Origin of the sequence: Wolbachia endosymbiont of Onchocerca ochengi (assembly GCF_000306885.1) — a bacterium.
Classification (GTDB): Bacteria; Pseudomonadota; Alphaproteobacteria; order Rickettsiales; family Anaplasmataceae; genus Wolbachia.
This window is the reverse complement of sequence record NC_018267.1, coordinates 115,343-173,013: the sequence shown is the minus strand read 5'-3', so window position 1 is coordinate 173,013 and position 57,671 is coordinate 115,343. Positions and strand designations below refer to the sequence as shown.

Here is a 57,671-nt window from a genome sequence, read left to right as displayed (position 1 = left end):
ACAGAAACAGGAGAATAGTGTATTTAATAGTTGGACTCGGTAATCCAGGTAGTCAATACAAGCTGACTTATCACAATGTTGGTTTTCTCATTGTTGATGCAGTTTGTAAGTGTTGGAGCCTTCAGCCATTTTCTAAAAAAGATGATTATTTAATAACCTCTGGTATAATTAATGGAAACAAGGTTATGTTGCTAAAGCCCTACTCATTTATGAATAACTCAGGTATTCCTGTTGCAAGAGTACAGGATTTTTATAAATTTTCATCAGATAATATCATTGTTATACATGATGATGCCGACTTAGAACTTGGAAGAATAAAAATAAAGAAAGGTGGTAGTTCTTCTGGACATAATGGTCTTAAATCTATAGATAATCTTATTAGTGATGATTATTGGCGCCTAAGGTTTGGAATAGGTAGACCCGATAACCAAAGGAGTCTAACAGATTATGTATTGTCTAAATTTCTAAATTTTAATAAAGTTACCTTTTTAGTAGAGAAGATAGCGAAAAACATACACTTAGTACTGCGAGGAAATAACATGGCTTTCATTAGATTAATTAATTAATAGCATTACAAAGTTGTTTTATGTGCTTTAAAAATTAACTAGTAAATTAGATCAAGTTTTCAAATGGTCTTTAAAGATATATAAAAGTACATCGAATGCTTTTATTTTTATAAAGTAGAAAATTTAACTGGGCGAGTGACCAGAATCGAACTGGCGACATTCAGTACCACAAACTGACACTCTACCAACTGAGCTACACCCGCCAAATTTTTAGCACATAAGTGCAAAAATTGTAAAGCTTCTAGCATATTAGCAAAAAAAAGTCAATTGACTATTTAAGTAGACTCTTTTATTTTGAGCTGTATTGTAGTTTCATTATATAAAATTCTAGAGTTTCTAATAAATTCAGCGTTTATGTTTATTGATGAATGTGGTACTTAACTTTATGCTTTGTATTTTTCTTGTTTTTTTAAGGACAATACCAATAATTAATGGACCAGTAGCTCATTTAAGCTGAAATCGAATGGTATAGCTTACACTTTTGTGTGTCCTTAATGATTGTTAATGCTGTTAACATTAACTTAATATAAAGTAAATTAGCGTTTTGTATGTAATATAATCTTCTGTTTTTGTATTAATGTTATTATATACTATTATATAGTGTGTAGGCTTGTGTTTTTTTGTGGCTTGTATGGCAATTTTCTCACGTTTTCTTGCTCACATAAAGCCAAGGTGGCATTTTTTTTAGTGAAATACTTCTAATACTGGTTATGTAGCTCTCTGTGTTACACCTTTTGTGGTATTTATTATAGGTTTTGCTCTTACTCAGTTACCGATACTTATTTTTATTGGTATTTTTATTTCTCGGTTTTGATATTTCGCTTTCATGTTTAATTATATCATTTATTTTTAACATACTTGAATTTTTACTAAAGCCTGGTTAGGTAGACGGCAGCATTGAAGCATTTCTTATGCTTCTCTGTGTCTTTATCCATTGTTTGATTGTTTTAAAGGCTAATCAAAAAGTCAGAATCAGGTCTGTGCTAACTGAACTTTTAAAGTTTACATTTAATAATAGATATAGATTTTAACGATGGTGTAAAGTATGCTTATCATGGCTATTATTTTTGCACTATTCTTTTCATTTAATTCATTATCGCTAGTCTTACTAAGATAGACATTACAGTCAATTATATTGACATTGAGTACAGTCTGAAGTAGTGCTAAATAGGAATGTTTGAAAATATTCTCACATTTAGGTTTTTTACAGCTATTTCAAGAGTCTCTTTAATAAGGAATGTATCGGTTGCTCAAATTGTTAGTACAACTTCTTTTACAGATATATTTTTTCTTCGTTTCATTTTACTAATCTATTTCGAGCATTTTTTGCAGAAGGAGCGTTTGCTACCTTTTTTGTACTACATTATATTCAACAGAATCATGTGATAATAAAAAGGCATTTAATTTTGTAAGTAGTATAATACCTCTTACGTTTATTATTTTGGTAATTTTTTGCCTTACCATGCAAACTTTCTTATATGGTTCAAATATTTACTTTCTGAATTTAATTAAAGTAAGCTTACCTTTACTGTGACTCTGTCAAGAATTATGATTCTTTAATAATTTTCATTTTAGTTGCGTTATTTATTGGGAGAATGTTGTAAATAAAACAATACTTTGCTTCGATAGCTATTGCATCTGTGATTTTAAATCATTGCCTAATTATCAGTTTATTTGTGCCTTACATAAAAACATTGGTTCACAATCTTTCTATAGCAGTTTTGTTTTAATTAGAGGAATTCTGTGACTATTGTTAATGGTGTTTGGCGCATATAAGTCAAAGGCTACCTTTTTTTAGTGTAAAGTTGAGTAATGCAGTAAAGTAGTTTTTCAAGCATATAATACTAGCAACTATCAACAACTGTGTAATTTAGATAAGTCTATGGGTTGATACAATTATTGTAAGTCTTATACTAAATGCAATGTCCTATAATAGAGGGATTGCTATTGTTACTTTTATTTTCACTTGGGTAAATTCTATTTTATTAATTCTCATTATTTAACGATAAGTAAAATGTATAAGATTAACCAGGTACTATTATTAAATGTTGTAAGAGTTATTGTTGCAACTTTAGTTATGTCGATAGCTCTTTACATTCTTAGCTTCTTATTGGCAGGATTATCTCTTTTGATAGAGTATTTGCTTGCATTATTCATTTGACAGTTTTAGTACCTTTAGGTGTTGTTATTTATTTTGGTACTCTAATGTTCATGGGTAATATATAAGCATATGAAATTATGAGAAGACTTCTTATATACATAATATTATCAATTTCTTTAATATTGATCCTTCTGAAGGTTGCTATATCTTTTAAAGATTGGAATAGCTATGAAGAACTTATTGTACAAAAATTAGAAGACACATTTAATGCTAGAATCCATATTGGAGGAAAAATTGAAGTTTCACTAATTACTCCGAAGCTCACTATTTATAACGTGTATGTGCAGTATAACAACGATAAAAAACAAAAATTGTCAGATTCGGTTAGCATAAATAGGATTGAAATAAGGCCATCTTTTCTATCATTATTTTTATTTTCGTTACAACCGAAATTGGTCACATTGTTTGGTGTAAAAGGTAGTAAAGAAGATTTTATTAGTATCGTAAATAAAAGACCTGGTAAGGTTGATGTAATAATGAAAGATAGCCAAATAGATTTAAACAATGACTTTGCTGATTATAGAAGTATTGTTAATATAAAAGAGATTGCTATTAAAAAGAACGGACATTTCTATGGTAAAGCAAAGGTAGATGATAATAATTATGATTTTTCGGGGAAGGCTGATATTACAAAAAAGAATGTACATATTAATATCAAATCAAGTTTTATAAATTTGCTGTTTGCAGGTGATAAAAACCGAGAAGGCCTCCGAGGCAAATTGATGCTGTCAATTGATAATGGTTCTAATTTTATGAGTGATTTAGCAAAAATTATCGGTCTTGGCTTTCTTGCTTATGTTGTTCCTAGTGAAAATGTTGAGATGTCATCTAATATTAACCTTAATGAAAGTGAGTTCACGTTAAATGATTTAAAAATTAATTCTAAAAACATACAGGCTAGTGGTACAGTACGAAACGATAAAAAAAATAATTATACTAATATTGATATTACTTTTAGTAAAGTTGATTTAGACTCTATACAAAACAGCTCACGAAAAGTAATAAGTATGAAGGGTCTTCTAGAATGTTTAAGAGAGGTTGTACCAAAGAACTTGAATTTAGATTTCAATGTAGAAGCTTCAAGTATTCAATACCAAAACAGAATATTGGATAAATTTCATACTATGCTAAAATTTGCTGATGGCAAAATAAAAGTTGATACGCTTCTTCGGCTTCCTGGAGCTAATAATGTAGCTCGTTTATCAGGGAAAGTTTCAAACAATCTTATCTTGTCTGAGTTTGATGGTGATTTATTGCTAAAAGGAGATGATTTTGAGTCGTTCATTTCATGTTTTTTTCCTTTTATAAAGATTAGAGAAAACAAGAGAAATCAATTTACAATGAGTTCGAGGTTACACTTTGCGCCCAGGATATTGTCTATTTCAGATATTAAGTTGCTGAATGATAAAGAATTTTGGCGAGGGTCAGTTAAGGTAAACTACACAAAAAAGCATAATGTAATTAGTGGTAGATTCAGTGTACACGATCTCAACTTAGATAAATATAATTATTCATTACTGGATGGTTTATCAAAAGTGCAATGGTTAAAAGATCTGAAGTATGATGCAAATATAAAAATCAATGTTAATGGTTTCACGTTGAACGGTACAAAAATTGAAGGTTTAGGTTTCTTACTGAAGATAGAAAAGGGCAGGCTTGTTACAGGTAAAATAAAGTTATCTGGAGAAGATTTCAATGTTACTGGTAATATAAAAATATTAGCGGATCAAAAATATATTAAACCTTTGTTAGATGTAAGCATAACTGGCGATAAATTTAATGCTGGTATTTTAAAATTACCGAATTTAATAGAAGTGAGAAAAGATTCGAGAAATAAGATAGATCAGGTTCAATGGTCAAGGAAACAGTTTAATTTCTTAAATGGCAAAGAAGATTTTGATGCAAATGTGCAGATTAGTGTTACAAAGCTTAATACTGGACAGGATGTTTTGAAGGACTTTAATTTGGATGCGGTAGTGATAAATAATACTATAACTGTTAAAAAAGTAAGTTATGCATTGAAATATGGACAAGTGTCTTTTCAGGGTTATTTAAGATTAAACTTAATGTATATAAAATTTTTTGTTGTAGGTTTAGATATTAAAAGGGTTGCTCAGGTTATTGGAATTGATAATTTAAGTGGTAAACTAAACTTAGATGGTGAGATTAAAGCTCAAGGAAAAAGCTTTCACAATTGGGCTAATACTTTGTCAGGAGAGGTTAATTTGCAAGCACAGGAAATAGAATTTGCTAATGTGGACTTTAATTCTTTCATCACTGATTTATTTAGCAGTAAAAATAAATCTGGGATTTCCACACTTACTCATGTTGGTATATATAATGGTAGTACGGTTTTTAAAAATGTTAGCGGAAAAGCAAGCATTAGAAATGGTGTATGTTCAACTAGTCTACAATTTGAAATTGATCAAGCATCAGGATCTGTCTCTTCTAACTTAACCTTACCTAACTTTGCTTTAATTTCTTTATCGAGGTTCTTCTTCATATTACCAGGTCGTAGTAGTCCAATTTATGTTGATGTGCATTTGGATGGTCCTATTTGGCGTCCTAAAATGAGTTTTGATGAAGATCTAATATTTAATACTGTAATTGGTGAAGGAGGTAGTTGACTTAGCTAGCCATTAAAATTAAATATCCTTGATATTCAGTTACTATTAAATTAGTATGTGAGAATTGATATTAAGGAAACAGGAGGAAAATTTTTTCAATGTAAAGAGACACAAGAGAAATTAGAAGCATTAAGTTTATCTTTTGGTTTTATATTATAAAATAGAACTATTTCTTATACCTTTTAAGGTGTTGTTTTTGTATTGTAGAATATGGTATAAAGTACTGAATACAACAGTAATTACCTTAAATTGTATCTTATACGTATAAACTGGAGTGCATTACATTCCCCCATAGCACAATTAAAAGTAATTGGGGAAATTACTGAGGAAAAGATAAAAATGCAGTAAAATACAAAATGATTATCACCTCTCAGTATTTTGCTTAGTCTTATATTAAGTATCTCATTATACACTATTTTATATATGATGATGCTTATACTGTATGCTAACGAAGAAGTCTGTATAAACTGTCTTATATAATAAAGATTGGGTGGATTTCTCTTTGTCTTTCAAGAAACGGTGGAGTAGATTTGTGCTAAACCTGATTTATTTATAGAGAGTTTATCTAGTAAACTAAGAAGTTTTTTATAAGCTATTTTAGCAGTAAGCTTAAGTTAAAAAAAGTATACTGTCTACTTGAGCAGTAGGTGTTTTAAAGCTATATTTGTCAATTCAGTAAAATTTAAGAGTATTACTAGCTTAGTAGTATGAAACATTTAATAAACTACTGTTTTTAAATTTGATTAGATTTAATCAAGAAAGTTAGGATTTTCAATAGCTTATCTAAAATCTAATCCATAGTTGATATTACTGCAGTGAAATTGTATATATTATCGGTTTAATGCTTGTATGTTTTCTCTAGTCAGATGTGAAAGGTTGCCTAAAAAACTCTAGTGAATTAGAAAAATCCTTTATCTTGCCTATTTTTTATTTGGAAGTTTCTTTTCCTTTCTTTTTATTGTACCTTAGTGACATTTTGTAAGCATCTGGCAAATGTTTACTTTTTAACTCTTATTAAGCTCGTACTTACAGGTAACGGATAGCATTCTTTTTTATGTGGAAAATTTGGTTTTCAATTTTGTTTCCTTCATATCATCTTAAATAAGCATAAACATTATCACCAAGTTCTAGGAATTAGTAGATGATATAAATAATCTTATTAAAGAATTAAATAGTATACACCTACAGAAAGATTAGCGTCCAATATACGGTATTATACCTTCTTTTTTTCCAAGTGACAGCAATACTAACCTTGTTTTTGCTTTCTTTCTTTGTATTGACTAGTTCTTACATGTACTTATAGTATTAAATTTGTCAAGTGTTGCTATTGCTTGATAAGGAAGCAGCATATCCTATATTTGATTGTAATTATAGTAGTTAAATATTCCTTTAAAAGAATCCTCTAAGTTTTCTAGCGCGACTTGGATGTTTTAATTTGCGCAGAGCTTTTGCTTCTATTTGCCTAATTCTCTCACGTGTTACGTTGAAGATTCTTCCTACTTCCTCTAATGTGTGTTCCTTTCCGTCTTTACCAAGGCCAAAACGCATTCTTAGAATTCTCTCTTCTTTTGGCGTTAAAGTTGCAAGAACATTAGTTGTAATGCCTCGTAAATCAGCAAGTATTGCAGCATCTTCTGGTTTTGAAACTCGCTTATCTTCTATACAATCACCGAAAGTGCTACTGTCATCCTTTCCTGTTGGAGCCTCAAGACTTACCGGATCTCTTGCTATTTTCATAACTTTACGTATTCTTTCCAAGGGCATTCCAAGTTCTATACTCAATTCCTCTAATGTAGGCTCTCTTTCCATCTCATGAGTTAACTTTCTTAGTGTTCTATTGATTTTGCTAATAATTTCTACCATGTGAACCGGTATTTTAACCACTTTGGACTGTTCTGGTATTGCTCTAGTGATTGATTGCCTTACCCACCAAGTTCCATAAGTTGAAAATTTGTATCCACGTTTGTAATCAAATTTATCCACAGCCTTCATGAGACCGATATTGCCTTCTTGTATTAAATCAAGTAAAGCAAGACCTCTGTTTGAATATTTTTTAGCGATAGAAACTACTAGCCTTAAATTAGCTTTGATCATCTCCTGTTTTGCTTCAGAGATTTCTCGTTCATGTTTTTGTATTTTTTTGATTAATTCCTTAAATTCTTGTACATTATCTTCTTGTACATACTGCTTTATATTATTTAAAGTATTAGTTATGTATTCAAAATTGTCATTTATAAACTTTGCGAATTTGTTTTTTACTTCATCTTTGAGAAAAGATAGATTTTTATTAATTTTTAAAAGATCTATATTTTTTGACTCATACTTTAATAGTACGTTGTCATAAACCTTGTAGAAACTTTCTCTATCGATCTCGTATTTTTTAGCTTCAGAAATAAGATTGGCTTCTTCAAGCATAATAGATCTATTTATATTATAAAGTTTTTGTGTGATTTTAGCAGTAGCGGTGTCGCTTAATTTAATTTGTAGCGCGGTGGACCATATTTGATTATATAAATCTTTATATGTTAATTCACTAGAAGAATTTTTTTTTAATGTTAGTGCTTTATTTGCTAAAGTAATTATCTCATCTAGTGCAACCATTATCTTAGGTAATAAATCATTTTCCATTTCGAGGATAGAAACATTTAAGTTTGTTGAACTTATATCTTCGTTACCGCTTTCTTGCTCGTCGTTGTTTTTTTTGTTATCCGTTTTATAATCTTCGCAGTGTTTATCATTTTCAGCATCTTCAGAACCATCAATATCTTCAATATTTTCTTTAACATCTTCTTTAGGCATTGCATTAAAATCGGAATTATAAATTGCATCTAGGTCTATGATTTCTCTCAGTGAGAGAGATCCGCTGCTCAAATCATCACGCCATGCTTTTATCATTTTTAATGTTGCTGATGTTTCAATTATTGCACGTAGCATATTGTGCTTTTCAGATTCAATTTTTTTTGCTATTGTGATTTCATCTGTTCTTGATAAGAGTTTCACAGAGCTCATATCTTGTAGATAAACTCTTACTGGATCGTCATTTTGTATTAAAGTTGTAGCAGCGTTTGATAATGTATCGTCGTCATCTAGTTTGCTGTCATTATTATTGGAGGGAGCATCCTCTTCATCTTCGCTACTTTCAAGTATGTTAATTCCGGAGTCTTGCAATAGGGATACGGTATCATCTATAAAATCAGATGAAAAATTTTCGTCTGATAATTTTTCATTTATATCATCAAAAGTGATAAAACCACCCTTTCTTATACTTTTGGTTACGAGATCTCTGATGATTTTTTTCTTATCTTCTTCGTTATTAATAGCTGACATTATTACCTTTGTAATCTAAACTTTATTTACTATGCTAGTAAATAGACCTACAATGAATGAAAGCCTATGGTTTAGCTTCTGGCTACTTATTACTTCGTATAGTTTAAGATACTATTAATTCACATATATTTATCTTGGTCAATTTTTCCATATTTTTCTTCTATTTTTACTGCTATAGATAACCCAACTGAAAATGTTGCAATTCCAACTACTATGGCAGTAAGCATTAGAACTTGCGGTATAGGATTACTATATAAATGAAGACTTGGTACCAGTATAGGGGGTAAGGAGTTTTTTATATATCCTAAAGATATATAAAATAACAAAACGGATGCTTGAAAAACATTTATTCCTATCATTTTCTTGATTAAATTTTTGTCATTTATGATAATGTATAAACCCAGCATCATTAATATAATAATAATTGTATAGTTATATAAAGTCATTATTTTTTTTTACGGGTAAAGCTTATGTATATAATAAGCATGGAGGAACAGACAGTAAGTGCTATACCTAGTTCCGCCAAGAAAATACCTAATTTTTGACCAGTAACATTGTTAGCTAACAGTATATCGTAAGATAAAAAACTTTGGCCAAGTAAAACTGTTGCAATGCCTGTTCCTCCATAAATTAAAATACCTAATATATTAGTAAATTTAATCACAGAATAGGGTATCGCTTTTAAAGTTGTGGATATACTAAATATCATTGAATACAGTATTATTCCAGAAGCGATAATTATTCCTGCTTGAAAACCTCCACCTGGAGTGTAGTCACCGTGAAATTGTATATATAGAGCGAATAGAATAATAAAGGGTATCATCAAAAATGATATTGTATTTAACACAGGATCTTTAACCATTCTTATTCTTTTTCTTCTTTTAGTGTCAGTATTATACAGAGTGCTGCGGTAAAAACTACTATAGTTTCGCCAAATGTATCATAGCCACGGAGGCTTGCTAAAATGGCCGTTACTATGTTAGGAACACCAGTAATTTTTTCAGTATTTTCTATATAATAAGGAGCAACATGCAGGTGGATTGGAGCATCATGGCTGCCGAAATCTGGTAGTTGAGTCATAAAGTATGATAAACATATAGCTAAAAATGACATAAAAAAAAGCATTATAGGGCTGTGAGATAGATTTGTTTTATGGTTCTTTATTAAAGAAAGTGCGGCAAACGTAAAAACTGTACTAAGTCCTGCACCAACTGAAGCTTCAGTAATTGCAACATCGGGTGCATTCATAATTAGGTACATAAGTGCAATAAGTGAGCTGAATGCGCACATTAGAATACCACTCATAATTAAGTGTTTTGAAAGGACTATAAAAACTGTAACCATAAGTAACAGTAAAAGTAATGTTATATTTAGTATTTCTAACATTTTAATCTTTTTTAATAGTTTTTTCCTTACTTCTATAGTAAGTATGCGCTAGAATATAACTATTAGTTGAATTGGCTACCCATAGTATAAGAATCAATAATGTGATTTTGACAGTGTTAATTGAAAGTTTATTTTGCAGAGCAAAACCAATTAACAATAACATTGCGCCACTAGAATCTGTAATGCCTGCTGCATGTAATCTAGTGTAAAAACTTGGGAATCTAATTATCCCTATAGTTGAGATAATTACTAAACATATACCTAAAAATATAAAAGTAGACCCTATCATAAATTATCGAAGCAACACTAATTTCATTAATGCTAAGGTTGACATAAAGCTAATGCCAGCATATAATAGCGCTATATCAAGCAAAAAGACGCTGTTTAAAATAATCGATATTGCTGGTATAAGTAGAACTACTTGTGTTGAAAAATTATTAAACGCTAGCACTTTATCATAAATAGTCGAACTGAATACTGTATGGCATAACATTGTAACAATGCAAAATAATAGTACATAAACAGCAGCGTGAATCATTTATAAATTACAAACTCTTTAGTAGCCTTCTACTTGATTTGCTCTTTGTCGTCTATTTTTCATTATCTTGATCATCTGTTTTACTTTTTACTTCGTTGCCTTGGATATTAGTACTTTCTTGATTTACACCAGAACTTACGTTGAACTTGTTATGAGGAGAACTCAGTAGCTTTTCTAACTTGCTTATGTTACTTATATTTTCTTTCATATATCCTTTGCATCTACTTACCAAGAGATTAAATAGCTCGTGAATATTTACCTGTCTTTCTGCTATTTCATATAAAGAAATAATAGTATTTTTATGACCCTTGAACTCATCTGCTTGAATTGAACTGCTTGCTCCTGTATTTAAATCATGTGTTCTCTGACTTGCTAACAGAGCTAACTTAAAGCGGTTGCTTACTTGCCTTATACATTTTTCTATAATAGATTCAGCCATAAAATACTACTTGAATAAGTTTCATACTATACTATAAAAAACAAAATGTCAACTGTGTATTTCTTTAAAATCTAGCTTCGTGTTCAGATCTTACTGCTTGGTTTTCTGTTATCGTAATTGTTATTTCATGTTCGAATTTTTTGAGAAAGCTTAATAGTCTTTCTAAGGAGAAACCATCTGTTTTGCCATTTTTAATTTGTGATATCTTTGGTTGGTCAACACCTAGCTTTTCGGCTGCATGAGCTTGAGTCCAAGCGTTTCTTTCTATAACTTTACTGATTATGTTAAGCAACTTCTTTTTTACTTCTACATTGCATGAATTATTGTTTAACGATATTATTTCCATATATACTTACCTATCAATAGCTCTGTAAAACATTACAACATAAATTTGATATCTCAAAGTGTTAATATCATATAATTTATGCTAAATAATTATATGATATTAATACGGCAAGACTTTGAATTTATTGTTGTTGATATTTTTATCAGATTTACGTTAATTTTAAACTATTATTTAGCCTTAAAAGGTCGTTTATAGCAAGAACTGGTAATAACTACAAAATTTAGGATAAATTTTTCTATTTTATATGAAAAAAGAGAGATTTATGTTCCTATGTCTTAAGTGTGGATGCTTATTTATAACTTTTATTTTAATAAGAATGCTATACACTATTACTTGTAATTCAAATATTTGTTGTTTTTTAACTGGAACACTGTTTAGTTAATAGATTAAATTGTGTTTAATATGACAGAAGTAGAAAAAGATGTTGCTATAATTATGGGAAGTCAGTCAGATTATAGTACTATGGTTTATGCTGTTGATATGTTAAAAGCATTAGGAATTTCGCATAATGTATTTATAATATCTGCGCATAGGACACCAGAAAGGCTCTTTAATTTTGCTAAATCTGCACAAGAAAAAGGTTATAAAATTATTATAGCTGGTGCAGGGGGAGCAGCTCATTTACCTGGTATGGTAGCGTCGCTTACTTGTTTACCTGTTATTGGTGTTCCTGTGTATAGTAAAGAGTTAAATGGGTTGGATAGTCTATTATCGATAATGCAAATGCCAAAGGGTGTTCCGGTTGCAACTATGTCTATAGGAGAAAGTGGAGCATGCAATGCTGCTATTGCAGCAGCATCTATGTTATCAATTTCTAACGGTGAAATTGCAGGTAGATTAAGGAAATGGAGAAGCAAACAGACAGATTTAGTAAAAGAAAAACCAGCACCGTAATAGGCTTATGGCAATAGTTCTTTTAGACGCAAAAACTATAAATCGTATAGCAGCAGGAGAAGTAATTGAGAGGCCAACAAGTGTAGTCAAGGAGCTAATAGAAAATGCAATAGATGCTGGAAGTTCAAAAATAGAGATTAAAATAGAAAGCGGTGGGCGTAATCTTATTACTGTTATAGATGATGGAAATGGAATGGAGAAGGGTGATTTAAAACTTGCATTTATGCGCTACACTACTTCAAAATTGAATGATAGTGAATTAATAGAAATTAAACATCTTGGTTTTAGAGGGGAAGCGCTACCATCGATAGCGGCAGTAAGTAGAGTAAAGTTATCGTCTAGAGCAAGAGGAACAAATGAAGCGTGGTCTGTAGGTTATGAGGGTGGAGAAGAAGTAGTAGAAATTACGCCTTGTTCTTTATCGCAGGGTACACATGTTGAAGTTCGTGATTTATTTTTTGCTACTCCGAATAGACTGAAATTCCTAAGAACTGAAAGAGCAGAGACTCAAAATATTGTTGATATTGTAAACAACTTAGCGATGGCCAGCTATAATATCGGATTTAATCTCAGTTCAGGCAATAAAAAGCTCTTAAAATATGTCAAGCAAACCTCATTATTTAGTAGACTATGTGAAATAGAAGAAGAATTTTATGGCAATGCTTTGGAAATTGATGAAGAAAAAGATGGTATTAGACTTATAGGACACATCTGCAAGCCAACTGTTAATTATAGCAAGTCAACTATGATTTATACATTTGTGAATGGAAGACCGATTAAAGATAATCTACTTATCGGTGCAATTCGATATGCGTATCATGATTTTATTCCGAGCGACAGGTATCCTTTTGTAGCATTGCATTTAAACGTACCATATGACCAAGTAGATGTGAATGTGCATCCGAACAAGTTAGAAGTAAGGTTTCAGGATAAGAGGGTAATATATGAGATAGTGACAAGGGGAATAATAAAAGCATTATCAACTAGAATAGGTATTTCTGATGTCATTCCAGTATGTAATTCTGAAATCTGCAGTGAATTCCGGCATTCAATTACTTCAATAACGGGTGGTTTCGTTAAAAACATGTTACCTAGTGCATTTAGTACTCGTAAAGGATTCTATAAGGAAAAGTCAAGCAATTTAGATAATCAGCTAATGAAAGGGTTCAATTTGCTAAATAAGGGAGAGAAAAGCTTATCAGAACGGTCAGAGTTATTTGATTGTACTGGTATACAAAAATCTCCATTACAAGCAGAGACTATGGTTTTAGAAAGGGAACAAATTAACTTGATAGAAAGCTATCCTCTTGGATTTGCACGTTGCCAGGTTTACAATATTTATATTATTGCTGAAGCTAGAGACAAATTAATTATAATTGATCAGCATGCAGCTCATGAGAGGTTAATTTATGAATGCTTAAAAAAAAAGTCAAGCATAAAAAGACAAAAGCTTTTTTTTCCTGAAGTAGTTGAAATTAAGAATCAAACTGGAATGGAGATGGTTGAGATTTATAAAAATAAGCTTTTTGAAATAGGTTTTGATATTGAAATTAAATCAGAAAATGAAGTTATAGCAAGAGAAATTCCTGCAATTTTGGGAACAATAGATGTGAAGGAGATGCTGATGAATATAGTTGATAGATTAACCGAAATAGAAGACACTTTACCAATAGAAGATAAAGTAAACAAAATATTAGCTACGATTGCTTGCTATGGATCGATTAGGGCAGGTAGAAAAATGAGGTTAGAAGAAATGAATATGCTGCTTAGGCAGATGGAAGAAACACCATATTCCGGGCAATGTAACCACGGAAGGCCGACTTACATAGAAATGAAACTAAGTGATATTGAAAAATTGTTTGGGAGGAAATGAGAAGTGCCGTGAGCATATAAACTTTTTATCACCCCTTTCTCGTTATTTACACTTTACAAATAGTGTGACTTCAAGAATTCAAATCCAACGTAAAACTGCTTAACAAACCTTGCCAATTTTCCCATTTATGGTAATGAAAGTATTTAGTTGTCTTTAAGCTGCGCAGATTAAACGACGAAAGTGTATACTTAGTTAGTGTCTTATATTTAATTTTTGCACTATCTGTTTCTCTCATGTTTTTGTTAATTTTTTATCTCGAAAGATTCTAAGATTTCAAGCTGAAAACGTATTTATAAGTCATTTAAGATAGTGTAGAATAGCTAGTTTGTAGAATGTTAAACAACTAGCTACTACAAGGTTTCTTTTATTTTCTTTTCTGCTTAGTAAATTTTCTAAATATTTATAGTTAGCCATATAATTATGAACGAAGTTATGCTCTTACAACGGATAGCGTCATTCAACATGTAAGCTGGAAGTCTATATTTCTTTTTTTTAGATTTCCAGTGTTAGCTACTTAGGTAACATTATGAACGCTAATTCTGGTGCCGTGTATCATCTTATATTTTCTTTATATCAAAAAAACTTGTTTTTTAAAATGAATGATTGTATATTTTAATAAGCTAGAGTTATATATAAAATGGAGAGCTTAAAGGAACTATCTTTAAGAATCAAGAATATTAGATCTGTACAGAAAATCACGAAAATAATGCAAATGGTTTCTGCAGTAAAGTTATTGCAGAGCCAAAAAAAGTTATCAAATTCAAGATTGTATATATCTAAGCTGCATAACATTGTTTCTTCATTGCTGGTATCAGTTGATCAAGAATTTTTGGCAAAAATTTTAAATGTTGATAATGACAGTACTTATCTAGTATTTATTATTGCATCTGATCGTGGTTTGTGTGGTAACTTCAATTCTTCTATTGTAAGGTTTAGTCAAGAATATATTAGTAAGTTAATTATAAGTGGTAAAAAAGTAAATATTATATTTTTTGGTAGAAAAGCTTTTGACATGGGTAAAAATAGGTTTGACTCTGAAGTTATCTTGAAGGTTGAAAACAGTAAGGGAATTACGTTAAAGCATATAGAATCTTTAATTGATGATATTGATCTCAGTAAATACAATAAAGTCAAGGTTTTCTATAACAAATTTTATAATACCTTCACACAAAAACCGACATTGGAAACAATAAAGCCATGGAGTAAAGACTCATCTTTAATTATTAATTTTTTAACTACTTCAATGGTAGGTTATGGCTATGGGTACGAACCGCAAAATACTGAATTTATTTTGCAATCTTTAATTCGAGATTATATTACAGCTGCTCTTTACTCTGCTTTACTTGAAAGTGTAGTAAGTGAGAATAGCGCTAGAATGGTTGCTATGGAATCAGCAAATAGAAATACCGAAGAAATGCTGAATAAATTAGCTCTACTTTACAATCGTTCTCGTCAAGCAGCGATTACAACCGACTTGATTGAAGTGATAGGTGGTGCAGAATCTTTATGAAAACCTAAGGAGGTAATAAATGGATATACTAAATATTGCAGCAGATATTATAAAATTAGTAAAAAAGCAAAATCAAAGCGCAGAAGTTTCAATATATGAAATTAACAAAATCTCAGTTTCTCAACGCCTATCAAAAGTTGAACAAATATCCCAATCTAAAAATTGCACTGTAGGAATCAGAGCTATAGTAGACAAAACTAAAGCTGCATATATTTCTACAAATGATTTAAACAATCTTAGTAATACGGTGAGTCAAGTAGTAGAAATGGCAAAGAATGTGCCAAAGGATCCTTATATTAATTTTGCTGTAGATGGAGGTAATTATACTTCTTCTACAGATTTAGGTATCTTAGATAACAGTGTTGTAACTATTGATAATTTAAAAAAAATTGCTGAAGCTGCAGAAAATTCAGCTTTTTTATGTAAAGAAGTTGTTAATTCTGAAGGAGCCTCTGCTTCATATTCTTTAGTAAATACAGTGTTGTTTACTGTTTCTGGTTTTATCGGCTCATTTAGTAAATCAATCTTTGCTAATCAAGTTTCTGTTATTGCTGGAGGAAAAGGTAAAATGAAGGTTGGTTATAGTTACGATGTAGCGTGTAATTTTTACGACCTAAAATCGCCAAGGTTAATAGGAAAAGAAGCAGCAAAAAGAGCGATTGACCAATTGAATTCACGTTCAATTAAAACTGGCAAACTTCCAGTTATTTTTGAAAAAAGAGCAGCAAAAGAACTGGTAAAAAGTTTTGCTTCTGCTATAAATGGTAGTAGCATCGTAAGTAGCAGCTCTTTCTTGAGAAATAGTTTAAATACTCAGATCTTTAATAATAGAATTAACATCATTGATAACCCATTGCTACCGAAAGGTATAGAATCAAGACCTTTTGATGGAGAGGGGATAATTAGCAAAAAAAACATACTTGTAAAGAATGGAGTGCTGCAAAATTGGATTTTAGATCTGTACTCAGCTAAAAAACTAAATTTAGAAACAACTGGAAACGCAATACGTGCAAACAACGCTGCAATTGTTCCTGCAGCTAGTAACTTTTATATTGAAAATGGAAATATATCGTTTGAAGAGTTGATTGAGGAAGTGAAAGAGGGAGTATATATAACTGATTTATTTGGCTTTGGTGTTAATTTAATTAATGGTGATTACAGTCAAGGTGCGTCAGGGTTTTTTATAGAAAATGGAAAAATAACGTATCCAATACACGAAATTACTGTTGCTAGCAATTTAGAAAATATGTTTAATAACTTGGTTGTTGCAAACGATTTAACTTTTTGTGGGCAGTTTAATTCGCCAACGATTAAAATTAATGAAATGATGATTGCAGGCTCGCTCGGTAATTAGAAATTCTAGTTGCATTAAATACAATAATTGTGTACTATAACCATGTAATGTTAGAGTAGACTATGGAGTATAGAGGTTTAGTTTTAATAACTAGACTTCAAGCATTTTCAGTTGTAATTTCAAAGTTTTTCATCACATTAGCAATATTAGTCAATAATTTTAAGGGGGTGTTTACATGGAATTTGGTAATATAAAGTGGTTTAGCGCTGAAAAAGGTTATGGTTTTATTGTGCCAGAAGCTAAAGGCAGCGATGTTTTTGTGCATATTAGTACATTAGAGCGTTCAGGGATAAGACCTGATTCACTTAAAGGAGAAAATAAGGAAAAGGGAATAAAAGGAGAAAGAGTAAGCTATGAGCTCAGAGAAGAGCGCGGTAAGAATGGAGAAGGAAAAAAATCTGCAATAAATTTAAAGTTGTTAGAAAGTTAACTAGATTTCGATGGTAAGAGTTTTTAATAGAGCTATAGGCAGCTTTCATGAAATGGATCTTCCAGTTTCACTCAAGCAAGTTCTAGATAAACATAATTTTTTCATTCCAACTCCGATTCAAGCACAGGCAATTCCTCTAGCTCTACAAGGTAGAGATATTCTCGGTTCTGCTCAAACGGGAACTGGAAAAACCTTGGCATTCGTTATTCCGTTGATTGCTAAGTTGTTAGATGATTTTAGTGTTAGTTCAGCTTTAGTTATTGTGCCAACTAGAGAGCTTGCACAGCAGATAACAAATGAAATAAGAAAGCTTTTATCTCAAAATTCCGTGTTAAAAATTGCCTTGCTAATTGGTGGTGAGTCTATTTTTAAGCAGTTAAGTCAGCTTCAGAAAGAGCCACAAATTATGGTAGGTACTCCTGGTCGTATTATAGATCATATTGAACGTGAAGCTTTGATGGCCTATAATGTCAATACTCTTGTGCTTGATGAAATGGATCGTATGTTCGATATGGGCTTTGGAGTTCAAATTGAAGAGATTATGAAATATCTCCCAAAAATACGACAAACTCTCATGTTTTCTGCAACTCTTCCTAATAGTATAATGAAGCTTGCTGTGAAATATCTTGATCAGCCAGAACATATTTCTATTGAAAATGAAGTTACAATTTCTACAAAAGTTAAGCAAGAGATTATTTATGTATCAGAGCTAAAAAAATATGGTAAACTTATTACGCAACTATGTCAACGTGAAGGATCAATCATTGTATTTGTTAAAACGAAACAAGGAGCAGATCAGTTAGCTAATAAATTGCGCAAAGATAACTATAGTGCTTTGGCAATTCATGGTAATTTAATGCAGCGCGAACGTGAAAGGGTTATTAGTTCTTTTCGTAATGGTCGTAATCAAATTATGGTTGCAACAGATGTTGCTTCTCGTGGTCTTGATATTCCACATGTTCAACATGTTATCAATTATGATGTACCACAATCGCAAGCTGACTATATCCATCGTGTAGGTAGGACTGCATGAGCTGGAGCTGAAGGACATGCGTTATCTTTTATCACACCTCAAGATAGGAGAAAACTACTTGTACTTTCGAGCATAGCAGGAGAACCAAATTTTGATTATAGTGCACAGTTTAAAAAATATAATAATAAGAAGTTCTTTAAAAGATCAGATGCATTGAAAGATACGGTAAGAGAAGGATGAATTCTTTTGAAGAAAAGAGCAGAGTGCTACGGAAGATATACTTCTCTGTTCTTTAGAATTTGAGTATGAAAAGTAAGAAGAAGTAGTCTAAAAAGTTATTGTATTCGGTAGAACTTGATCTGACAGTAAAAAAAGAATAAATAGGTGTATTAATTTATCTAGTTTTAACTATTTTAAATAGCAAACATCTAAATCTTTAAATTTTAAAAAAATATTTATTAATATTTCACTATTTTTATGCCTAAGAGGAATCTCCTGTACAACTTTGAGTGTAAAATAATGTTACGTAAAGTAGGAAAAACTACCTAAATCTCCTTAAGCATTGTAGCAGTTAAAATTGATAGGAAAGTTATAGTTATTGCAATAATTCTCTTTAAGTTTCATCACCAACCTCTTAAAGGTGGTATAATGCGTCTTGCACTATCTTTTAAATAAGCAGGGCAGCAAACTTTTTGTTTTTTTTAGAACTTCATCAGGGGATTTTTACTACCTGTTTAATCAGGTAAAATAAAATTTCTATCTAAAGAGTCAAGTAAATTACAAAAATTAATAAGAGGCAAAATTTCTGGTACATTTGTTCTATCACATTGCCCTGCCGTTTCGATTGCCTATATAATTTTATTATGCTTAGATTAATATTTTTTATTAATGTATATTCTGTTACAATGAATTGAAAAGTTATCATCATTTCAGTCGCCTGTTTTATTATGTTGCTCAAAGTAGTGCTTTTTACTGTATTATAATATAAGTATGAATTTTCTTGATATTGCTATTGTTGATTAATTCATACTTTGAGCACGTAGCTTTCAGTAATTTACGTGATATAAGCGGTTACCTTTCCTGACTCTGATTACTTTCTCCCCGTCTTCTCTAATTAAAAAAAAGATTTATCATTCTTCTTAAGCTCCATTATATTGGAGATGTAGTTGACTTGTTGCAGGTGGGGAACAGCACCAAGTTATAATAACTTACGCACTTTCTTGGTATAAAGTCTAATTTTTTCTGTTAAATATATACTTTTATTAACAATAATCTTGTTAAAAGAATCATCCATCTGTAAACTGAAGAACTACATTACACTCAGAAAATCATCTATTTTTGAATAAGCCAGTAATACTTAAACAGACTCTTTGCTTTGTTTTGTACCTTTTAAAGATAACCTGATATTTAATCTGAAGATACTAGACGCTTTCTCAAAATGTAGAGTGATTTTTGCCTTTCCAATAAACATGGGCAATGAAAGTTCTTTACTACTTTTCCTCTTGTTTCCATCTTTGTGCAATCTTCTATAATAGTAACAGTTATTTCAGTCCAGCTTTTAAGAGTAGTTGTTTTACTGCTATCTCCTGTATGGATACAGAATGATAGAGCTGCAAGGCCTTAGTTATAAGGAGGGAAATGCCAGTTTTTGGGTGATAATGTGAATATTTCAACACCATCTTTTGTTACTCCAAGCGTGTGCTCGAATTGTGCAGAGAGTGAAAGGTCGCATGTTGTTACTGTCCAGCCGTCAAACTTGCTGAGCAAGGTTTCATGTCCTCCGGCATTGATCATAGGTTCTATTGTAAAAAACATACCCTCCTTTAAGATAAGATTTTCATCTTTATCATAAAAATGTAATACATTTGGCAGAGTATGAAAGGCTTTTCCTATACCATGCCCACAGTAGTTACGTACTATAGAATATCCAAAATCTTCAATATATTTTTCTATAGCAAGTCCTATTCTGTTCAATTTATTACCAGGTTTGACTTGTTTTATTGCTTCCATCAATGCGCCATAGGTAGCATTGCACAAACGTCTTGCTTTTATTGATGGTTTACCAACCCAAAACATGCGACTTGTATCACCATGCCAGCCATCTAAAATTACTGTAACATCTATATTTAAAATATCTCCGCTCTTAAGCGGTCTATCATCAGGAATACCATGACAGACAACAGCATTTTTTGAAGTACAGATTGACTTGGGATATCCTTTGTAATTGAGTGGAGCTGGAATTGCACCTGCTTTGGTTATAAAGTCATGACATAAGTCATTTAACTCATTAGTTGTTATTCCTACCTTTACATACGGTACAGTAAAATCAAGAGTTTCAGCTGCTAATCTACCAGCTTTACGCATAAAGTCAAAGTCTTTTTGCGAATGTATAGTTATGTTCATGTTTCCCATGTATTATCCTAGCTATCATAACACTTTTATGCAAAGTTTACAGTTCTACTTATAAGTTTGTGTTATCAGAGTAAGTTCTATAGAGTTTGTTAAGATGTAAACCTTAAGCATTTTGATGCATTTCTACCTAAAAGGTAGTGTATGTTACACAGTCATATGCTTTAAGTTAAAAGCAGCTACTTAAAACGATAATTTTAAATTATGGATAAAAAAGAAGAGCAAGAATATCAGTGGTTTATAAATTTAGTATTCACAATAGAAAAATTGATGTATACTTGAATTTAAGCAGTAAGCATTTTAAAACTGTGTTTATCAATTCAGTAAAGTTTGAGAGAGTATTAATGATTTAGCCGTGTGAGGCATGCAATAAACTATTATTATAAAGTTTGATTAGACTTGATTAAAATTAAGGTTTTTAGTAATTTACCTAAAAACTTAATCAAGAGCTGTAAATTTTGTCACTTCAATGCTTGGTAACGGAAACTACATAAAAAAACTGCCACATGTAGCATCTGCACAATTGTAGGTACTAATTGAGCACTATTCTTGGTAGTTTATTTAACTTGATTGGTCATAGTGTGATGCTACTACATTTTCTTTTTCACTAGGATGCAAGTAATAATTATTGCTCCTTAACAATTTTTCATCGTAAGTTTCGATATCAAAATATTTTTCGTATTTATTTATATCATTGCGAAGTGAGAGTGCCTTGATCTTGCTCATAATTAAGCCTGTACCAGCAGGAATTAATCTCCCTACTATAACATTTTCTTTTAACCCACTTAAAGAATCTTCCTTCCCGCAGAATGCTGCTTCTGTTAGAACTTTTGTTGTCTCTTGGAAGGAAGCAGCAGAAATAAATGAATTGGTTTCAAGGCTAGCTCTTGTGATTCCCTGTAGAATAGGAAGGTATTTAGCAAGCCGCTTGCCAGAATTATTCATAGCATCATTTTCTCTATCAACTTCCAACCTGTCAATGCTTTCTCCTACCAAGTAGGTAGTATCACCAGGATCAGTAATTTCTACTTTTTGCAACATTTGTTTTAGTATCACTTCTAAGTGTTTGTTGTCTATGCGAACACCCTGTAATCTATAAACTTGCTGTATTTCAGAAATCATATAGTGTGCTAAGGCCTCTAGTCCAAGTACACGTAAAATATCATGGAGATCAGGATCACCATCCATCAACAGGTCACCTTTACGCACAAAGTCACCCTCATTGACTATTACGTGCTTGCTTCTCGGTACTAAGTATTCAACTGGAGAGGTTTGTTCATCAACAGGTTTAACTAATATGCTACGTTTTCCTCTCCTATCTTTTTCAGAAAATGCCACATAACCGTCTACTTCACTAACAATAGCATGCTCTCTAGGGCGTCGTGCTTCAAATAACTCTATAACTCTTGGTAATCCACCAGTAATATCACGAGTTTTGACCGATTCCCTTGGCATTCTTGTAATGATGTCACCTGCTTGAACTTTTTGGCCATCTTGTACATTGAGTACTGCCCCTATTGGTATGAAGTAACATGCCTCAACACCACTTGCGAGTATCATTATTTCACCATTGTCGTCAAGCAGCACTATGCGAGGACGTAAATTAGCTCCACCAGAGTGCAATTTCCAATCTTTTACTACTTTGCTTGATATTCCTGTAGATTCATCCATAACCTCGGTGATTGATACTCCATCTTTCAGATCTTGGTAGGATACTGTACCTGTTTTCTCTGTGATGATAGGCAATGTATAAGGATCCCATTCTGCAACTTTGTCGCCAATTTTTACTAATTGACCTTCATCTGCATAAAGCTTGGAACCATAGGGCACACTATACCTTAATTTTTCACTACCAAGGCTATCAATCAATATAGCTTCACAAGAACGACTTATTACGATTTTATCCCCGTTTTTATCTATAATTATATTGCTATTGTTTAATTTTATTTTGGCATTAATAGAAGCTATAATATTTGAAGATTCAACGCCCCTAGTCATTACTCCGCCTATATGAAAAGTGCGCATTGTTAACTGAGTGCCAGGCTCTCCTACAGATTGAGCAGCTATTACACCTACTGCTTCACCTATTGAGACAACCCTGCCAGTTGCAAGATCTCTTCCATAACATAGTGTGCATATACCTGAGCTTACTTCACAGGTTAATGGTGATCTGATCTTTACAGCATCAAGACCTGCAATGTTAATTTGCTTTACCTTGATTTCATCAATTAATTCTCCTGCTTTTACTAATAATTCTTTTGTTACTGGGTTATATATATCGTTTGCAGCTGTTCTGCCCAGCACTACACTCTCTAAAGACGCAACTATAGTGCCTCCTTCAACTGTAGCTCTCACAACAAGACCATTTTTGGTTTCACAATCATGTTTTGTGACTATACAATTTTGAGATACGTCAACTAAACGACGAGTTAAGTATCCAGAGTTTGCAGTTTTGAGGGCAGTATCAGCAAGGCCTTTACGCGCGCCATGAGTAGAATTGAAGTACTCAAACACATTTAACCCTTCACGGAAGTTGGAAACTATAGGTGTTTCTATAATTTCACCGGAAGGTTTAGTCATAAGTCCTCTCATTCCAGCTAATTGTTTCATCTGTGAAGTAGAGCCCCTTGCACCAGAGTTAACCATCATATACACTGAGTTATATTTGCTATTTTTGTTATATATAGATATTGCTTTTAACATATCATTGGCTATCATATCCGTGCACTTAGACCACTCATCTATAACTTTGTTATACCTCTCGCTTCTAGTGATTAACCCATCTTGATATTGCATAGAGAACTTCTTAATTTCACTTCTTGCATGATTAACGTGTATGGCTTTAGTTTCGGGTATAACCAGGTCACAACGACTAAAGGAAGTACCAGAAAGTGTAGCGTATTCAAAGCCAAGTACCATTAACTTATCACAAAATTCTACTGTAGCGCTTTGGCCACAGTTACGATATACTATGTCAACTATATTAGTTACTTCCTTAACTGTTAATAACTGGTTTACAAGGTCAAAGCTTATATTCTTATGTTTTGGAAAGATCTGCCATAGCATTAAACGGCCAGGAGTTGTGTAAACAGTTTTATAGTGAATTTCATCATTACTGCTATGTTCTATCCTATACTTGATGTTAGAATGGATATGCAAAGTTCCATTATTCAAAGAGTGTTCAATTTCACCAAAGGTGCCTAAAAATAGCAAATCATCTTTTTTATTAGGTTGTTCTTGCAGAGTTAAGTAATATATACCAAGAATTATATCTTTACTAGGAACTATAATTGGCCTACCATTGGAAGGACTTAAGATGTTATTGGTTGACATCATCAATACCTTAGCTTCAAGCTGAGCTTCTAGTGAAATTGGTACATGCACTGCCATTTGATCGCCGTCAAAATCAGCATTAAATGCTGTACAGACAAGTGGATGAAGTTGTATTGCTTTGCCTTCAATAAGGATCGGTTCAAAAGCCTGGATACCGAGTCTATGTAAAGTTGGTGCTCTGTTTAACAAAACAGGATGCTCTTTTATTACTTCTTCCAATGTATCCCAAACTTCTGGTTTTTCTGCTCTTATCAATTTACTGGCAAATTTAATAGTTGGAGCCATACCATACATCTTGAGCTTTGAGTAAACAAAAGGCTTGAATAATTCAAGGGCCATCCTTTTTGGTAACCCACACTGATTTAACTTTAAAGTTGGACCAACAACTATTACAGAGCGTCCAGAGTAATCTACCCTTTTTCCTAATAGGTTCTGACGGAAACGACCTTGTTTCCCTTTTAGCATATCGCTGATAGACTTTTTATATCCAATGGTACCAACTTTATTTGCTAAAGCGTTACGACGGCTATTATCAAAAAGAGAGTCAACTGCTTCCTGTAGCATCCTTTTTTCATTACGAATCATGATTTCAGGAGGGTTCAAACTTAATAGTTTTTTTAACCTATTATTTCTATTAATAATAGTCCTATAATGGTGATTTAGATCAGAAACTGCAGGACGGCCACTTTCAAGAGATACTAAAGGACGTAAATCAGGTGGTAGAATAGGTATAGTTGTAAGTATCATCCATTCTGGCCTGTTTCCTGATTTGATGAAATTTTCAATGATACGTAACCTTTTTATAATCTTCTTTCTTCTTATTTCAGAAGCAACAGATTCTAACTCCTGTCTTAGATTTTTTCTAGTTTCATGTAAATCAAGACGAGCTAGCAATCCTCTTATAGCTTCAACACCCTGCATAACTACAAAGCTATCTGTTCCATAATTGTCTTTAGCTTCGTTGTAGGCTTTTTCACTAATAATCTCACCTTTTTCAAAGGAGGAAACAAGAGGATCTATTACAACATAGTTATCGCTATATAAAATGTTTTCAATGTCTTTTAGAGACATATCTAATAATGCTCCAATCCTTGAAGGAAGTGATTTCAAAAACCATATATGAGCGACAGGAGATGCAAGCTCTATATGACCCATCCTTTCTCTTCTCACCTTAGAGGATGTAACTTCTACTCCGCACTTTTCGCATATGCGACCTCTATGCCTTCTTTTTTTGTATTTTCCACATAAACATTCATCGTCATTGACAGGACCGAAAACCTTAGGACAAAATAATCCACCTTTCTCAACTTTAAATGTTCGATAATTTGCAGTTGAAACATCTTTTATCTCGCCGTAAGACATAGATTTAATACTTTCAGGGCTGGCGATTGATATGCTAATCTTATCGAAAGATTGTGCAATATTAGTATAAGATATGTCTTCAATAGCCACATCATTTTGTTTCAAAGCTACATTTAAACATAGAGAACGTAGTTCTTTTACCATTACATTGAAAGATTCGGGAGTTCCGCACTCGAAGTTGCTATCACCTTTTATTATCGATTCATAAATTTTAATTCTGCCATTAATGTCATCAGATTTTACAGTCAACATTTCTTGTAAAGTGTAAGCAGCACCATAAGCTTGCAATGCCCAACATTCCATTTCACCGAGACGTTGGCCACCGAAATGGGATTTTCCTCCAAGAGGCTGCTGAGTAACTAAGCTATAAGGACCTACTGAACGTGCGTGAATTTTGTCGTCAACTAGGTGATGTAATTTGAGCATGTACATATAACCAACTGTAACCTTACGGTCAAATTTTTCACCGGTACAACCATCGTACAGTATAGTTTGCCCAGAGTTATCTAAATCGGCAAGTTCAAATAATTTTGTTATTTTTTCGTCTTTTGGACCTTCAAATACAGGTGCAGCCACAGGAACGCCATCACGTAACTTATATGCAAACTCAATTAAATTATTATTGCTAATTTCATAAATATTGTTGCGAATAGATACGTTGCTACCACAGCTATAGACTTCAATAAGGAAATTACGTAAATTGTCATGAGCGCTTTTATAGGAGTTTAAATAATTTTCTACTAATGTATTTAGCTCATCATTTAGTGCTTTTTTGTTAGATCTATTGAAAATAGAAGCTGCTACTTCAGCATCACTAATTTCTTCAATTTTTCTATTATCAAGATATACTGCTGTGAATTTTGCAAAGCTATCACTGTTAAGAGATCTAATTTCCTTACAAAAAATACTTTTAATTTTATTAATTTCATCAAGAATGCTACTTACTTTTTCTCCTAACTTTTTACAAGCCCAACCTACATGAGCTTCCAGTATTTGTCCTACATTCATTCGTGATGGAACACCAAGAGGATTAAGAATAATATCAATAGGAGTACCATCTTCTAAATAAGGCATATCCTCCACTGGTACAACTCGGGAAATTACCCCTTTGTTTCCATGTCTACCAGCCATCTTATCTCCTGGCTGCAGACTGTGCTTCACAGCAATAAAAACTTTTACTGACATTGACACACCTTGAGGTAGGTCATAACCTTCATTTAGTTTTTCTATTTTTTGTTTAAATTGTATTGTTGCGTTTAATATTTTTTTGTCAAAATCTTTTTTTAAGCTCTTAACTTGCTCAGAGATAGATTGGTCTTTTAATCCTATACTCCACCATTGTTCGCGTTCAATAGTATTAAGTTTTTTCTGATCTTGAGAACAAGAATTGGCAAGAAGTTTTTTTAGCTCGTCATAAAAATATTTACTAATAACATTGATTATGTAATCTCGCTCCTTTTCTAAATCTTCCATTTCTTTTTGCTTAATAAGCAATGCTCTCTCACTTTCTTCGACTCCCCTACGAGTAAAGACTCGTACATTAATAACTGTTCCTTCAACATCTGGAGGTGTATACAAGGAGGAATCTGCGCAATCGAATGACTTTTCGCCAAAAATTGTCATCAACAATTTTGTTTCGGGAGGTAGTGAAAAAGATGGTTTAGGTGTAACTTTACCTACCAGAATATATCCTGGTCCTACTCTTGTACCAACTTTTACTATACCACTATCATCTAAGTGGTATAGATTTTCTTCATTGACACCAGGTATAGCACGAGTTATTTTCTCTGACCCTAAAGGAGTATCATGCACAACACATTCGAATTCTTCTATATGGATAGAAGTAAATAGATCTTTTTTAACAACTTCACTGGAGATAACAATGGAATCTTCAAAATTATAGCCTTGCCAAGACATAAAAGCGACTAGCAAATTTTTACCAAGTGCTAGCTCACCATTGTTAATTGCAGGGCCATCAGCTATTACATCACCTTCTTTAACATAGTCACCTACACGTACTAATGGCTTTTGGTTAATGCAAGTATTGTGGTTGGAGCGTTGAAATTTTTTTAAATGATAAATATCTACGTCCAAGTAGTTAACCCTTTTTTCATCAAAAGCACGTATGACTATAGAATTGCTATCAGAGCTATCGACTATGCCATCGCGTTTTGCTAAAACTACGGCACCAGAACCAGAAGCTACAAAAGACTCCATACCAGTGGCAACCAAAGGAGCAGTAGGTTTTAATAAAGGTACAGCTTGGCGTTGCATGTTTGAACCCATTAATGCTCTATTAGCATCGTCATTTTCTAAAAATGGAATTAAAGAGGCTGCAACTGATATTACTTGTTTAGGAGATACATCAATGTAACTTACTTGATCACTACTTACCATGGTAAAATTTCCAGCGTACCTACAATATAACATGTCGTCGATAAAACAATTATTTTTATCAAGCTTTGCACTGGTATCAGCTATATAATATGAACCTTCATCTATTGCAGATAGATACTCAATTTGATCAGTAACGACCTTATTAATTACTTTTCTATAAGGGCTTTCGATAAAACCATATTTATTAACACGTGCATATATAGCTAAACTGTTGATTAACCCTATGTTTTGTCCTTCAGGGGTTTCAATTGGACAAATTCTTCCATAGTGAGTTGGATGAACATCACGTACTTCGAATCCTGCACGATCTCTTGTTAAGCCTCCAGGACCTAGTGCTGATAGCCTTCTTTTATGAGTTATTTCAGATAATGGATTAGTCTGATCCATGAATTGGGATAGTTGAGAAGAATTGAAGAAATCTCTTAAGGAGTTGGTTAACACTTTCGGATTAATAAAATCTGATGGAGAAACTTTATCTAAACTAGAAGTGGACATGGAATCAATTATTACACGTTCCAATTTTAGTAACCCAGCTCTAAACTGATTTTCTATAAATTCCCCAACTGACCTCACTCTTCTATTTCCTAAGTGATCAATGTCATCTACAGATCCTTGGCCGTCACGTAACAGTACTATTTTTTTTACAATTTCAATGATATCTTCATGTGTTAAAACAGTTAAATTTTCATCGTAATTTAACCCGAGGCAAGAGTTAAGTTTCAATCTGCCAATGTTAGATAAGTCGTAATACTCAGGATTGAAGAAAAGATTATGAAAAAACTCTTCTACTATCTCTAAAACAGGGACTTCACCAGGACGTAAGACTCTATATATTTCATATAGAGCGTCTTGATAAGACATGCTTTCATCTAAAAGAAGAGTATTTAATATATAAGGTCCAACGGATAGATTATCGATATTTAATACTGATATTTCATTTATAGATAATAACTCAAGCTTTTTTACGTCTTCTGTCTTTATAGGCTCACCAGCAGATAAAATTTTTGTAGAGCTAACACTATCTATTAAATCTTCTGCAAGAAATAAACCACATACAGAATTAAAAGGCACTAGATACTCTTTTAGACCATCGTCATATAGCTTTTTGGCTAGCCTTGAAGTAATACGAACATTGTCCTTAAGCAACACATTGCCTTTAATATCTATTAAGTCAAAGGGTAATCTAACCCCTTTAAACCTGTCGAGCATAAAGGGTACTTTCCAACTGTTTCTATATTTTACATACTTTATCTTTTCATAGAATTTATCGAGTATACTGTTGTTCGATAAGCCCAATGCCTTTAATAAAACTGAGATTGGTAGTTTTCTTTTTCTATCAATGCGAAAATACAAAAAATCTTTGACATCAAACTCAATATCGAGCCAAGAACCTCTATAGGGAATAACTCTAGCAGAATAAATTAATTTACCAGAGTTGTAAGTTTTTCCCTTGTCACTATCAAAAAATAAACCAGGTGACCTGTGCATTTGTGAAACGATGACTTTTTCCACACCATTAATGATAAAAGTGCCTTTATCAGTCATCATCGGTAATTCACAAAAGTGGACTTCCTGCTCTTCTATAAATTTTATAATGGTTGTAAGTTTAGAATGATCACCGCTCTTTTTAATTAGCTTATATTCATCGAGGGAAATACCATCTTGTATAACAACGAGACGTATAAAAGCAATGACTCGAGCAGAAAAAGTTATGCTGCGCTTTATGCATTCAGATTCATCGTACTTAGGATTATCTATTCTACAGCTTATAAACTCAATAGTAGCCCTATGCAAAGGATCATCTACTGGAAAAACTGAATGAAAGATAGATTCAAGTTTTTCATTACCATGATCTCCAGGAGTAAATGATTTGTATGACTCTTTTTGGACCTTAACTGGGTTTAGTAAAGAATCCTTTAAATCAATTGACCTAGAATAAGAGATTCTAGGGATAAAAGCACCGGAAATATACATACAAGAAGAATCAACCATTAAAATACCTCAAACTAACTAAAAATGCTGCATCAATATGGAATTAGTATGTTTAAATAAGCATCTTATTCAAGTTCCACTTTGATTGCTCCTGCTTCGATAAGCTGTTGCTTTATTTTTTCTGCTTCGTTTCTAGGAATATTAGCAGTTAGATCTTGAGGTAAAGATTCAACTAGCTCTTTTGCTTCTTTTAAGCCTAATGTAGAATTAACCTTTCTGACTGTTCTAATGACTTCCATCTTTTTGCCTGCATCAATTTCTTTAATCACAACTTTACATTCAGTTTTTTCTTGAGCTGCAGGATTAGGAGTATTGTCACTAGTGGGTATATTAGCACTAACAACTCCACCAATAAAAGAACCAGCAGGTAACCCTATTTTTTCTTCTAAAACTTTTACAAGTTCAGCGGCCTCTAAGAGATTTAAAGATAATATTTTATCGGCCAAACTATTTGTTACGTTATTCATATTACTACCTAAATTATCAACAAATTTATTTTTTAGAACTATAATAATCCAACACTCTCACAAGCCTCATGAAAGGCGAGTTGATAGATAACGCTAATCGAGTAGGGATATTATAAGATATTAAACGCATAATTTTAATATGCAACTCATCTAGAGAAGGCAACTTAGCCAAGTTGCTAATATCCTTTACTGTAAGCAATTGATTTAAGTGAGCTGCACAAATCACAGACATCTTCTCTTTATTAGCGTCAGTGAAATTAACTATCAGCTTTGCAGCTTCCACTATACTACTAGAATATATAACAGCAACTGGGCCAGAAAACCTATCTGATAGATAAGGAAATTTACCAGCTCTTTCCAAGGCTAAACGGGCCAGAGTATTTTTAACTACTAACATCCCACCTGCCATAGACTTTAGCTTATTTCTCAAAGTTAATAAATCGTTAGCATTTATAGATTTAAAATTTACTAGTATTAAAAAATTATTGTTTGTAAACACGTTTACTATATTCTGTATAAACTCATCCTTACTTTCACGCTTCACTGTATTACTCCCTAACTATATCTTCCACTTTGCTTATTTCATAAGCTTTACCCATAGTCGAACTTAAAAAGACGTTCTTAAAATATATCCCTTTCGCAGACACAGGTTTATTATTTTTAACTGCTTTAAGAAAAGCTTTCAAATTTTCTAGTAAATCATCAACGCTAAACTTAGTGTTTCCTAATTTACCATGAATGATACCATTTTTATCTGTCCTAAACTTTATTTGACCAGACTTAATAGTTTTAATAGTCTCTGCAATGTTAGAAGTTACGGTACCAAATTTAGGATTAGGCATTAGTCCTTTAGCACTTAATATTTTTGCAATAGGAGTAATCTTTGCTATAAAATCAGGAGTGGTAATACACCAGTCAACGTTCAACTTTCTACCCTTTTTTATTTCTTCAACTAAATCCTCTCCTCCTATAATATCAGCATTGACTTTTTCAGCTTCTAATAAATGATTACCTTGAACAAAAACAGCTACTTTAATATTTTTTCCAGTACCTCTAGGCAAAACTACTGTACCACGCACCTGTTCTTCAGATTTGTGTGAATCTACACCTAAATTGACTGTAATATCAATTGATTCATTAAACTTTGCCGAAGCAGATTCAATAACCTTTTCTAAGCATTGTTTAGGATTATTGTAATGCGTATCCATACTTTTACCCTTCTATAACTTCTATGCCCATAGATTTAGCAGTGCCTATAACCATTTTCACTGCTGAGTTTTCATTGTCCACTTTCATGTCAACCATTTTATATCTTGCTATTTTGATTATAGTAGATATAGTCAACTTGACCACCAATTCTTTACCTGGTTGACGAGAACCTTTATTTAATTTAGCTTCTTGTTTTAGCAGATAAGTCACAGGTGGGCCACTGATGGTAAAATCATGGGAGCGATCATCCTTTACGGAAATTCGCACTGTTACTAAATCACCCACCTTATAATTGGCACCAGCTGTACTGGTGGCTTTATTAAAAGCCTCGCAAAACTTAGGAAGTGGTATGCCACGTGGACCAAGTACTGAAGCAATTCTTGGACCTGGAACTGCTTTTCCTGCTTCCATTAATAAGTTAATCTTAGCAATTATAATACTCATAGCTAATTCTCTACTTTCTCTACTTGCGCTAAATCCAACTCTATTATTGTTGGTTTACCTAAAATTGACACTTCTACATTGATAATTTTTTTCTCATTGTTAATCATATCTACTTTACCAATAAAATTTTGAAAAAGGCCATCATTAATCTTTACCTTTTCTCCTTTTTCATAACCATGACTTGATTTTTTCTTCTCTTGAGCGTTATAGAGTGCATTACACATTAAGTAAATCTCATCATCAGAAATTACTTTGGGAACGTTACCATTTTTTAAGAATCCATAAACTTTAAGAGATTTTGGTATATTATTGATAAAATTTAATACTTCGTCACACAAATTTACATATAAAAAAACATAACCAGGAAAACACCTCTTTCGTGTAGCAGTTTTTTTAGATCTTAACTCTGCTTCATTTGGTTCTTCATATGGAATAAAAACTTCCTTAAAATAATTACTAACCCCTAATCTCATAGAGTTTTCTAATATGTGTTGGCATACTTTCTCTTCATAATTAGAAACAACCCTTAAGATGTACCATTTGTATTTATTGAATTCTCTATGCTTCAGACTTACTTCATCGTCTGAAACTGCTTCAAGATTATCAGTTATGCTGCTGCAGCATTTTAATGTTTGATTTAATATATTCTTACTCTCATCACACAGATGCATATATATATATATTTTACATAATTCTTGTATGTCAGATTTTAAACTGCGCGTTGTTTGATAAGGAATAAACACCTCTTTGAAATAAGGAGTATTACTTACCAACTCACGTATATGTTTTTCATGCCCATAATTAATTTTAATGATGTGCCATTTATATTCCATAAACAATTCCAAATAAGGCTTTAATTATGTAGAGGGATATAAAATCTACTAAACAAAAGAAAACTGAAAAGCATAATATAACACCTGCTACAACAAATAAAGATGATAGTACCTCTTGTTTTTTTGCCCAGGCAACTTTTCTTATTTCTTGTTTTATATCATAAAAAAAACTACTTAAACTCTTTAACATCTCTAATGCAACATTATAATGCAGGAGCGGTAGGGATTGAACCTACAACCTCTGGTTTTGGAGACCAGCGCTCTACCAATTAAGCTACACTCCTATAGCTAAAACTTTCTACTCCAAAATTTCGGAAACAACACCAGAACCAACAGTTCTACCACCTTCTCTTATCGCAAAACGTAATCCCTTATCCATTGCTATCGGTACCTGCAATTCTACTTCTATGCTCACATTATCTCCTGGCATTACCATCTCTTTCCCTTTCAGCAATTTTATACTTCCTGTCACATCTGTAGTTCTTATGTAAAATTGCGGCTGATAATTTTCAAAAAATGGTGTATGTCTCCCTCCCTCTTCTTGCTTTAATATATATACTTCTGCCTTAAACTTTTTATGCGGTGTTATTGAATTTGGCTTTGCCAACACTTGACCTCTTTCTACTTCTTCTCTTTTCGTTCCTCTTAGTAATACCCCTACATTTAATCCAGCACATCCCTTATCTAGAGACTTCTTAAACATTTCTACTCCTGTACATATTGCCTTTCGTGTCGCTTTTAAACCTACTATTTCCATCTCTTCGCCTGTTCTTATTTCTCCCCTTTCTATTCTTCCTGTTACTACTGTTCCACGTCCTAGTATTGAAAATACATCCTCAATTGGCATTAAAAATGGTAGATCCACAGGTCTTGGTGGAACTGCTACATATTCATCTAACTTTTCCATCAATTTTTCTATTGATCTCTTTCCGTATTCACTATCTTCACTTTCTAGCGCTTTTAATGCAGACCCAATCACTACAGGAACATCGTCACCAGGAAATTCATACTTACTCAACAATTCTCTGACTTCCATTTCCACTAAGCCAATTATATCGTGATCAGCTACATCAGCTTTATTTATATATACAACGATATATTTAACACCAACTTGTTTTGCAAGTAATATGTGCTCTCTTGTTTGCGGCATTGGTCCATCAACTCCAGACACTACTAATATAGCTGCATCCATCTGTGCTGCACCTACTATCATATTTTTCACATAATCAGCATGCCCAGGACAGTCAACATGTGCATAGTGTTTCTTATCTGTTTCATACTCAACATGTGCTGTTGCTATCGTTATTCCCCTTTTTCTCTCTTCAGGTGCTTTATCTATTTGATCGTATGCTACGAAATTTCCATAATACTTTGTTATCGCAGCTGTTAACGTTGTTTTCCCATGATCGACATGTCCTATTGTTCCCACATTTACATGTGGCTTACCAAATGCTTCTACTATTTGTGCCATAATTATTGTCCTTAATTGTACTTTAACTTATCAACCACACATTGTGGCACTTGTTCATAACAAGAAAAATGCATACTATATTGAGCTCTTCCTTGAGATATAGAACGTAAAACATTTATATAGCCAAACATACTTGCAAGAGGTACTAAAGCAAGGATTATAGCACTATTATTATGTGTTTCCATGCTTGAAACTTGCCCTCTTCTACTGTTTACGTTACCCATAATATCACCCATATACTCTTCAGGTGTAATAATTTCAACTTTCATTATAGGCTCTAATATCTTTGGACTAGCCTTATTTGCCATTTCCTTAAAGGCGCCTTTAGCAGCTAACTCAAAGGCTAAAGGACTTGAATCAACTTCATGAAAAGCACCATCAATAAGAGTAGCCTTAAAATCAATAACTGGAAAACCAGAGATTATGCCGCTTTCTTTTATCAATTCTAAACCATTTTGCACGCTAGGGATATATTCTTTTGGAATTACACCACCTACAATTTTGCTTTCAAATTGAAATCCAGAACCGGCTTGGAGAGGTTCAAATAAGAGCTTTACCCTAGCAAATTGACCAGCACCACCAGATTGTTTTTTGTGAGTGTAATCAATCTCAACAGATTTAGTAATAGTTTCACGGTATGCAACTTGAGGTGCACCAATATTAACATCAATATTAAATTCACGCTTTACCCTATCTGTAATAATTTCAAGATGCAACTCGCCCATGCCTTTTAATATAGTCTGACCACTTTCTGTATTTATTGACATTCTTAATGAAGGATCTTCTGCAACTAATCTGCTTAAAGCAATACCTAATTTTTCCTGGTCTGAAGTGGTTTTAGGCTCTATAGCAATTTCAATAACAGGTTCAGGAAATTCCATACGCTCTAATAATATAGGAAAATTTTGTGAACATAAAGTGTCACCAGTAATTGTTTTTTTCAGTCCGACTAAAGCAACTATATCTCCGACCTTAGCTTCACTTATATCTTCCCTGTTGTTTGCATGCATGAGCAGCATTCTGCCAATCCATTCATTTTCATTTTTTCCCGCATTCAATACAGTAGACTTAGATTTTAATTTACCGGAATAAATACGAATGAACGTTAAGCTGCCCACGAACTTATCTGTCATCACTTTAAATGCAAGAGCAACAAATTTTTCCTGCTCTGAAGGCTTAATTACAATTTTTTTCTCTTTGTTTTTAGGATCAGTCCCAACAATTTCGTTAACGTCAATAGGAGAGGGTAGAAAATCAACTATACTGTTTAAGAGTGGCTGTACTCCTTTATTTTTAAAAGCTGACCCGCATAACACCGGAACAAATGTTCCTTTAATAGTCCCGCTTCTCACACATTTCTTCAACAACTCTACCGGTAAATCATTGAATTCAAAGTAAACGTTCATTGCTTCATCATCCATTCCAGCTGCAGTATCTAATAAAAGACTTCGGTACTCTTGTGCCTTGTCAAGCAAACTAAAAGGAATATCTTCATAGAAAAATTTAGCACCTAATGCTTCTTTTTCCCATATAATAGCTTTCATAGAGACAAGATCTATTACGCCTTTAAAATCCTTTTCATTCCCTATTGGCAGCTGAATGATTAAAGGCACTGCTCCTAGCTTATTTTTAACCATATCAACACATCGATGAAAATTTGCTCCTATTCTATCCATTTTATTGATAAAACAGATGCGGGGAACATTATACTTATCAGCTTGACGCCAGACAGTTTCAGATTGAGGTTCGACTCCTGCAACTCCGTCAAATACGGCAACTGCACCATCCAAAACTCTTAAGGATCTTTCAACTTCGACAGTAAAGTCAACGTGCCCAGGAGTATCTATTATATTGATTTTGTGACCATTCCAGAAACAAGTTGTAGCAGCGGATGTGATTGTAATACCACGCTCTTTTTCCTGCTCCATCCAATCCATAGAAGCTGCACCATCATGCACTTCGCCAATTCTATTTTGTTTACCAGTATAAAATAAAATACGCTCTGTTGTGGTAGTCTTGCCAGCATCTATATGAGCCATTATACCTATATTTCTATATTCAGATATGTTAATTTCCATATTACTATTAATTAATTAACATTAAAAGCTAAGATGGGAAAAGGCTTTATTAGCCTCGGCCATTTTATATTTTTCTTCATACATCTTAAATGCACCACCGCGTTTATTGTAAGCATCTATGATTTCAGTTTGTAGACAATCAGTAGAATTTTTTCTACTTTTTTTTCGAGCTGCAGAAGCAGCTTCTGCAATCCACCTTAGTGCTAAAGAAACTGCTCTATCCTTTCTGACCTCAACAGGTACTTGATAAGTTGCACCGCCAATACGACGAGGACGTACTTCTATAGAGGGGGTAACATTTTCCACTGCCGTTTCAAAAATTAGTATTCCGCTTTCCTTCATTTTTTTTTCAGCTGAAGATAGAGCATCATAGACAATTTTTTCTGCAATGGACTTTTTACCACATTTCATAATTATATTGATAAAACGCGTTAATAAAACACTACCGTAATGTGAATCAGGACTTATTTTTCTCTTTTTTGCTTTATTCCGACGAGCCATAAATTTTAACTAGATTTTTTTACACCATATTTTGAACGAGCCTTTTTCCGATTTTGTACACCACGCAGATCAAGAGTACCTCTTATTATGTGATAGCGTACACCAGGTAGATCTTTAACTCGTCCACCTCGTATCAAAACGACTGAGTGCTCCTGTAAGTTATGGCCTTCACCAGGTATATAAGCTGTTACTTCACCATATCCACTAATCCTTACTCTAGCGACTTTACGTAGTGCTGAATTAGGTTTTCTAGGAGTTGTAGTATACACTTTAGTACAAACGCCTTTTCTCTGAGGATTATTTCTTCCTAAGGCAGGAACCTTTTTCTTACAGAGTAACTTTAATCTACCTTTGCGTACTAACTGATTTATCGTAGGCATACATTAAAAACTTAGGCTCATTAAAACAATTTAAGTTCTAATTATAAAATAATAAACCCCAATAGTCAATATAAAAATAAACATTATTATTCTAATAATTTTATCTTAACTTATACGGTTGCTGTCCAATAAAAGACTTAAATTTTGTGAAATCTTTTAAAACCTAAATGGGATTTGCTTGATAGGATCACAAGAAGATGATAATCTTTTAGTTTCACAATCTAAGAGCACTTCTTGATAATATTTTCCTGAGCTTGGAAATATAGTTTTTTGCTGCACCAGCTTTACTACCGTATAATGTTATACGGTCAATAGATTAGTTGTTCAAAATGAGATGTAAAGATGGAGGTATTATTATTACTTTTAAAAAGTATGGTGATAAAGACTTGATTCTTTCTCTGTTTACAAAAAGTCACGGAGAGTGCAGGGAATTAAACAGGGCAAAACACATAACAGCAATCATAAGTTTTAAACAGGTAATCTATTAAATCTATTACATGCGGAATGGAGTACTAAATTACTGAAAACCTAATTTTTTTAATGTGGATTAATTGAATCTTCACTCTATTCTATTACTATCCTTCAGGATGGGTTGAAAAGTAGAGAAATAATCTTGTTTTATGCTATATGATAACCTTTGATATTTTATTATGTAATCAAGCACAACAGTAAACCTTGGTAAGGTTGTTATCTTAATTTGAAGCTTTTGCTATACATAATTTGGGTTTAAGCTAGATCTATCGAAGTGCGTTGTGACAAGTACTAAGGAAGACTTACAGTTTATTTCTCAAAAAACTGTTAAGGTAGTGTTAAAAAAAAGTAGGAGCTTACTAGAAGATAAACCTCTACTTTTCCCGCAAATATTGTATGAAGTATATAATAATAATCTATAAGATAGTTACTCATATATCAAGAATTTCAATCAGGGCTAAAAATCACAGGGTATTATTTTTAATAAATATCTGTTTTTACAGCTAAACATGAGATTTCCAGAGTCGAGAGACCTTATGCTTTTGCTCTAATAGAGCTCTTGCGTAATTTTTGGCAGTATGTTTGATTCAAATGGAAACTGCTTGGTAAAGCTTGTCTTCCTATTGCGATAATAAAGGTGTTCAGTTATTCTTTAATCTTCTGTGCGGATTGAACAGCGTAAGTATTATGTAGTTGGTGTCTTGTGCTTAGTTTTGTGAACTATATTTCCTTTATATCTTTATTAATTTTACCTAACTTTCTTAGGTTTCAGAGCTGAAATGCGCTTATAAGTTGTTCAAGGTAGTATAAGATGATAATTTTACAGATTAGAGAGGGTGAGCAACTATTTACTATAGGAGATTTTCTGTTTTTTTGTTTAGTAATTTTTTTACAAGATATTTATAATTACTTTTAATTGTAAGTGAACATCTGTTTTTCAAAACGGCGTTATCCAGCGTATAGAGTTGGAATCTATGTTTCTTTTTTTTTTTGGATCTTAGTATCACCTACTTAAGTAACAGGGAAGAGATGTTAGAACGACAAAAAAAGAAGGTATTGGTGGTACAACATTAAGACTATTTGGAGTTATCATTATAAAGTAGCATAAAAAACTAAATCTTAGCATTGTACGCTTGGCAACAATGATCATAAAGAAACTAGTGTTATGTTTGAATGACAGCAGATCACCTACTCATAAAGATTTTATCTGTAATACGCATATCAATTATGCTCCAGTTGCTAAAGGTGAAATCAGTCGTACTTTGCAAATGGTTTAAATAATTCCATGCTCTGTAAGGGTTATCTTTGGGTAGTTTTACTGTAGAGACGTTATCAAGTATGACGTTCCATCTTTTATTTTCTATATAAACACAAGAAGAAATATGGCTGCTCAATTGAGTTTTTCTTTCTAGTATATTTTTAATGAATTCTAGATTTGATAACGAATTTTGTCCTGTGATTACAACGAGGTTATCTATTGGATAGTTATCTGCAATCACTTTACCTTCAGAATTAATTACTGAAGTTTTATTATCGTTACTCCATAGGGCAAAGGGTTTATGTTCGCCTACATTAATATATAGGGTATTGGGTAAAATTCTATAAATTCTTACGTATTTTATCCATTTGCTTATGGACTGTATGCTATCAGCAAGCTTTGAAAGTGATACATATATGATTGGTTGTGTTTTATTTATCAAATTTAAAATGTCCTTTTCATTTGTGAATTTGTTACCAGTGATGACTACTTCATCAATTGAAAATCCGTTACTTAGCAATAAATTGGATAAGCGATCGTTATACCAAGTAAAATAATAATTAAGTTGACTTGTGGTTTTGTTAAGTACTCTATGGAGTACTGATATAAAAAAGAGCATTATTATGATAAATAAAGCACATTTACGTAAAAAATTCTTTTGGCTTCTGGTAATATTGTTCAGCATTTACTTAACCTTTAATATTTTTGTGTTGTTTCAACGATAATTTGAACTAATTCATTAAAACCAATTCCTTTTGTTAATTTTGCAATTTTTGGTACTAATGATAGCTCAGTAAGGCCAGGATGTGTATTAATCTCAAGCATTTTTAAAGCTTCATTTTTAGGATTATAGCGAAAATCCGAACGAGATATAGTTCTGCATTCTAGAAATCGATGGATTTTCAATGCATGTTCCAAGGTCATTTTATATATATTATCAGGAATTTCAGCAGGAAATATGTATTCTGCAAGTCCGCTTGTATATTTTGCTTCGTAATTATAGAATTTATTTTTTGGTCGTACTTCCATAGTGCCGATTGCTTCATCTAGTAACACAGCAGTTTGTAATTCTATACCTGGAACATATTCTTCTATGATCATCCTTTCCATGATAGTAGAACTATTATCTTTTAGATTTAGGTAATCTTCATGCGAGGAAATTATGTGCACGCCTATGCTTGAGCCTTCGTTGATTGGTTTTAGGACATACGGATAATCAATTCTGATGTTGTTTTTCTGTATATCTTCTCGATTAATTATGTACCCTTTTGGGGTATCGATACCGAGGTAGTGAAATATGTGTTTAGACATTTCTTTATTCATGGCAATAGACGAAGCCATAACTCCAGAGTGGGTGTATTTTATACCTAAGATTTCTAATAGGCCTTGAATGCAGCCGTCTTCACCGTAAGGTCCATGTAGGGCGATAAAAGCAAGGCACGGGTTAATTTTTTTTAGCTTTTCAGTAATATTGTTGTCAACGTTTATTTCTATTGCCTTATACGAAAGGCTATCAAGCGCTCTTTTCACTGCTTTTCCACTCATTAATGATACTTCTCTCTCGCAAGAAGGCCCACCAATCAAAATTGCTATAGTCAGAGGCATAAGCACTCTTAGAAGGATTTTATTAATTATAATTGCATATATGAACTTGTAAATAGAAAAAAGATTGTCTCGAGGTTTGTAGTTTATTGCTACTACTTCTTCAAGCTCACCATAAAAAACTGCTTGTGTTTATTCAATGTTGCAGACAGAAAAATTAGTATCATAATCATAAACGTTAAGGTTAACAAAGCTTCAGATTTGAAGATATGCTTATTATAAAAGCTCTAAAATAAGTATATAATTTAATGCAAATGTGCTGAGAATTTTGCTATTGCTTATGTTAGGGTAATATTTTCAAGTGTACTCATCTCTTTTGTGTGAATCCTGTATAATAATTGCCCTCAAATATCACTAAGTTTTTTTGTCGTGAAGACTTCAGCTATTATTAACAGCAGAAAGAATAAGCAAACACGTGCAATGAATAATTTAGATTTAACGATGTGGGAATCGTTCCTATAAGAATCAAGCAGACTAAAAAAAATATAATAGTAAGACTGCTAATAACATATGCTGTAATATATCTAGTTATTCCTTGCATAGTTTGAACTCAAATAATGTCTCTACTGTAGGGTTATAATCAGTTACTCTATTTTTGCAATTTTGTAGTGAAAGAACTGCTTGCATTGATCAAATGCTGCAGGTATTAGAATCAATATTGGCAGGATAAAGAAACAAGTCAGAAATATAAGTTATTAACCATAAAAGCGCCTTAAGAGTACTTCTCATCACTGTCTATATATAGAGAACAACGTTTTTAAGTATGCTTGCTTTTTATGTATACATGAACAGCAATTTTTCTGAAACTCAACCAAATCTTGTTATCGTTAAGACTTCTAATGCTATATATGCTAAATTTTCTAATAGAATATCTAAGTTTTCTAGTATTTCATATCATTCTTATATAAGAAGTTGTTCACAAAATGGTAAAGTTGAAGAAAATTCCTTTTTACCATGACCTTAGTTACAGCAAGATATAAAATTTTTAGTAGATGTTGTAAACAAATTTTATTTCTTTGATAACCTTTTGTTTCTGTTGATCTAAGTAGAAGACCTTTCTGCAACCTCATCTTAGATGTATTTTAAAATCTTTATTATTCTTATTAATAGCACCTTTTAGGTGGTTATATCTCTGTGTGTATCTAAAGTCTACTATGCCTTTTTTCCTGCCTTTTTATTTTTCTATTCTCATCGTAGCCTTTAGCTCTACTTTTTCTGCTGTTTTGACAGATTTACTTTCACTTATAGAGGCTTGGCTATTTATTTCTTTCTATTTTTCTCTTAACTATATTCGAGAATTCATAATTTAATTTTTTAAGGATTCTCTACTTCTTCTATTTCCTAAATTGTCAATTCACTGCTTTTCATAATGGAAAATTGCATAATTAGTACCTCCTACATTGGTATTTTGTACGTAGTGTGTGCAAAATTGCATTTAATATTCTTCTTTTGCTATGTTTTAATGATCTCCTTCATTTTTTGTATAAATACTCTGAAATATTCTTTCATTCTGACTCATTCCCTTTTACCTCAATCTATTTATCTATTGGATATTTTTCCTCATTTCTCACTCACTGTTCTATTGCTATATACTACCTATATTACTTGATTTGTAGTTAATTTCTAACAAGCAAAAAATTAAACATGTCTCCATAAAATCATAGGAATTAAGGTTTATTACCGGATGTGTTTTCGTATCAAAAAACACCCTATTAGTAAAATAGTGAGTGGAATAAACCACAAAATATAGGTGCTGGGTTTTATAGGTGGAATAGTTATAATTGAATTTCCATAGGAATTTTTTAGCTCTAAAATTATTTGTTTGTCAGTATACCCATTGCTGATTTTTCTACGAATTGCTTTGCGCATATCATATGCAATTTGAGATTCGGATTCAGATAGCGACTCACCAGAACATATTGGACACTTTATTATTTTAAACAAATTAGTTGCTCGTTTCTCCATGACTTTGTCTCTGAGCTCATCATCCAAAGCAAAAGCATTAATATTCAAGCAAAATGTTAATGTAAAAAGTAAGTTAACTGCCGTTCTCATTTTTAGCTAGCTAAGTAATTTTATCTAATTGGTTCATGAAATCAGTGATGGATAATTTTCCAATGAAACTTAATCCTACATCATTGTCATATTTTATTGAAAAATTAATATTGCCATCAGTTGTTTTTTCTGATAAAGAAAATATTAATTTTTCAAACTTATCTAAAATTTTTGAGTCGTTAGTCATAAACGAAATCAATTCTTTATAGTTTGATATGGATACATTGATTTTGTCTTTAAATGAGGATGTAACTAAATCATAATTGTTTATTCTACCATCTGCAGCAATAGCAAAATTATTGCTCTGAATTAAAAATTTTTCTATGTTGAAATTAATTCTTGCAGCTGAGATGTTGTTTATAAACTCGTAATTAAATTTAGTATCAATACTAAGATACCTTTCAGGATTTGCAGTATTCTTATATCGATAAGTATAAAAATCAAATTCTAGCTTATTATTTCCACTCAATTTTTTGTCGAGATGAAATTGAATATAATTACTTTTACCATTCACCTCAGTTATAACACTTTGCTGATTTTTTGAGTTAGGTAAAACATCACATTTTAATCCATAGTCTTCATAACGAAGTGTATCTATATAGTCTATTATATTACTACTTCTATTAAACCGCAACAAAGATGGTAAATCGTTTAGCTTGGCAGTGAAATGATTGTTATTATTTGTGTGACATTTTATGTTTTCTTTCTTATCACTAGAAGTAGCAATGCTGACCTCATTGCTTGGTATATAAATATATACTGATTTATCAAACAGTCTGTTTTTTATTAACAAAGTATCAGACGATATGGTTAATTGTTCGTTGGAGAATTTTGGATTTGTTATGTGGAAAATTAAGCTAGAAGGGAATCCGCTAAAGTCATATGAAATATCAAATTTTTCATCATTAATGTATAGTATTGTTCCAGCTAGAAGATTTTTTGTTTTACATGCAGAAAAATACCAAAAACTACTATATGCTGTAGGAATAAACAGGAATAAAGAGATGATAATGTAGATAAAGACCTTACGCATAGCTAATTGTTTATTTGTCTAGTGATATATTTCTTGTATTCCTTGGTATGGCTACACACAAACCGTCGATGTCTTTTGTAATTTTTATTTGGCATCCAAGCCTTGACGTCTCTGTTAAGCCGAAAACTAGGTCTAACATGTCATTTTCTTCATCAGATATGGGATTATGTGTTTCTACAGCATCATAAAATTTTGGATCAACAATTACGTGGCACGTAGAGCAAGCGAGAGAGCCTTCACACGCGCCTTCAAGCAAATCTGGGTCGCTTCTGTGAGCTAAATTAAGCAAAGTTTCTCCCTCTGTAGCCTCATATCTTTTCTCACTTCCACCAGGTAAAATAAAAGTAACAGATGGCATATTACTTTCCTATTGAAATCCTTGCTAATTTTTCTGTATTCTACAGGTAATAATTAATATTTGCAAACTCTTTGCGTTCAGCTTATTAACAACTTATATAATGTCTTTTTAACTAAAACAAGTAATGCAACTGGGCAAGTATAAAAATCAAAGTGTTGCGGTTTTTGGTCTTGGTAAGACTGGTTTATCTGTTATTAATGCTCTAGTAAACTGCGGTACAAGAACATATGCATGGGATGATAATGAGGAACAAATAGTGAATGCAAAAGCAATATATAAAGAATGTAGTTTTATTCATCCTAAGGAGTATAATTGGCATGAAATAAGAACGCTAATATTAAGTCCTGGAATAACGATTTCGTATCCAACGCCGCATTGGATAATAAAACTTGCAAGAAACTTTGACTGCAAAATAAAATCAGATATCGAACTATTTCTTGAAGGTAAAGCTAAAAACCAGAAGGTAATAGGTGTCACAGGAACAAATGGCAAATCAACCACTACATCCTTAATAGGGCATATATTAAAATCTGCAGGAAAAAAAGTAGCTGTTGGTGGAAATTTGGGTGTTCCTGTTTTCGATCTGAACAGGAATACAGAAATTTGTGTCATTGAATTCTCCTCTTTTCAGTTGGAGCTAATTAATGAAGTTAATTTGGATATCGCAGTGTTGCTCAACATTACACCAGACCATATAGATAGACATGGAAGTATGGAAAATTACATAGCGATTAAATCAAAGCTGATAAATGGTAGTAGGGTTGCTGCTATAGGGTGTGATAGTGAAATTACTGCTGGTATATTTAACAAATTCACTGGAAACAAAGTTCCCATCTCAGCTTCAATGTCGTTTCAGTATCCAGATACTGGAATACACTTAGAATTAGAGAATCATGTAAGTGATGTAAAGATAAACTTAATATCCAACTCAGAAAACGTAGCAGCTGCGTGTACTGTATGTAAGCTGCTTAGAGTAGATAGCAATATTATTATCGATGGAATCAAATCCTTTTCAGGATTAAAACATAGAAATGAGTTACTTGGTAAAATAGCAAATGTTCTTTTTGTGAATGATAGCAAAGCAACTAATGCTGAATCGAGCGAAAAGGCAATTTTATCTTATAAAAACATATATTGGATTGTTGGTGGGAAAAGCAAAGATGGTGGTATAGAATCACTAAGAAAGCATTTTGCAAACATTAAAAAAGCCTTTCTTATTGGCGAGTCAACTGAAGCTTTTGCAAATACTATGGAAAATAAAATAGATTTTGTAAAATGTTGCAGTCTGGCAAACGCATTCAAACTGGCTTTCAAGGAGGCTATAAACAGCAAAGAAGAAATAACTGTATTATTTTCTCCTGCATGTGCTTCTTTTGACCAGTGGAAAAATTTTGAAGAACGCGGTGAAGCATTTTGTAGAATGTTTAAAAGTTTTAGGAATAATTACATATACTGTTTAGTGTAATGTTACGTAGGAAAAGATAAGATAAAGTTAATAGTAGAAAGTTAGTTAAGATCCTTTTATTTGAAGGAGTAAGTCAATGAAACCTTTGTTAAAAGTATGCACAAACCTTAATCTAGCTAAGTTGCTTTTGTAAATTTTGAAACAGAATAATGTAGCACTTTGAAGTGCATAGCAAGGAGTTTAAATAGCTTGATGGAAATTGAACTATGAGGAATTTTTTAATTTAGTGGATATAAAATTAGAGAGTCAATAGAATTAGTTGTTTAGATACATTTTTCAAACTACGCTGAGCTAAACTACAGAGTTTTTAATGTTTTACTGTTTTTTGTATATCAAAGAAAGTGATCATGAGATTAAGCTTTTACGTCGACGGTACTATTAATTTTAGCTACAGTATGCTTTGTTGTACTTTGCTTATGGATATTTTTTAATTTTATTAAGAACAAGTTTATTATATACAAAATTAAAAGCTTATTGGAAAATGAGGTTAACCCTGAGTTGGTAAAGCTCTATAGAAAAGAGCTTGTAGGCGAGTATATAGACCAAAAGTTGAAAAAGATATGGAGGATATTGTAGAGTTACTTTTGGAGAGCAAGAAGATTGTAGCGCTATATAAATTTTTAATAAATGGTAAGAAATTAATTTAGGTCAGAATGGCAATGGTAAACGTGCTGCTTGTAAATGATGTATACTTAAAAATGTGATTTTAAATACTAACTCTCTTAGAAGAGGAAGTTGCAGCAGAAGTTTTAAAGAGATTTGAAAATTAGGCAATTTATTTAACACTGATTTATAACAATTCTTATAGTTCATTTAAGGATACAACTAATAACTATCCCCAATAGGATAGGAGATTTTTTTCACAAAGTGGCTTCTTACAAAATTTTTGAATTTTTGGTTCATGCATTGTGAATTAGGATTTAATCTGCGTAAGGTTATGGAAAATACAAAATGTCCTGTATTAATTACTGGCAGAGAAGGTGACACTGTGATTTCGTGGAAAATGCGACTTGTTGCTAAGCTTAGCGATTAGTTTACTCAAGAAAGATTCAGAGAAAATATGTTGCTTAAATATGGGTTTAAAATACCTTGTAATGATAAAGATAATATTCATGTTGCTCATAAAGAACATTTAGTTTGTTGTGGGAGTGAAAAAAATACGAAGAAAAAGAAAATAAATTTATTAGTGATACACATGAATATTTAATAAATCGTAAACTTAATAAAAACTTAAATAAAATACTTGTAAAATAAGCAAATCCTCTAAAAATTTGATAAAAATAGAACTGAAACCTAATTAATAGAGGGATATATACAAACTTAAGTTGATAAAGAAAGAAAAATTATTTTGGCTATTCCATAAGTACGTTCTAAAATTATATTAAAGTTTTTATTATATTCAAAATTTTCGTTTTTCCTAATTTCGAGAATTATCAATGCATCATCACTTAACCAGACTGAATTAACTAATCCATCTAAAGTTGGGTAAGCTAGATTACTATTGTAGGGTGGGTCTATAAAAACTATGTCGCATTGTGAAATGATTTTTGGTAACTGGCTAGCACTGCAACAAATGAGTGTAATATTGTCTGTAATACCAAAATCTTTGGCTGTTTTTTTAGATAATTGCAAATTATAATAGTCTGAGTCTACCATAAATGCATGTTTGGCACCTCGAGAAAGTGCTTCAAATGAAAAAGACCCACTTCCACAGAATAAATCAAGCACATTTAGATTATAAATAGGTTTTTTTGAAGAAAGTATATTAAATATTGCCTCTCGGACAACGCTCATAGTTGGCCGTACGGCTAAATGCTTGCCTGTGGCTATTTTTCTTCCACGATACTTTCCTGCAATAATACGCAGCATTCTAAAAGAATTCTAAAATAACTAATTATTTAATGATATGTAATTAATGTCAATATAGCTTTGACAATTTGATCAGGAAGAAAATTGTAAACATGAGTTCAAGACTTAATTACTTTTTTGATTTATTTGTTGTATCTACTATTGAATGACCAATTTCATCCTGTAAGCCATTGTAGTCATTTGTTTTATCATGGGCTAGCTCTTCAATTCTACTTTCTAACTCTAGTTTAATTATAGTATTGATTTTATCTGTGGTATCGAGAAAATTTTTACATTCTTCATCACTATACTCTTTACCAGATTCTTTTTTTTCAATAAAGAGTTTCTTAAGTTCTGCTAGATCAGAATCCTGGCTAGGATTTAGTACAATATTTCTTTCTATGAAACTAAGATCTGACAGTAGTAAACTGACTTCAAGTAAATCTTTGCTTTTAATGTTTGTAAGATCATCAAGACTGTCTAAAACATCAAACACTTTAAGTTCTTCTTGTACAACTTCTTGATCCTCGTTATCAAATTCAGACAGTAATTCTTTATTATCTACGAGTTCCTCACTAAGAACTTTATTGAGCTTTGAAAGATTAATATCATCCTGTTTGATATTATCTAGTAATAAATCTACTTTTGCTCTACGGACATTTAGAATGTCATCATAGTCATTTAACTTTATGTTACCATTTTTATCCTGGTATAGTTTGTAATAACCAAAACCTTTGAAATTTTTTTTACTAGTTTTCATCGGTGTTCTCATTTTTTTTATATAGATTCATCTTCTGGTATACTGGACTGACTGTTATCACCTTCATCCTTATATTTTTCTGGCTTTCTTTTATGTCCTATGGTGTAATCATGAAGTTTTTCTAAGAACTCTCGCCTGTGCGATTTTGTTCTATAGAGTAGATTATGATTATAGCTACGTTTTCCTATAGAATCAACACTATGCTTCCAATTAAATTTCATGGCACTTTCCATTGTATAGCCCAAATGTGACCCCATATATCCTTTGTAATAGTCTAAATATCTACCAATTCTTCTGTGTATAATATCTTCTTTATCAACTCCAAATGCCTTGTAAATTTTTTCTTCGAGCTTATCAATATTATTCTCAGACGATGTTGCAAATTTTGTTGCTTCAATAGTAGCGCTTGTAAGTTTACGTGGCACATCAATAGCATGTTTTAGCACACTCCCAACTCTTGGTATTCTATCTAGTAGATCAGCTGTACCTCCAGCTAATCTGTCCGGTAGATGAATAGCCCAACTTCCTAGAGACTCTAGTTTTCCGCCAACAAAATTTTGCCACTGTTGTTTGAATCCATTTATTGCACCAACTAAAGGTGATGCTGAATATATGCTAGATATATTATAAACACTGAACCCACCACCAGCAATACTTGAGCCCATCTGTTGTACAAACTCGCGTAAGGAGAACATTAAGAATGAAAGCAAGAATAATATAAAGATTTCTTTTACATCGATTAGATAGCCTTTTTGTATGTCCTTTACCCTTTGGTAATCACTATTTACCCGATAATTTTTGCAATTCTCGCAATCTTTACATTTCTGACAGAATTTACTGTTAGGATCCATATATAATTCATGAAATTTCAGTACTCTACAACCTCGATTTTCCACTACACTCTGTAGTAAAGATCTTATTTCGCTTTTAAAATTTGGTCTAATAATTCCCTTTCTATAATCTTCTATTATTTTTTTATAGTCTTCGCATTTTTCTTTATATTGTTGAGATTGACAGTAGCGCTCTGTAATTTCATCATCGATATTACCTATTTTTTTTTCTATATTTTTAATTAACAATAAGATATCGTTCTTTTCTAATGCGTGAGATAAACTGTTTGTTAAACGTACTAAATCTTTTGCACTACAGTTCTTGTCAACCACTATATCATTTTCTGCAATATAATGGTCTGCTAGATTGTTTTTATTACCTGGAACTGGGTTGAAGAAAGGATAATCTATATAACGGAAACCTTTTTTGATATAATTTGGTGGAAGAAGAATATACCCAGCACCGCCAGTAAATTTTATTGTACCAGCTGCTCTACTTAATTTTTCTATGCCCTCTATATCTTTATCTACTTTCAATGGAGCAGTCTCTCCGAGAGAGTAAGGTACAAAAATTTGCCCTGGAGTCCAACCAAAGTACTGCTTATCAACGATACAAAAACCGCCGAGCACCCATCTTGGAGCACATAGTTTTACTTCGAACCACTTGTTGTAACATACAGTGAAACCTAGTTGTCTATAAAAGGTATTCATTATAATTGAAGCTAGTAATGACAATAAGGTAAATATCATGATTGATTGTAAACAGAAACTGATACAGAATTTTACCCAACCTTCAAATAGACTTTTCAGCGGTGAAAAGAAAATAGAAATCAGAAACAGTGGCATTATAGCTATAAAAAAAGCTATGCCTACAAAACCAAAAAGGAATATTATATAGGCATATACACATAGCAAGAAATATAAAACGATTCCTATAAAAATGGCTGGTATCATAATGATACTTGTCCACATTTGATAATGGAAAAATGCTGCAAACTTTTTCCAAACAGAGTAAGCAAAAAACTTGTTGAACATGTCCTCCATGAAACTAAACAATTTAACATGAGTTTCATCTTCCTGAGTAACATTTCCGGTGTTCATGTTTGGAGCAAAATTAGTGATTATACTTATCAACTGTTCAAGGCTTTTAACAAATAAAACGAAAAAATGATCATAGAAAAACCTAAAACTTCCAGGAGATACAAGCACTATTACTAAAGTGATTTTCATTATTCTGATGAGAATATCATGCTTAGTTTCCTGTATCATGCCAAAAAGATAAAGAAGCGACGAGATTATTATGAATAACACAAGTAAGGAAAGAACGAAATTGTGAAAGCTAGTGCTTTTTTCGGCTATATTCTGAAATACAGCTTGTGCAGCTGTGGGACCGTTACTGTTAAAATGCTTTTCACAATTTTCGTTAATCAATAATGCACATTTTAGATAATTATAAATGTAATCAAATAATCCAACGGTACCTGTTTTTTGCACTCCGCTCAAAAATTCAAAAGAGTAGCCACCTGCATTATTTAAATAATATCTATCTAGTATTTTTACATATATTTTCCATCCCTTTTTTAATTCTAGCATATTACAGTTTCTATCCTTTAATTTAGTTCTATCCCCTTTTTTTAAAGTAAAAAGTCCGTTTCCGTCTTCTGCTATGGAGTCGTAACCTAAATGTATAGTGGGAGATTGAGGATTGCGCATTAATTCTAGGTTATCATTAGGATTTGGATCTATGAATTCTTTCTTGCCACTAGCATTTGTATTAGATCTCCTAAACAAAAAGTAAGCACCATGACCGTTAGTAAACCAACATGGAGCACCACGTAACGCTTTATTTCTGCTATCAGCCTCATTAACACACTTACAATTTACAGTGCAATTTGTGTTATGATTACTTGAAAATTTCTGTATACTAGATTTATAATCATTACAAACTAAATAAAAGCTAGGTAAACTATTATCACCTTGCTCACCTTCGAATTTAGTTGTGTATTTCAACTGCTCTAATTTTTGCAAGCTATAGTTATCTTTAGATTCTTTTCTATTGTTATTGTTCCAAGATATCCATGCACCATTAACTCGCACTACTAAATCATCTCCGTTGGTCTCGAGTCCTGTATCTTTCCATTTTACTACTTGATTTGGGTGAAGACCATTATTGAATTCTCCAGTATCATAGTCAATAACTTCTTCATTTTCTTGGATGAAAGCATCGTGATCATCTAAAAAGTGGGCGCTTACTGTAATAGGTTCAGGACCAAAATAGTCAGCAGATATGCACCTTGGAAAGGGCATATCGTTCTTGTCACAACTTGTTATTAGTGCATAAGTTGTAAGAAGTAGTAATCTAAAACAAAATTTGCTTAAGCGTAACTGCATATCTAAATTTTTTCTGAATATAGAAATAAACTTTACTTAAGATATCTTTTCAATTAGTTACTCTATAGTAGCAGCCATGCTTCTCCTTCTTAATCTTTTTTACTGTCAGATCATTGAGTATCATTTCTTTTGTTTCTGTCTTCTTTTTCTGTACCTTCCTTCATTTTTTTAGTACATTTTTTCCTTTTTCATTTGTTGCATCTGATTGTTTATTCTCGCCTGCAGGCTGCAATTCGTACTGCTTGGATTTAAACTCAATTTCTGGTCGATATTTACCCACTTTATGTTTGATTTCCTGTATTATGTTCTGAGTCTTGTCATCAAGTCCAACAATTGACAGTATAGATTGTGATGCGCTACTAGTAACCGTGCTAATGCTTCCCATAATTCCCCAACCAGCACCAAATATTGCTTGTGCTATAGTTTCTGATGCAGAGACAAAAACTTCCATTGCACTAGCAATAATAAGATATATAAACACTTGGATTAGGTCTATAGGTAATGCTGCAAAGTATCCACCTATTCTTTCTCCGGTACCAAGTGCAACATCAATGCTAGTACTGGGACTATATCCAAGAGGTAGTATCGATTTCATTATGCAAAGATCGTATGACAAGAAATTTATGCTAATTAAACATTGATAGCACGCAGAAAAGTTTGTGAGGTTATATAAAACTGAATATAGGAGTTGATTCAGAATAGATAAAAATGAAAATAAAATGACTGGCTGTATTGCAACATGGGCCAACGTTTTTATCCAGTTCTCAAATAGAGATTTAGTCTGTTGAAATAAAATAAATACGATAAATAAAGGTGTTAATGATATCAAAAACGCTACTAGAGAAGTAGATATTACATATCTAAATGTAGTACTAATAATGCATTTTAAGGACACAAAACTAGCATAGAGTATTATCAAAAAAGCAATGAAGCCAAAAGGACCAGCAAGCATTAGCGATAAAAACTTCAACCAAGTTTCCCTTGTGAATAATACTCCTGTTGTCAAATCTAAAAATGCAAAATTTTTACCACTTTCCCCTATGTGGCCAGAAAAACTGTCAACTAAATAAGTGCTACCGTCCACAAAAAACTTGGATAAAGTTGTGCCAAAAAGTTCCCAGCTCTTATCACTAAAGGCAAAAGATATAAATGCTATCTTCATTATTCTTATAATGAAGTCAAATTTACTTAACTGTGTTGTTCCAAGTACATAACCAACAACAGTAAATATGACATATAGAATAAGTAAGACTCTTACTCCTTGAGAAAGACCTTTTGCATACCCTTTGTATAAATCTTTAATACTGTCCCCAATCACTTCTCTTTTTATAAAATTAAGTACTTTATTTACACTTGATGAAATAAAATCGTTAATCTTTCTTTTGATAAACAAGGTCACGCTGTATTTGTTATTTTCGTAATATTTACCATTTTTATCTATAATATCACTTCTCTCTACATTGCTTACATCAATGCCAAAATAGATTTTTTTAGGTTTGTCATTTTTTAAGTGACTTCCATCTATTTCATAATATTTTATATTATCCTCTATTGAAGTTAATCCTATCACCTCCTTAAAGCTATCATTATTTGTAGTGGGTATATTTTCTGGCAAGTTATCACCTAGATAAATATACAGTTTTTTACCGTCAGCATATTCACACGACCTAGTTGTTTTAACGTGGTACCCTCCTCTATTAAGGTAATAATGACCATAATCTGCAATAGCGAGCATCACATTACTACCAGGTTCTACATTATCATTTACTAGATAGTCATTATTTAATTTCAGAGAAAAATTCTCGAAATTATTACTAATTTGTGAACATACGTTATCTCCTTTTGCTCCTTTTTTTTCTGGAAGACACTGAGTACCTTGAGCAGTATCTTTCATATCATCACGCTTGCTTTCAGGAGCACTTACATCACCTGCGTTATTTATTTTCACAACAAGAGCTTCAGCCCAGGAAATATCTTTAGTATCTAGTGTAAAATCAATAATGTCGACCTGCTTAGAATTTTCCCTGTTTTTAACCTCCTTAAGCTTATCTTTGACACTTTTGAGATGAGAGTATATATCACATTGATTATTTTTGTGATATTTTTGATATCTTATAGAGGAAACACAGTTTTTATGTCCTTTTTTGTATAAATCAGAATTGAATATGCCTTCTTTAGTATAGCAGATATTCTGATAGTAACAGTTGAGATTATAAGAGTTGTATTTTTTTATTTTATTAATATCACAATTTTCCCCTGTGCACGGTTGATTCAACCCTATTTGAGTAAAGCTGTAGTTTTTCACTTTGTTAAAGTTACAGTCTTTCCCGTTACATAATTTGTCCAGTCCTATTTTAGCACGTCTTAAATCTAACAATGCACCATTTATCCATGGGCTTTCATCTTGGATATAGCCTCTATTAAAATGTACTTTGTTATCGTATGGAGTGTAACCGTTACCGACTAGCACTGTTCTTTTTTTAAAGCTTTCTTTGCTAAGCTGCGGAAATTTTATCTCAGTCCTATTGTCATCGTTTCCACAAAAGAACGTTCCTCCATTAAGGAGATCTTGTATCATAGCTTTTTTATCTCCCTCTCGAGTCTTGTGGCAATTGTCATCAAAACTGATATCTTTTCCTTCTAGGTTGTTGATGTAATTAATTGTTATCTTTTTGGGAACTAAGCTGAAGCTTAACTTATCACCGGGATTTACTTTAATCCCAGTATCAACGTAACGCCTCTTGCTATAAAATTGACTATTCCCAAACCCTACGTTTTTACATACTTCTTGTTCATCGAGGCCAGAATTATTAATTGATTCACTACTATAATTCGGTATTGAATCGTCAGCACAAAATGCAGCAGGTACAAGTACTTTTTTTTGGTTTTTACCTTCTTTAAGAGGACAAAAATTTACTGATCCGCTAAGAGTAAATTTGATTTTTTCGCCTTGAGTAATTGTTTGACCAGAATCAACCCAATGAATCTTAACTCCTTTGTTAGATTTATGAACTGGAACGTCCACATTAACACTAGTATTTCTACTCTGTAATCCAGGCTCAACGCAATCTATAGTACAGCCAGTGATTGCAAAATAAACTGCCAATAATAGTGATCTTTTACTCATTATGATGGTTTCCCTGGAGACTGTGGTGTCTGAGGTATTGAGTTTCGAGTTCCTTGCGGTATTTCAGGTCTTTTGATTGGTGCACTTAACTGTTGAGCAGCACTTCCTGCTCGTATTTGAGCACTTTCTTTACCTAATCCGACTATTTCTATTAAGCTTTGTTGATATTGTTTTCCAGGTTCATTCATTATATAAACACCAAACAATGAGTCAGATATTTTTGAAGAAGCTTCAATCAAAGCTTCCATTGCATAACCCAAAATAACAAAAGTTATCATAGCAGCAATATTAGGTGTATGCTTAGAGACGTACCCGTAGAAAATACAAGGGTTAAAGATTCTTAGATTGATATTGAGTATGCATATAGAACAAGCTTCAAAATCAAACATTGAATATATGATGTGATCCATAGCTTGACTCATCAACGATATAAAAATTAAAAGTACTGCTGGGTGGATTGTAAATCTCGCTAAATTTTTGATCCAATTGTGGAACATCTGTCTAGTGTACGTAAACAAAAGACAAATAATAAAGATAGGTGCTAAAGAAAGTAATAATGCAACTGTTGCCATAGATGTAACAAAAGAAAATAAGGCATTAAAAATAGACAATGCTACTTTTATTAAACCCCAAATCAACAAGCAAAAAGCTATAATGCCTAAAGGGCCAGAAAATATAAGGGATACTATTAATAGTATGGAATTTGGTAAAAGAAATCTATTCAGTGATAAATCGAGAAACTCAAAAACATTTGATATTGTACCTCTGAAATTTGCTACTTCTATTAACTGTTTTGGAGTGTTAATAAAAATAGAGAACGCGTTATTATAGAAAAAATTCCAGCTATTATCTCGCAATAGCTGGGTGATAATTCCTATCTTTACACATGCAATTAAAAACTCATATATAGAAACATGAGTTAAGCCAAGAAGGTAATAAAGAGTATACAGGACTATATATAATATTAGCACTGATATTATTGTAGACCTAATAGTATTTGTTTTGCTTGATTTTGTAAAACTATCGTAAAGAACCTTTATAGGACTAGTATCAGAGTAGATTATATCAGAGTCATTGTAGCTGGGGCCGAAAAATGCGGTTTTTATCTTCTCATCAAAAAAATTATATATTGCACTAAAAGTTCTTGTAGGGGGCTCTTTAGTTGTTAGCTTGATGCTGAGCTGACCTTCATTTTTCTCGTAATTGCAACCATGATCTTTTATTCCGTAGTATATGGTACCATTTTTGCCTTTTAACTTTTTCTTCAATTTTTCCATTTCTTGAGTATCATGAACTTTGCTAATATCTACAGATATATCTTCCTGATTTTCACCGGGATTATTATTAGGAAACTCATCAGAAACTCTTATATATAAACTCTTTTTTAGATTAGCAACTTTTGTTACTCTTATGTTAAAACCACCTTTGTCATTTCTATCGTAGCAGCTCTCATTGTTTCTACTACATAAACTGAAAGTTAAACTCGGTGTTTGATGGTCCTTATTAATTTTATAATCACAATTAGTACATAAACCACCACTTGGAATATGTTCAAAATTTTCACCATCCATGTGAACTTTTAGAAGTGTAATGTCAGTTTTTACTTGTTTTTCTTTTAGAAAATTACTAATCACTTCAATATAAGACTGAGATATCTCACCTTCTATACTATTGAATTCAATATATGCACAATCTGTGTTCCTGTTGCCAGAAGGAAATTTACATATGCGTCCACAGAGTAAATTTAAAATGTGCGTATCTACTTTGCTTATTTGTCTATCTGAAAGACTACTACAGTTTATATTTTCTCCTTTTATAGAGTTAATAATGCTTTTAATTTTTTCTTTCCTCTCATCTTGATCTACTTTTGAAAAAGTTGGATCCCAGTACTCTTTTCCATCTAACCATTCTATCTTGTTGCCTATTATGTATTTGTTGGGGCATATTGTGTACTGACCTTCTTCATCCTCCCATATTTGACATTCATCTTGGTTTAAAATGCGTGCAAAATACTCCTTTTCTTTGTTGCTGCATTTTTTATCAATACTTACATATCTAATTGTCTTATTTTCCTTGTCTTTACATACTTTACTTCCAATAACACTAAAGTTTATTGAATCTCCGGCTTTAAGTGCAAATTTTGATAACGTAACCTCTTTTACTCCAGGTCTTATTGCAAAATCTTCATACTGCGGGCAAAAACTGATTTTATTAGGGACTATGCTAATTTCTGTTATTTTTATCTTACTTGAAATGTGAACGTTAGAGTCAACCCACTTTTGTTGTGTTGACACTACATCCAATTTTTCGCGTAAGTTTAATAAATTCTCTGGCTTAATACAATGATCCTCGCAACCAGACAGCAAAAAGAATATTACTATTAGTAAAAACTTACGCATAGCCCGTCCTAAGCTTTGATCACTTAAACGTTTATCCATTACTCACTTTGACCACTGCCGCTAGGAGCGGCATCTTTTACAGTGTCAATGATATCTTTTTCAACATTTTTGGTAGTACTAGTACCAGTATTTGCGAGAGTAGATCTACTACTGTTTTGTTCATCAGAACAAAACCTTATACTCTCCATACTTTTTTTAGCTTTCTTGGCAGCTTCAGCAGTACCTCCAGATTGAGCTTTGCTAATAGCTCCAACAATAGCTTTAGTTACAGAGAAGGCTTTTGATATCATTTTTCCAGGTGTAGTACCAGAGCCAAGTGCTGACCTTGGATTGCCGGCGAGCTCTGCAGCCATATTAGGAAGAATATTTAAAAAGTGATAAAATAGGAATAATATTAGAGCTAATTTAAACAATTCTCCGATTAGAGAACTGCTAAACTCCATATATGTAAAATCGAATAAACCAAGTATGTTACTCTTCTTAAAGCTGTAGTTTTGCATCATGCATGCAAGAGTGGTTTCGTTTTTTTTACTGCATTCTCCATCTTTTAACTTAAACCACTGTTTTTTATTGCTTAGCACTGTGATTTCTTCTCTTTCAAAATGTAAATTTTTAAAATAGATTTTATCGCATACTATGAACATAAAGGACAAAAACGCGAAAAGCATAACTGGGTATAAGCTATAGGTAATCAATTCCTTTAACCAACCATCAAAGTATCCTTTAGTGTGTTGGAATAGAACCATAGGAATGAACAAGGGTGATAAAGTGATG

General features: G+C 32.3%; 42 protein-coding genes, 2 tRNA genes and 1 pseudogene (2 of these 45 running past the window's edge). 12 read left to right on the top strand and 33 right to left on the bottom strand.

Annotation, left to right across the window (positions count from 1 at the left end; genetic code table 11):
* A protein-coding gene (locus tag WOO_RS00675; protein WP_014868792.1) for a 50S ribosomal protein L25/general stress protein Ctc crosses the window boundary here: on the top strand, nt 1-18 show its 3' portion. Its footprint begins 594 nt before the window's first position; 18 of the gene's 612 nt are visible here — the last part of the coding sequence; its start codon lies beyond the left edge, outside the window; the stop codon is at nt 16-18.
* A complete protein-coding gene (gene pth, locus WOO_RS00670; protein WP_014868791.1) occupies nt 18-566 on the top strand; it encodes an aminoacyl-tRNA hydrolase in 549 nt (182 codons plus the stop codon). The genes WOO_RS00675 and pth overlap by 1 nt, the downstream gene beginning before the upstream one ends.
* Before the next feature lie 130 nt (nt 567-696).
* Here the strand turns inward: pth and WOO_RS00665 are convergent.
* A tRNA-His gene (locus WOO_RS00665) sits at nt 697-769 on the bottom strand.
* Between the two features lie 2,035 nt (nt 770-2,804).
* Here WOO_RS00665 and WOO_RS00660 point away from each other — a divergent pair.
* Nucleotides 2,805-5,354 carry an AsmA family protein gene (locus WOO_RS00660; RefSeq protein ID WP_014868790.1) on the top strand — a complete coding sequence of 850 codons (2,550 nt, stop codon included), beginning with the start codon at nt 2,805-2,807 and terminating at the stop codon, nt 5,352-5,354.
* A gap of 1,389 nt (nt 5,355-6,743) precedes the next feature.
* Here WOO_RS00660 and rpoD read toward each other — a convergent pair.
* From rpoD to WOO_RS00620, 8 genes are all read right to left on the bottom strand, one after another.
* Nucleotides 6,744-8,681 carry an RNA polymerase sigma factor RpoD gene (gene rpoD / locus WOO_RS00655; RefSeq protein ID WP_014868789.1) on the bottom strand — a complete coding sequence of 646 codons (1,938 nt, stop codon included), beginning with the start codon at nt 8,679-8,681 and terminating at the stop codon, nt 6,744-6,746.
* A 119-nt stretch (nt 8,682-8,800) separates the two neighbouring features.
* The gene (locus WOO_RS00650) at nt 8,801-9,127 is read right to left on the bottom strand and encodes a cation:proton antiporter subunit C (protein ID WP_014868788.1); all 327 of its coding nucleotides are present in this window, start codon (nt 9,125-9,127) and stop codon (nt 8,801-8,803) included.
* A complete protein-coding gene (locus WOO_RS00645) occupies nt 9,127-9,543 on the bottom strand; it encodes a Na(+)/H(+) antiporter subunit B (RefSeq protein WP_014868787.1) in 417 nt (138 codons plus the stop codon). Before WOO_RS00645 ends, WOO_RS00650 begins: the two co-directional genes overlap by 1 nt.
* Nucleotides 9,544-9,545: 2 nt before the next feature.
* Nucleotides 9,546-10,067, bottom strand: coding sequence for a DUF4040 domain-containing protein (locus tag WOO_RS00640; protein WP_014868786.1), 522 nt, complete (start codon nt 10,065-10,067; stop codon nt 9,546-9,548).
* A 1-nt stretch (nt 10,068) separates the two neighbouring features.
* The gene (gene mnhG, locus WOO_RS00635) at nt 10,069-10,356 is read right to left on the bottom strand and encodes a monovalent cation/H(+) antiporter subunit G (RefSeq protein WP_014868785.1); all 288 of its coding nucleotides are present in this window, start codon (nt 10,354-10,356) and stop codon (nt 10,069-10,071) included.
* 3 nt (nt 10,357-10,359) lie between these two features.
* Complete coding sequence (locus WOO_RS03735; RefSeq protein ID WP_232500395.1) at nt 10,360-10,560, bottom strand: monovalent cation/H+ antiporter complex subunit F; 201 nt, start codon at nt 10,558-10,560, stop codon at nt 10,360-10,362.
* A gap of 97 nt (nt 10,561-10,657) precedes the next feature.
* Nucleotides 10,658-11,044, bottom strand: a complete 387-nt coding sequence (gene rpoZ, locus WOO_RS00625; protein ID WP_014868783.1) for a DNA-directed RNA polymerase subunit omega — start codon at nt 11,042-11,044, stop codon at nt 10,658-10,660.
* 64 nt (nt 11,045-11,108) lie between these two features.
* The gene (locus WOO_RS00620; RefSeq protein WP_014868782.1) at nt 11,109-11,390 is read right to left on the bottom strand and encodes a helix-turn-helix domain-containing protein; all 282 of its coding nucleotides are present in this window, start codon (nt 11,388-11,390) and stop codon (nt 11,109-11,111) included.
* Nucleotides 11,391-11,792: 402 nt separating this feature from the next.
* On the opposite strand from WOO_RS00620, the gene purE reads away from it, so the two are divergent.
* The 6 genes and pseudogenes from purE to WOO_RS00590 all read left to right on the top strand — a co-directional run.
* Nucleotides 11,793-12,284, top strand: coding sequence for a 5-(carboxyamino)imidazole ribonucleotide mutase (purE, locus tag WOO_RS00615; RefSeq protein WP_014868781.1), 492 nt, complete (start codon nt 11,793-11,795; stop codon nt 12,282-12,284).
* Nucleotides 12,285-12,291: 7 nt separating this feature from the next.
* Entirely contained in the window at nt 12,292-14,157 is a 1,866-nt protein-coding gene (gene mutL, locus WOO_RS00610) for a DNA mismatch repair endonuclease MutL (RefSeq protein WP_014868780.1), read from the top strand.
* Nucleotides 14,158-14,794: 637 nt separating this feature from the next.
* Nucleotides 14,795-15,667 (top strand): ATP synthase F1 subunit gamma, encoded by an 873-nt coding sequence (atpG, locus tag WOO_RS00605; RefSeq protein WP_014868779.1) that lies wholly within the window; start codon nt 14,795-14,797, stop codon nt 15,665-15,667.
* A gap of 19 nt (nt 15,668-15,686) precedes the next feature.
* A complete protein-coding gene (locus WOO_RS00600; RefSeq protein ID WP_014868778.1) occupies nt 15,687-17,021 on the top strand; it encodes a TldD/PmbA family protein in 1,335 nt (444 codons plus the stop codon).
* 175 nt (nt 17,022-17,196) lie between these two features.
* Nucleotides 17,197-17,451: a cold-shock protein gene (locus WOO_RS00595; RefSeq protein ID WP_014868777.1), complete on the top strand. Its 255-nt coding sequence runs from the start codon at nt 17,197-17,199 to the stop codon at nt 17,449-17,451.
* A gap of 10 nt (nt 17,452-17,461) precedes the next feature.
* Nucleotides 17,462-18,481: pseudogene (locus tag WOO_RS00590) on the top strand (DEAD/DEAH box helicase); the annotation flags it as partial.
* A 1,563-nt stretch (nt 18,482-20,044) separates the two neighbouring features.
* Here WOO_RS00590 and map read toward each other — a convergent pair.
* The 13 genes from map to rpsL form a co-directional block, all read right to left on the bottom strand.
* Complete coding sequence (gene map, locus WOO_RS00585) at nt 20,045-20,827, bottom strand: type I methionyl aminopeptidase (protein WP_081730869.1); 783 nt, start codon at nt 20,825-20,827, stop codon at nt 20,045-20,047.
* A 567-nt stretch (nt 20,828-21,394) separates the two neighbouring features.
* Nucleotides 21,395-29,917 (bottom strand): DNA-directed RNA polymerase subunit beta/beta', encoded by an 8,523-nt coding sequence (locus tag WOO_RS03730; protein ID WP_014868775.1) that lies wholly within the window; start codon nt 29,915-29,917, stop codon nt 21,395-21,397.
* Between the two features lie 65 nt (nt 29,918-29,982).
* Nucleotides 29,983-30,384 carry a 50S ribosomal protein L7/L12 gene (rplL, locus tag WOO_RS00570; protein WP_014868774.1) on the bottom strand — a complete coding sequence of 134 codons (402 nt, stop codon included), beginning with the start codon at nt 30,382-30,384 and terminating at the stop codon, nt 29,983-29,985.
* A 25-nt stretch (nt 30,385-30,409) separates the two neighbouring features.
* Nucleotides 30,410-30,928: a 50S ribosomal protein L10 gene (rplJ, locus tag WOO_RS00565; protein ID WP_014868773.1), complete on the bottom strand. Its 519-nt coding sequence runs from the start codon at nt 30,926-30,928 to the stop codon at nt 30,410-30,412.
* A gap of 4 nt (nt 30,929-30,932) precedes the next feature.
* Nucleotides 30,933-31,592 (bottom strand): 50S ribosomal protein L1, encoded by a 660-nt coding sequence (gene rplA, locus WOO_RS00560; protein WP_014868772.1) that lies wholly within the window; start codon nt 31,590-31,592, stop codon nt 30,933-30,935.
* Nucleotides 31,593-31,596: 4 nt separating this feature from the next.
* Entirely contained in the window at nt 31,597-32,037 is a 441-nt protein-coding gene (locus WOO_RS00555) for an uL11 family ribosomal protein (protein WP_014868771.1), read from the bottom strand.
* 2 nt (nt 32,038-32,039) lie between these two features.
* The gene (gene nusG / locus WOO_RS00550) at nt 32,040-32,876 is read right to left on the bottom strand and encodes a transcription termination/antitermination protein NusG (RefSeq protein WP_148271162.1); all 837 of its coding nucleotides are present in this window, start codon (nt 32,874-32,876) and stop codon (nt 32,040-32,042) included.
* Complete coding sequence (gene secE / locus WOO_RS00545; RefSeq protein ID WP_014868769.1) at nt 32,860-33,060, bottom strand: preprotein translocase subunit SecE; 201 nt, start codon at nt 33,058-33,060, stop codon at nt 32,860-32,862. Before secE ends, nusG begins: the two co-directional genes overlap by 17 nt.
* A 21-nt stretch (nt 33,061-33,081) precedes the next feature.
* Nucleotides 33,082-33,154 (bottom strand) — tRNA-Trp (locus WOO_RS00540).
* 14 nt (nt 33,155-33,168) lie between these two features.
* Nucleotides 33,169-34,341 carry an elongation factor Tu gene (tuf, locus tag WOO_RS00535; protein WP_014868768.1) on the bottom strand — a complete coding sequence of 391 codons (1,173 nt, stop codon included), beginning with the start codon at nt 34,339-34,341 and terminating at the stop codon, nt 33,169-33,171.
* Between the two features lie 11 nt (nt 34,342-34,352).
* On the bottom strand, nt 34,353-36,419 hold the full coding sequence (gene fusA, locus WOO_RS00530; RefSeq protein WP_014868767.1) for an elongation factor G: 2,067 nt from the start codon (nt 36,417-36,419) through the stop codon (nt 34,353-34,355).
* Between the two features lie 21 nt (nt 36,420-36,440).
* The gene (gene rpsG / locus WOO_RS00525; RefSeq protein ID WP_014868766.1) at nt 36,441-36,920 is read right to left on the bottom strand and encodes a 30S ribosomal protein S7; all 480 of its coding nucleotides are present in this window, start codon (nt 36,918-36,920) and stop codon (nt 36,441-36,443) included.
* Between the two features lie 5 nt (nt 36,921-36,925).
* Nucleotides 36,926-37,300, bottom strand: coding sequence for a 30S ribosomal protein S12 (rpsL, locus tag WOO_RS00520; protein ID WP_014868765.1), 375 nt, complete (start codon nt 37,298-37,300; stop codon nt 36,926-36,928).
* A 329-nt stretch (nt 37,301-37,629) separates the two neighbouring features.
* On the opposite strand from rpsL, the gene WOO_RS04090 reads away from it, so the two are divergent.
* Nucleotides 37,630-37,788 (top strand): recombination protein O N-terminal domain-containing protein, encoded by a 159-nt coding sequence (locus WOO_RS04090; protein WP_232500375.1) that lies wholly within the window; start codon nt 37,630-37,632, stop codon nt 37,786-37,788.
* 1,167 nt (nt 37,789-38,955) lie between these two features.
* On the opposite strand, the gene WOO_RS00510 is transcribed toward WOO_RS04090, so the two are convergent.
* The 5 genes from WOO_RS00510 to WOO_RS00490 form a co-directional block, all read right to left on the bottom strand.
* Nucleotides 38,956-39,714 (bottom strand): cell division protein FtsQ/DivIB, encoded by a 759-nt coding sequence (locus tag WOO_RS00510; RefSeq protein WP_014868764.1) that lies wholly within the window; start codon nt 39,712-39,714, stop codon nt 38,956-38,958.
* 11 nt (nt 39,715-39,725) lie between these two features.
* A complete protein-coding gene (locus WOO_RS00505; protein WP_410543190.1) occupies nt 39,726-40,640 on the bottom strand; it encodes a D-alanine--D-alanine ligase in 915 nt (304 codons plus the stop codon).
* Nucleotides 40,641-42,308: 1,668 nt separating this feature from the next.
* Nucleotides 42,309-42,686 (bottom strand): cytochrome c-type biogenesis protein, encoded by a 378-nt coding sequence (locus WOO_RS00500; protein WP_014868761.1) that lies wholly within the window; start codon nt 42,684-42,686, stop codon nt 42,309-42,311.
* Nucleotides 42,687-42,696: 10 nt separating this feature from the next.
* Nucleotides 42,697-43,719: a hypothetical protein gene (locus WOO_RS00495; protein ID WP_014868760.1), complete on the bottom strand. Its 1,023-nt coding sequence runs from the start codon at nt 43,717-43,719 to the stop codon at nt 42,697-42,699.
* A gap of 10 nt (nt 43,720-43,729) precedes the next feature.
* Complete coding sequence (locus WOO_RS00490) at nt 43,730-44,077, bottom strand: ferredoxin family 2Fe-2S iron-sulfur cluster binding protein (protein ID WP_014868759.1); 348 nt, start codon at nt 44,075-44,077, stop codon at nt 43,730-43,732.
* 124 nt (nt 44,078-44,201) lie between these two features.
* On the opposite strand from WOO_RS00490, the gene murD reads away from it, so the two are divergent.
* Both murD and WOO_RS04240 read left to right on the top strand, forming a co-directional pair.
* On the top strand, nt 44,202-45,542 hold the full coding sequence (gene murD, locus WOO_RS00485) for a UDP-N-acetylmuramoyl-L-alanine--D-glutamate ligase (protein ID WP_014868758.1): 1,341 nt from the start codon (nt 44,202-44,204) through the stop codon (nt 45,540-45,542).
* Between the two features lie 901 nt (nt 45,543-46,443).
* Nucleotides 46,444-46,575, top strand: coding sequence for a hypothetical protein (locus WOO_RS04240; protein WP_255325505.1), 132 nt, complete (start codon nt 46,444-46,446; stop codon nt 46,573-46,575).
* 287 nt (nt 46,576-46,862) lie between these two features.
* Here the strand turns inward: WOO_RS04240 and rsmD are convergent, their stop codons facing one another.
* The 6 genes from rsmD to WOO_RS00455 form a co-directional block, all read right to left on the bottom strand.
* A complete protein-coding gene (rsmD, locus tag WOO_RS00480; RefSeq protein ID WP_014868757.1) occupies nt 46,863-47,411 on the bottom strand; it encodes a 16S rRNA (guanine(966)-N(2))-methyltransferase RsmD in 549 nt (182 codons plus the stop codon).
* A 109-nt stretch (nt 47,412-47,520) separates the two neighbouring features.
* Complete coding sequence (locus WOO_RS00475) at nt 47,521-48,150, bottom strand: WD_0853 family protein (protein WP_014868756.1); 630 nt, start codon at nt 48,148-48,150, stop codon at nt 47,521-47,523.
* 17 nt (nt 48,151-48,167) lie between these two features.
* The gene (locus WOO_RS00470; RefSeq protein WP_014868755.1) at nt 48,168-51,371 is read right to left on the bottom strand and encodes a TrbL/VirB6 family protein; all 3,204 of its coding nucleotides are present in this window, start codon (nt 51,369-51,371) and stop codon (nt 48,168-48,170) included.
* Between the two features lie 160 nt (nt 51,372-51,531).
* Nucleotides 51,532-54,498: a TrbL/VirB6 family protein gene (locus WOO_RS00465; RefSeq protein ID WP_014868754.1), complete on the bottom strand. Its 2,967-nt coding sequence runs from the start codon at nt 54,496-54,498 to the stop codon at nt 51,532-51,534.
* Nucleotides 54,498-56,936 (bottom strand): TrbL/VirB6 family protein, encoded by a 2,439-nt coding sequence (locus tag WOO_RS00460; RefSeq protein WP_014868753.1) that lies wholly within the window; start codon nt 56,934-56,936, stop codon nt 54,498-54,500. Before WOO_RS00460 ends, WOO_RS00465 begins: the two co-directional genes overlap by 1 nt.
* Nucleotides 56,936-57,671 carry the 3' end of a TrbL/VirB6 family protein gene (locus WOO_RS00455; RefSeq protein WP_014868752.1) on the bottom strand. Its footprint extends 1,814 nt past the window's final position, so the window shows 736 of its 2,550 coding nt (coding positions 1,815-2,550); its start codon lies off the right edge, out of view; it ends in the stop codon at nt 56,936-56,938. The genes WOO_RS00460 and WOO_RS00455 overlap by 1 nt, the downstream gene beginning before the upstream one ends.

Bases quoted from the DNA above. Each gene is read 5' to 3' on its own strand.
- rsmD (WP_014868757.1), bottom strand. From the start codon at position 47,411: ATGCTGCGTATTATTGCAGGAAAGTATCGTGGAAGAAAAATAGCCACA.
- tuf (WP_014868768.1), bottom strand. From the start codon at position 34,341: ATGGCACAAATAGTAGAAGCATTTGGTAAGCCACATGTAAATGTGGGA.
- WOO_RS00465 (WP_014868754.1), bottom strand. From the start codon at position 54,498: ATGAGTAAAAGATCACTATTATTGGCAGTTTATTTTGCAATCACTGGC.
- WOO_RS00460 (WP_014868753.1), bottom strand. From the start codon at position 56,936: ATGGATAAACGTTTAAGTGATCAAAGCTTAGGACGGGCTATGCGTAAG.
- WOO_RS00595 (WP_014868777.1), top strand. From the start codon at position 17,197: ATGGAATTTGGTAATATAAAGTGGTTTAGCGCTGAAAAAGGTTATGGT.
- WOO_RS00660 (WP_014868790.1), top strand. From the start codon at position 2,805: ATGAGAAGACTTCTTATATACATAATATTATCAATTTCTTTAATATTG.
- WOO_RS00620 (WP_014868782.1), bottom strand. From the start codon at position 11,390: ATGGAAATAATATCGTTAAACAATAATTCATGCAATGTAGAAGTAAAA.
- WOO_RS04090 (WP_232500375.1), top strand. From the start codon at position 37,630: ATGAGATGTAAAGATGGAGGTATTATTATTACTTTTAAAAAGTATGGT.
- WOO_RS00500 (WP_014868761.1), bottom strand. From the start codon at position 42,686: ATGAGAACGGCAGTTAACTTACTTTTTACATTAACATTTTGCTTGAAT.
- WOO_RS00600 (WP_014868778.1), top strand. From the start codon at position 15,687: ATGGATATACTAAATATTGCAGCAGATATTATAAAATTAGTAAAAAAG.
- murD (WP_014868758.1), top strand. From the start codon at position 44,202: ATGCAACTGGGCAAGTATAAAAATCAAAGTGTTGCGGTTTTTGGTCTT.
- WOO_RS00640 (WP_014868786.1), bottom strand. From the start codon at position 10,067: ATGTTAGAAATACTAAATATAACATTACTTTTACTGTTACTTATGGTT.
- WOO_RS00470 (WP_014868755.1), bottom strand. From the start codon at position 51,371: ATGCAGTTACGCTTAAGCAAATTTTGTTTTAGATTACTACTTCTTACA.
- WOO_RS03735 (WP_232500395.1), bottom strand. From the start codon at position 10,560: ATGTTATGCCATACAGTATTCAGTTCGACTATTTATGATAAAGTGCTA.
- map (WP_081730869.1), bottom strand. From the start codon at position 20,827: ATGAACATAACTATACATTCGCAAAAAGACTTTGACTTTATGCGTAAA.
- WOO_RS00650 (WP_014868788.1), bottom strand. From the start codon at position 9,127: ATGACTTTATATAACTATACAATTATTATTATATTAATGATGCTGGGT.
- WOO_RS00475 (WP_014868756.1), bottom strand. From the start codon at position 48,150: ATGAAAACTAGTAAAAAAAATTTCAAAGGTTTTGGTTATTACAAACTA.
- mnhG (WP_014868785.1), bottom strand. From the start codon at position 10,356: ATGATAGGGTCTACTTTTATATTTTTAGGTATATGTTTAGTAATTATC.
- purE (WP_014868781.1), top strand. From the start codon at position 11,793: ATGACAGAAGTAGAAAAAGATGTTGCTATAATTATGGGAAGTCAGTCA.
- WOO_RS00490 (WP_014868759.1), bottom strand. From the start codon at position 44,077: ATGCCATCTGTTACTTTTATTTTACCTGGTGGAAGTGAGAAAAGATAT.
- mutL (WP_014868780.1), top strand. From the start codon at position 12,292: ATGGCAATAGTTCTTTTAGACGCAAAAACTATAAATCGTATAGCAGCA.
- secE (WP_014868769.1), bottom strand. From the start codon at position 33,060: ATGTTAAAGAGTTTAAGTAGTTTTTTTTATGATATAAAACAAGAAATA.
- rpoZ (WP_014868783.1), bottom strand. From the start codon at position 11,044: ATGGCTGAATCTATTATAGAAAAATGTATAAGGCAAGTAAGCAACCGC.
- WOO_RS00495 (WP_014868760.1), bottom strand. From the start codon at position 43,719: ATGCGTAAGGTCTTTATCTACATTATCATCTCTTTATTCCTGTTTATT.
- WOO_RS04240 (WP_255325505.1), top strand. From the start codon at position 46,444: ATGCATTGTGAATTAGGATTTAATCTGCGTAAGGTTATGGAAAATACA.
- fusA (WP_014868767.1), bottom strand. From the start codon at position 36,419: ATGGAAATTAACATATCTGAATATAGAAATATAGGTATAATGGCTCAT.
- atpG (WP_014868779.1), top strand. From the start codon at position 14,795: ATGGAGAGCTTAAAGGAACTATCTTTAAGAATCAAGAATATTAGATCT.
- WOO_RS03730 (WP_014868775.1), bottom strand. From the start codon at position 29,917: ATGGTTGATTCTTCTTGTATGTATATTTCCGGTGCTTTTATCCCTAGA.
- WOO_RS00510 (WP_014868764.1), bottom strand. From the start codon at position 39,714: ATGCTGAACAATATTACCAGAAGCCAAAAGAATTTTTTACGTAAATGT.
- rplA (WP_014868772.1), bottom strand. From the start codon at position 31,592: ATGGATACGCATTACAATAATCCTAAACAATGCTTAGAAAAGGTTATT.
- WOO_RS00645 (WP_014868787.1), bottom strand. From the start codon at position 9,543: ATGGTTAAAGATCCTGTGTTAAATACAATATCATTTTTGATGATACCC.
- rpoD (WP_014868789.1), bottom strand. From the start codon at position 8,681: ATGTCAGCTATTAATAACGAAGAAGATAAGAAAAAAATCATCAGAGAT.
- WOO_RS00555 (WP_014868771.1), bottom strand. From the start codon at position 32,037: ATGAGTATTATAATTGCTAAGATTAACTTATTAATGGAAGCAGGAAAA.
- rpsG (WP_014868766.1), bottom strand. From the start codon at position 36,920: ATGGCTCGTCGGAATAAAGCAAAAAAGAGAAAAATAAGTCCTGATTCA.
- rplL (WP_014868774.1), bottom strand. From the start codon at position 30,384: ATGAATAACGTAACAAATAGTTTGGCCGATAAAATATTATCTTTAAAT.
- rpsL (WP_014868765.1), bottom strand. From the start codon at position 37,300: ATGCCTACGATAAATCAGTTAGTACGCAAAGGTAGATTAAAGTTACTC.